56 protein-coding genes, 2 pseudogenes and 1 riboswitch (1 of these 59 running past the window's edge) are annotated in these 55571 nt (G+C 69.3%); of the genes and pseudogenes, 44 read left to right on the plus strand and 14 right to left on the minus strand.

The window, feature by feature from the left end; translation table 11 throughout:
* Nucleotides 1-19: 19 nt before the first annotated feature.
* Nucleotides 20-1291 carry an IS110 family transposase gene (locus tag KVS71_RS16190; protein WP_217585024.1) on the minus strand — a complete coding sequence of 424 codons (1272 nt, stop codon included), beginning with the start codon at nt 1289-1291 and terminating at the stop codon, nt 20-22.
* Nucleotides 1292-1611: 320 nt separating this feature from the next.
* On the opposite strand from KVS71_RS16190, the gene KVS71_RS16195 reads away from it, so the two are divergent.
* The 3 genes from KVS71_RS16195 to KVS71_RS16205 all read left to right on the plus strand — a co-directional run bounded on the left by KVS71_RS16195 (nt 1612) and on the right by KVS71_RS16205 (nt 5552).
* Complete coding sequence (locus tag KVS71_RS16195) at nt 1612-2880, plus strand: IS256 family transposase (RefSeq protein WP_217585025.1); 1269 nt, start codon at nt 1612-1614, stop codon at nt 2878-2880.
* Nucleotides 2881-3372: 492 nt separating this feature from the next.
* Entirely contained in the window at nt 3373-4464 is a 1092-nt protein-coding gene (locus tag KVS71_RS16200) for an XRE family transcriptional regulator (RefSeq protein WP_061682412.1), read from the plus strand.
* Entirely contained in the window at nt 4461-5552 is a 1092-nt protein-coding gene (locus KVS71_RS16205; RefSeq protein WP_217585026.1) for a hypothetical protein, read from the plus strand. Before KVS71_RS16200 ends, KVS71_RS16205 begins: the two co-directional genes overlap by 4 nt.
* Here the strand turns inward: KVS71_RS16205 and KVS71_RS16210 are convergent.
* Nucleotides 5514-6134 (minus strand): hypothetical protein, encoded by a 621-nt coding sequence (locus KVS71_RS16210; protein ID WP_061682416.1) that lies wholly within the window; start codon nt 6132-6134, stop codon nt 5514-5516. The two genes, KVS71_RS16205 and KVS71_RS16210, sit on opposite strands and share 39 nt — an antisense overlap.
* 397 nt (nt 6135-6531) lie before the next feature.
* On the opposite strand from KVS71_RS16210, the gene KVS71_RS20055 reads away from it, so the two are divergent.
* Entirely contained in the window at nt 6532-7179 is a 648-nt protein-coding gene (locus KVS71_RS20055; protein ID WP_254635872.1) for a hypothetical protein, read from the plus strand.
* A 77-nt stretch (nt 7180-7256) separates the two neighbouring features.
* Here the strand turns inward: KVS71_RS20055 and KVS71_RS20465 are convergent.
* Both KVS71_RS20465 and KVS71_RS16225 read right to left on the minus strand, forming a co-directional pair.
* Nucleotides 7257-8135, minus strand: a pseudogene (locus tag KVS71_RS20465) (abortive infection family protein); the annotation flags it as partial.
* 167 nt (nt 8136-8302) lie between these two features.
* Entirely contained in the window at nt 8303-8725 is a 423-nt protein-coding gene (locus KVS71_RS16225; RefSeq protein WP_217585029.1) for a hypothetical protein, read from the minus strand.
* Between the two features lie 95 nt (nt 8726-8820).
* On the opposite strand from KVS71_RS16225, the gene KVS71_RS16230 reads away from it, so the two are divergent.
* Nucleotides 8821-11412: a DEAD/DEAH box helicase family protein gene (locus tag KVS71_RS16230; RefSeq protein ID WP_061682427.1), complete on the plus strand. Its 2592-nt coding sequence runs from the start codon at nt 8821-8823 to the stop codon at nt 11410-11412.
* A gap of 304 nt (nt 11413-11716) precedes the next feature.
* A protein-coding gene (locus KVS71_RS16235; RefSeq protein ID WP_254635874.1) for an IS5 family transposase occupies nt 11717-12599 on the plus strand; the annotation gives its coding sequence in 2 pieces (ribosomal slippage) (nt 11717-12058 and nt 12060-12599; 882 coding nt in all).
* Between the two features lie 19 nt (nt 12600-12618).
* Here KVS71_RS16235 and KVS71_RS16240 read toward each other — a convergent pair.
* On the minus strand, nt 12619-12999 hold the full coding sequence (locus tag KVS71_RS16240; RefSeq protein WP_061682430.1) for a MerR family transcriptional regulator: 381 nt from the start codon (nt 12997-12999) through the stop codon (nt 12619-12621).
* Nucleotides 13000-13158: 159 nt separating this feature from the next.
* On the opposite strand from KVS71_RS16240, the gene KVS71_RS16245 reads away from it, so the two are divergent.
* Nucleotides 13159-14682 (plus strand): SulP family inorganic anion transporter, encoded by a 1524-nt coding sequence (locus KVS71_RS16245; protein ID WP_217585031.1) that lies wholly within the window; start codon nt 13159-13161, stop codon nt 14680-14682.
* Here KVS71_RS16245 and KVS71_RS16250 read toward each other — a convergent pair.
* Nucleotides 14679-15146, minus strand: coding sequence for a hypothetical protein (locus KVS71_RS16250; RefSeq protein ID WP_061682440.1), 468 nt, complete (start codon nt 15144-15146; stop codon nt 14679-14681). The genes KVS71_RS16245 and KVS71_RS16250 overlap by 4 nt on opposite strands.
* A 99-nt stretch (nt 15147-15245) precedes the next feature.
* On the opposite strand from KVS71_RS16250, the gene KVS71_RS16255 reads away from it, so the two are divergent.
* The 5 genes and pseudogenes from KVS71_RS16255 to KVS71_RS16275 all read left to right on the plus strand — a co-directional run bounded on the left by KVS71_RS16255 (nt 15246) and on the right by KVS71_RS16275 (nt 18286).
* Nucleotides 15246-15491, plus strand: a complete 246-nt coding sequence (locus KVS71_RS16255; protein ID WP_217585032.1) for a hypothetical protein — start codon at nt 15246-15248, stop codon at nt 15489-15491.
* A 252-nt stretch (nt 15492-15743) separates the two neighbouring features.
* Nucleotides 15744-16160, plus strand: a pseudogene (locus KVS71_RS16260) (ATPase, T2SS/T4P/T4SS family); the annotation flags it as partial.
* A complete protein-coding gene (locus tag KVS71_RS16265) occupies nt 16157-17014 on the plus strand; it encodes a type II secretion system F family protein (RefSeq protein WP_060923086.1) in 858 nt (285 codons plus the stop codon). The pseudogene KVS71_RS16260 and the gene KVS71_RS16265, both read left to right, overlap by 4 nt.
* Nucleotides 17011-17949 (plus strand): type II secretion system F family protein, encoded by a 939-nt coding sequence (locus KVS71_RS16270; RefSeq protein ID WP_217585034.1) that lies wholly within the window; start codon nt 17011-17013, stop codon nt 17947-17949. The genes KVS71_RS16265 and KVS71_RS16270 overlap by 4 nt, the downstream gene beginning before the upstream one ends.
* 40 nt (nt 17950-17989) lie before the next feature.
* Nucleotides 17990-18286, plus strand: a complete 297-nt coding sequence (locus KVS71_RS16275) for a hypothetical protein (RefSeq protein WP_060923088.1) — start codon at nt 17990-17992, stop codon at nt 18284-18286.
* 24 nt (nt 18287-18310) lie between these two features.
* Here KVS71_RS16275 and KVS71_RS16280 read toward each other — a convergent pair whose 3' ends face one another.
* Genes KVS71_RS16280 through KVS71_RS16290 form a run of 3 tightly spaced genes read right to left on the minus strand, consistent with a single transcriptional unit; the run spans nt 18311 to nt 19747 of the window.
* Nucleotides 18311-18583 carry a hypothetical protein gene (locus tag KVS71_RS16280; protein ID WP_144882538.1) on the minus strand — a complete coding sequence of 91 codons (273 nt, stop codon included), beginning with the start codon at nt 18581-18583 and terminating at the stop codon, nt 18311-18313.
* Nucleotides 18584-18593: 10 nt separating this feature from the next.
* Nucleotides 18594-18773, minus strand: coding sequence for a hypothetical protein (locus KVS71_RS16285; protein WP_144882539.1), 180 nt, complete (start codon nt 18771-18773; stop codon nt 18594-18596).
* 11 nt (nt 18774-18784) lie between these two features.
* Complete coding sequence (locus tag KVS71_RS16290) at nt 18785-19747, minus strand: CPBP family intramembrane glutamic endopeptidase (protein WP_144882540.1); 963 nt, start codon at nt 19745-19747, stop codon at nt 18785-18787.
* A gap of 174 nt (nt 19748-19921) precedes the next feature.
* Between KVS71_RS16290 and KVS71_RS16295 the strand changes: the two genes are divergently transcribed.
* Genes KVS71_RS16295 through KVS71_RS16310 form a run of 4 tightly spaced genes read left to right on the plus strand, consistent with a single transcriptional unit; the run spans nt 19922 to nt 21365 of the window.
* Nucleotides 19922-20101: a hypothetical protein gene (locus KVS71_RS16295; RefSeq protein WP_217585035.1), complete on the plus strand. Its 180-nt coding sequence runs from the start codon at nt 19922-19924 to the stop codon at nt 20099-20101.
* Nucleotide 20102: 1 nt separating this feature from the next.
* Entirely contained in the window at nt 20103-20504 is a 402-nt protein-coding gene (locus tag KVS71_RS16300; RefSeq protein WP_217585036.1) for a TadE/TadG family type IV pilus assembly protein, read from the plus strand.
* Nucleotides 20494-20928 (plus strand): TadE family protein, encoded by a 435-nt coding sequence (locus KVS71_RS16305; protein WP_234024135.1) that lies wholly within the window; start codon nt 20494-20496, stop codon nt 20926-20928. The genes KVS71_RS16300 and KVS71_RS16305 overlap by 11 nt, the downstream gene beginning before the upstream one ends.
* 17 nt (nt 20929-20945) lie before the next feature.
* Entirely contained in the window at nt 20946-21365 is a 420-nt protein-coding gene (locus KVS71_RS16310; RefSeq protein WP_217585037.1) for a pilus assembly protein TadG-related protein, read from the plus strand.
* 12 nt (nt 21366-21377) lie between these two features.
* On the opposite strand, the gene KVS71_RS16315 is transcribed toward KVS71_RS16310, so the two are convergent.
* Nucleotides 21378-22619, minus strand: a complete 1242-nt coding sequence (locus KVS71_RS16315) for an MFS transporter (RefSeq protein ID WP_217585054.1) — start codon at nt 22617-22619, stop codon at nt 21378-21380.
* Nucleotides 22620-22741: 122 nt separating this feature from the next.
* On the opposite strand from KVS71_RS16315, the gene prfB reads away from it, so the two are divergent.
* Nucleotides 22742-23851 carry a peptide chain release factor 2 gene (prfB, locus tag KVS71_RS16320; protein ID WP_025105296.1) on the plus strand — a complete coding sequence of 370 codons (1110 nt, stop codon included), beginning with the start codon at nt 22742-22744 and terminating at the stop codon, nt 23849-23851.
* Nucleotides 23852-23908: 57 nt separating this feature from the next.
* Here prfB and KVS71_RS20065 read toward each other — a convergent pair whose 3' ends face one another.
* Nucleotides 23909-25228: a DUF2510 domain-containing protein gene (locus KVS71_RS20065; protein WP_254635875.1), complete on the minus strand. Its 1320-nt coding sequence runs from the start codon at nt 25226-25228 to the stop codon at nt 23909-23911.
* Nucleotides 25229-25404: 176 nt separating this feature from the next.
* On the opposite strand from KVS71_RS20065, the gene ftsE reads away from it, so the two are divergent.
* The 3 genes from ftsE (at nt 25405) to smpB (ending at nt 27955) form a co-directional block, all read left to right on the plus strand.
* Nucleotides 25405-26499, plus strand: a complete 1095-nt coding sequence (ftsE, locus tag KVS71_RS16330) for a cell division ATP-binding protein FtsE (RefSeq protein ID WP_083370887.1) — start codon at nt 25405-25407, stop codon at nt 26497-26499.
* Nucleotides 26496-27410 carry a permease-like cell division protein FtsX gene (ftsX, locus tag KVS71_RS16335; protein WP_060923645.1) on the plus strand — a complete coding sequence of 305 codons (915 nt, stop codon included), beginning with the start codon at nt 26496-26498 and terminating at the stop codon, nt 27408-27410. The genes ftsE and ftsX overlap by 4 nt, the downstream gene beginning before the upstream one ends.
* 68 nt (nt 27411-27478) lie before the next feature.
* Nucleotides 27479-27955 (plus strand): SsrA-binding protein SmpB, encoded by a 477-nt coding sequence (gene smpB, locus KVS71_RS16340; RefSeq protein ID WP_050722832.1) that lies wholly within the window; start codon nt 27479-27481, stop codon nt 27953-27955.
* Between the two features lie 10 nt (nt 27956-27965).
* Here smpB and KVS71_RS16345 read toward each other — a convergent pair whose 3' ends face one another.
* A complete protein-coding gene (locus KVS71_RS16345) occupies nt 27966-29828 on the minus strand; it encodes a prolyl oligopeptidase family serine peptidase (RefSeq protein WP_217585038.1) in 1863 nt (620 codons plus the stop codon).
* Between the two features lie 184 nt (nt 29829-30012).
* On the opposite strand from KVS71_RS16345, the gene KVS71_RS16350 reads away from it, so the two are divergent.
* Together KVS71_RS16350 and metE are read left to right on the plus strand one after the other, a co-directional pair.
* Entirely contained in the window at nt 30013-30960 is a 948-nt protein-coding gene (locus KVS71_RS16350; protein ID WP_105950152.1) for a methylenetetrahydrofolate reductase, read from the plus strand.
* Nucleotides 30961-30981: 21 nt separating this feature from the next.
* Nucleotides 30982-33291 carry a 5-methyltetrahydropteroyltriglutamate--homocysteine S-methyltransferase gene (metE, locus tag KVS71_RS16355; protein ID WP_217585039.1) on the plus strand — a complete coding sequence of 770 codons (2310 nt, stop codon included), beginning with the start codon at nt 30982-30984 and terminating at the stop codon, nt 33289-33291.
* An 82-nt stretch (nt 33292-33373) separates the two neighbouring features.
* Here metE and lexA read toward each other — a convergent pair whose 3' ends face one another.
* Complete coding sequence (lexA, locus tag KVS71_RS16360) at nt 33374-34060, minus strand: transcriptional repressor LexA (protein ID WP_060922521.1); 687 nt, start codon at nt 34058-34060, stop codon at nt 33374-33376.
* Between the two features lie 283 nt (nt 34061-34343).
* Between lexA and KVS71_RS16365 the strand changes: the two genes are divergently transcribed.
* From KVS71_RS16365 to KVS71_RS16390, 6 genes are all read left to right on the plus strand, one after another.
* Complete coding sequence (locus tag KVS71_RS16365; protein WP_082750078.1) at nt 34344-34712, plus strand: LysM peptidoglycan-binding domain-containing protein; 369 nt, start codon at nt 34344-34346, stop codon at nt 34710-34712.
* 88 nt (nt 34713-34800) lie between these two features.
* The gene (locus KVS71_RS16370; protein WP_368874972.1) at nt 34801-35886 is read left to right on the plus strand and encodes a histidinol-phosphate transaminase; all 1086 of its coding nucleotides are present in this window, start codon (nt 34801-34803) and stop codon (nt 35884-35886) included.
* Nucleotides 35883-36500 carry an imidazoleglycerol-phosphate dehydratase HisB gene (hisB, locus tag KVS71_RS16375; RefSeq protein WP_060922523.1) on the plus strand — a complete coding sequence of 206 codons (618 nt, stop codon included), beginning with the start codon at nt 35883-35885 and terminating at the stop codon, nt 36498-36500. Before KVS71_RS16370 ends, hisB begins: the two co-directional genes overlap by 4 nt.
* Complete coding sequence (gene hisH, locus KVS71_RS16380) at nt 36497-37132, plus strand: imidazole glycerol phosphate synthase subunit HisH (protein ID WP_060922524.1); 636 nt, start codon at nt 36497-36499, stop codon at nt 37130-37132. Before hisB ends, hisH begins: the two co-directional genes overlap by 4 nt.
* Nucleotides 37133-37244: 112 nt before the next feature.
* Nucleotides 37245-37991: a bifunctional 1-(5-phosphoribosyl)-5-((5-phosphoribosylamino)methylideneamino)imidazole-4-carboxamide isomerase/phosphoribosylanthranilate isomerase PriA gene (priA, locus tag KVS71_RS16385; RefSeq protein ID WP_025105284.1), complete on the plus strand. Its 747-nt coding sequence runs from the start codon at nt 37245-37247 to the stop codon at nt 37989-37991.
* Entirely contained in the window at nt 37975-38772 is a 798-nt protein-coding gene (locus tag KVS71_RS16390) for an SseB family protein (RefSeq protein WP_060922525.1), read from the plus strand. Before priA ends, KVS71_RS16390 begins: the two co-directional genes overlap by 17 nt.
* A gap of 18 nt (nt 38773-38790) precedes the next feature.
* Here KVS71_RS16390 and KVS71_RS16395 read toward each other — a convergent pair whose 3' ends face one another.
* Complete coding sequence (locus KVS71_RS16395; RefSeq protein WP_060922526.1) at nt 38791-39189, minus strand: DUF1844 domain-containing protein; 399 nt, start codon at nt 39187-39189, stop codon at nt 38791-38793.
* A 257-nt stretch (nt 39190-39446) separates the two neighbouring features.
* On the opposite strand from KVS71_RS16395, the gene infC reads away from it, so the two are divergent.
* The 16 genes from infC to KVS71_RS16475 all read left to right on the plus strand — a co-directional run.
* On the plus strand, nt 39447-40061 hold the full coding sequence (gene infC / locus KVS71_RS16400; RefSeq protein ID WP_105950149.1) for a translation initiation factor IF-3: 615 nt from the start codon (nt 39447-39449) through the stop codon (nt 40059-40061).
* Between the two features lie 72 nt (nt 40062-40133).
* Nucleotides 40134-40328, plus strand: a complete 195-nt coding sequence (gene rpmI / locus KVS71_RS16405; RefSeq protein ID WP_025105280.1) for a 50S ribosomal protein L35 — start codon at nt 40134-40136, stop codon at nt 40326-40328.
* Nucleotides 40329-40360: 32 nt separating this feature from the next.
* Nucleotides 40361-40747 carry a 50S ribosomal protein L20 gene (rplT, locus tag KVS71_RS16410; RefSeq protein ID WP_017202428.1) on the plus strand — a complete coding sequence of 129 codons (387 nt, stop codon included), beginning with the start codon at nt 40361-40363 and terminating at the stop codon, nt 40745-40747.
* 88 nt (nt 40748-40835) lie between these two features.
* Complete coding sequence (locus tag KVS71_RS16415) at nt 40836-41648, plus strand: RNA methyltransferase (protein ID WP_217585041.1); 813 nt, start codon at nt 40836-40838, stop codon at nt 41646-41648.
* A gap of 23 nt (nt 41649-41671) precedes the next feature.
* Nucleotides 41672-42343, plus strand: a complete 672-nt coding sequence (locus tag KVS71_RS16420; protein WP_217585042.1) for a response regulator transcription factor — start codon at nt 41672-41674, stop codon at nt 42341-42343.
* 3 nt (nt 42344-42346) lie between these two features.
* On the plus strand, nt 42347-43720 hold the full coding sequence (locus tag KVS71_RS16425; RefSeq protein WP_217585043.1) for a HAMP domain-containing sensor histidine kinase: 1374 nt from the start codon (nt 42347-42349) through the stop codon (nt 43718-43720).
* On the plus strand, nt 43717-44679 hold the full coding sequence (locus tag KVS71_RS16430; RefSeq protein ID WP_368874973.1) for a TAXI family TRAP transporter solute-binding subunit: 963 nt from the start codon (nt 43717-43719) through the stop codon (nt 44677-44679). Before KVS71_RS16425 ends, KVS71_RS16430 begins: the two co-directional genes overlap by 4 nt.
* 262 nt (nt 44680-44941) lie before the next feature.
* Nucleotides 44942-45688 carry an amino acid ABC transporter ATP-binding protein gene (locus KVS71_RS16435; RefSeq protein ID WP_060922536.1) on the plus strand — a complete coding sequence of 249 codons (747 nt, stop codon included), beginning with the start codon at nt 44942-44944 and terminating at the stop codon, nt 45686-45688.
* 47 nt (nt 45689-45735) lie between these two features.
* Entirely contained in the window at nt 45736-46644 is a 909-nt protein-coding gene (locus KVS71_RS16440) for a glutamate ABC transporter substrate-binding protein (RefSeq protein ID WP_060922530.1), read from the plus strand.
* A gap of 63 nt (nt 46645-46707) precedes the next feature.
* A complete protein-coding gene (locus KVS71_RS16445) occupies nt 46708-47364 on the plus strand; it encodes an amino acid ABC transporter permease (RefSeq protein ID WP_060922531.1) in 657 nt (218 codons plus the stop codon).
* Complete coding sequence (locus KVS71_RS16450; protein ID WP_082750080.1) at nt 47361-48284, plus strand: amino acid ABC transporter permease; 924 nt, start codon at nt 47361-47363, stop codon at nt 48282-48284. Before KVS71_RS16445 ends, KVS71_RS16450 begins: the two co-directional genes overlap by 4 nt.
* A 45-nt stretch (nt 48285-48329) precedes the next feature.
* Entirely contained in the window at nt 48330-49370 is a 1041-nt protein-coding gene (pheS, locus tag KVS71_RS16455) for a phenylalanine--tRNA ligase subunit alpha (protein ID WP_217585044.1), read from the plus strand.
* Nucleotides 49370-51916, plus strand: a complete 2547-nt coding sequence (gene pheT, locus KVS71_RS16460) for a phenylalanine--tRNA ligase subunit beta (RefSeq protein WP_217585045.1) — start codon at nt 49370-49372, stop codon at nt 51914-51916. The genes pheS and pheT overlap by 1 nt, the downstream gene beginning before the upstream one ends.
* A 215-nt stretch (nt 51917-52131) precedes the next feature.
* Nucleotides 52132-53103, plus strand: a complete 972-nt coding sequence (locus tag KVS71_RS16465; protein WP_217585046.1) for an NAD-dependent epimerase/dehydratase family protein — start codon at nt 52132-52134, stop codon at nt 53101-53103.
* Between the two features lie 7 nt (nt 53104-53110).
* Nucleotides 53111-53204, plus strand: a riboswitch (TPP riboswitch).
* On the plus strand, nt 53195-54043 hold the full coding sequence (gene thiM, locus KVS71_RS16470; protein ID WP_217585047.1) for a hydroxyethylthiazole kinase: 849 nt from the start codon (nt 53195-53197) through the stop codon (nt 54041-54043). Its footprint overlaps the riboswitch before it by 10 nt.
* Nucleotides 54040-55571: the 5' portion of a bifunctional hydroxymethylpyrimidine kinase/phosphomethylpyrimidine kinase gene (locus KVS71_RS16475; protein WP_217585048.1), read on the plus strand. 616 nt of this gene lie beyond the right edge of the window; only the first 1532 of its 2148 coding nucleotides appear in the window; it begins with the start codon at nt 54040-54042; its stop codon lies beyond the right edge, outside the window. The genes thiM and KVS71_RS16475 overlap by 4 nt, the downstream gene beginning before the upstream one ends.

Here is a 55571-nt window from a genome sequence, read left to right on the forward strand (position 1 = left end):
GTGGATGCTCCTATTGCTGTCAAGCGGCCAGTGGCGGGCTGATCTGCTCCAGGATGGCGGTCGCTCGGGCCTCGAGTTCAGGGTCGGCGCGAGTGCCGATCTCGAGTCGTCGGAGCCGCTGGTAGGGGACGCCGAGAGTGGCGGCGAGAACGCTGATCGGGATGCCTTTCGCTTGTCGGCGTGCTCGGAGTTCGCGCCCGACGGGATTGTCGGTGGCGGGATTGAGCAGAGCGGCATAGATCTCGTTCGCGACGTGTCGTTTGAGGCAGCGCATGATGTCACGGTCGGTGAGTTGCTCCGAACGACGCCTCTCGAAGTAGGCCATCGTCCGAGGCTCGCGATGCCGCATGCGCAACAGCACAATCCGGTGCAGCGCGGCGTTCGCGTGCCGGTTCCCGCCGCGAGAGAGTCGATGCCGTGTGCGTTGTCCGGAGGAGGCGGGGATCGGGGCGACACCGGCGAGAGTGGCGAAGCTGGCGCGGGTTCCGAGCCGCTCGGGGTTGTCGCCTGCGGCGACCAGGAGCGTCGCTGCGGTGACAGGACCGACTCCGCTCAGGGACAGCAGCGTGGGGTTGACCTGCCGGACGAGCATCTCCAACTGTTGTTCTATCAGGTCGATCTCGGCTTGCATCGTGAGGTGTCGGACCGCGAACCGTCGCAGTGTCTGCCGGGCGACGACCGCGGGATCGGGGGACGTGATTGTTCCGGGCCGAGTCTTGGCGAGCGTGTTCACCAGACGCTGCCCGCTGAGAGCGCGGAACGCCTGTCGCACGAGCTCGGGTGCGGTGATCAGCAGCGCGTGGATCTGGTTCATCACTTGCGCTCTGGCCTTGGCCGCCGAGCGCCGCTCTGCGAGGAGGATCCGCATCGACTCGACCGCGCCATCACCAGACTTTGGGATCGCGGTGTCCGTTCCTGCGAGGACAGCGACCGCTGCCTGGTGGGCGTCGAGGGGGTCGGACTTGCCGCGACGACGGCGGGCTTGCCGGTCCTGTCGCGCGACTTCGATGACGGTCAGCCCCGCCGTGGTCAGCGCGCGTGCGAGGCCAGCCCCGTACGACCCCGTTCCCTCCACCCCGATACGGACGACATCACCGTGCGCGTGGAGGAACGCGACGATCTGCGCGTAACCGCGACCGTCGGCACGGAACTCTCGGTCCGCGACAGGTCGGCCCACGAGATCGAGGATCGCGACGTGATGCGTGTTCTTGTGCGTGTCGACCCCGGCGACCAACTCGGAGCCTGGTGGCAACGGGTTGGTCAGCGGCGGGTCGAGTGTCATGCTCGTCATTGACGGGATTCCCTTCCAATGGTGATGAACGTCACCGCGGGTCGGGTGAGTGCAGACAGCACAAAGGTGAGACGACTTTCCGGTCAGGCTCCTATCAAGTCATGTGCCCGCCCGGCCCGCAGCGACCCCGGCGTCGACGGACAGATCCACAAAAAGACAGCCGCGAACGGCGTCCGTGTAATTTCGGGTCACGCCGGCGCCGGAGCCGAATCCATCATCTCTGTGTCAATTCCCCGCTGGCCCGTCGTCGTCGTTGACGTAGAGGGGGTCATCGTGGGAGACCCAATTGTTCCGCCAAGAAGCAAGAAAGTGATCCCACGATGACCCACAACCAGTCTGCCTTGTCGACCCTGATCGGTGAAGTTCTCGCCGATCCTGACCTGGCCCACTCGGACGTGTTCCGGCGGATGCTGCAGGCCGGGCTGCAGGACCTGATCGAGGCGGAAGCGACCGTGAAGATCGGCGCCGGCCGTTACGAGCGCGCTACCGAACGCACCACGCGTCGTAACGGCACCCGACCGAAGACCCTCGCGACCCCGGCCGGGGAGGTGGATCTTCAGATCCCGAAGTTGCGGGAGGGGTCGTTCTTCCCGTCGCTGTTGCACCCGCGCCGCCGGGTCGACAAGGCGCTCTACGCGGTGATCTGCCAGGCCTGGATCGACGGGGTGTCCACTCGCAAGGTCGACCAGCTGGTGCGGGCGCTCGGCAACGACACCGGCATCTCCCGCTCCACGGTCTCGAGGATCTGCGCCGAGATCGACGAGGCGGTGCACGAGTTCCTGCATCGTCGGATTGATCACACCTGGTTCCCGTACCTGTTCCTGGACGCCACTTACCTCGACGTCCGGGTCCGCGGCCGGGTGATCTCCCAAGCCCTCGTCGTCGCGACCGGGGTCAGCGGTGACGGGCGCCGGGAGATCCTCGGGATGGCGCTGGGCGACGCGGAGACCACCGACTTCTGGACCGAGTTCCTCCGGACCCTGCGCGACCGCGGCCTGAAGGTCGCGACCGACGCCGACCCACTCGGGGTGACGCTGGTCACTTCCGACGCGCACGCCGGCATCAAAGCCGCAGTGAAGGCGATCCTGCCCGGCGCGGGATGGCAAAGATGCAGAGTGCACTTCGCGCGGAACATCACCCAGAAGCTGGGATCAGCCCGCTCCAAGCCGGTCAACGCGCTGATCTCCACGATCTTCGCGCAAACCACCCCCGAGGCCGTGATCGGCCAATACCACCAGGTCACCGACAGCCTCCGAGGCTCATTCCCCGAGATCACCGCCATGCTCGAGACTGCCGAACCCGACCTGACCGGATTCGCCACGCTGCCCCGCGAACACTGGCAGAAGGTCTGGTCCAACAACCCGATCGAGCGGTTGAACCGAGAGATCAAACGCCGTGCCGACGTAGTCCAGATCTTCCCCGACCGCGACTCCGTCACCCGCCTCATCGGCGCCGTCCTACAGGAACAACACGAGGAATGGCAATACGGCGAACGCCGCTACTTCTCCGACATCTCCATGCGCAAACTCGTCCACATCCTCCACGACCACGCCGAGCCCGCCCGCCCCGAGCTGTTCCTCACCGCCTGACCATCACCCCCACCAAGGAGCAATCGGATTTGACACCACGAAACGGGACTTGACCCGCGAGGGCGAGCCTTTACGCCCGATCGACAGGAAGGTGTGCGGGAGTCGGACAGCGATAGCAGTGTTCCAGCGTGAATAGCGACCCGACCGCGATCAGCTGGCGGCCGTCCGTAACGCCTCGCGTGAGGATGCCGGTGCGACAAGTCGACAATCCGCTCGTCCTGCTCGATCCGGGCCAGTAGCAACTCCACCAGCGTCGACGTTCCGGTCATGGCGACCTCCTCGAGAGAGACCTGCCGGGATCGCGCACCCCCAGACTTCGGCGTCGGAGTCGGAGGCCTGCTGCATGATGGGCATCGCCAACGATCCGTCCCGCACATAGGGGAGCCCCTCGCACCACAACCCACTATCTGGCGACACGCCGCTCGACCAAGCGGCACATGTACCCGGCAAACAATGCAGTTCTTATGCTAGCCTTGTCGGCGGAGGTGACTGATGGCGGATGCGGCGATCTCGATGATCACCCTGCTGCGTGAGGCGAAGGGCTGGAACCAGACCGAGCTGGCGCGAGAGGCGGGGGTCTCGCAGGCTGTCATCTCCCGCCTGGAGACCGGGGCGCTGGAGCTCACCCCGGATCGCCGGGACGCGCTCGTGAAGGCGCTGGACTGCCCGCCGGAGATCCTCGAGGAGCAGCCCACCGTCCCGGGCCTAGCGATCAGCTGCCTGCACCACCGCCGCCGGGCGAGCACGATGACGGTTCGCACGATGCGACGCATCGAAGCGCTCACGCACCTGACCAGGCTCACGATGGAGGGCCTGCTCACCGGGATCGCGCCGCAGCCGCAACGCACCCTGGTCCGTGACCCGATCGACCTGGACGGCGATCCCCGCGAGGTCGCTCGCCGGCTCCGGGAACGCTGGGACCTCGGCGACGGGCCGATCCGCAACCTCGTCGGCATCGTCGAGTCCGCCGGCATCATCGTGATCGAACGCCCCCTCTCGACCCCCGGGCAGGACGCCGTCTCCACCTGGCCCGGCGACCAGTCCCGGTTCCCGATGATGCTGGTAACCAAGGGCCTCGCCCCCGACCGGCTCCGGTTCACGGTCGCGCACGAGCTCGGGCACCTGCTGATGCACGACATCCCCGGCCCTGAGCAGGAGGACCAGGCCAACAAGTTCGCCGGCGAGCTGCTCGCGCCCGCCGACAGCATCCGCCCCGACCTGGCAGGGCTGCGCACCGGAGAGTTCCGGCGGCTGCTGACCCTGAAGGAGAAGTGGGGCATGTCGATCGGCGCGCTGATCCGCCGCGCCTACGACCTGGAGATCATCACCGACCGGCAATACCGCGAGTTCAACATGCGCCTCGGCCAGATGGGCTGGCGCAACAGCGAACCCGGCGACGTCGCCGTCGAGACCCCGTCCACCCTCACCCAGATCATCAACGCCCACAAGAACATCCGCCACCAGAGCGTCGCCGATATCGCACGGCTGGCGGGCATGACCGAAGACGGCTTCCGCCGTCACTACCTCGGGGAGAACCCGCAACCCGAGAACCTCGTTCCGATCACGTTGGGAGCCGCAACATGACCGACCTCGCCCCGCCCTCCGGTCACCATCCCGCCCCGGTTCCCGCCGGGACGGGCATCGACAGCGCCATCCTCATCCACGCACCGCAGTCCAAGGTCGACCGCATCGCCGCGTTCAGCCGCAACGCGGGCATCACCGCCCTCTACACCGTCGCCGGCGGCAACAAGACCGCCGCCGCCGACAAGCTGCTCACCACCCACCGCTCCATCGCCGGCCCCGAATCGCGCATCCTGTTCGACGCGAACCGCTACTCCGGCAAGAACCGCGCCACCGGCGACGCACCGCTCAGCCTCGAATGGGTCACCTGGCAACTCGACCACGGCGCGCCGGTCGCGCTCACCGACACCGGCTACATCAGCCTCGAGAACATCGCCCAGGTCGACCTCGCGCTCGGCCGCGGCGCAGACATCGCGAGCCAGGCTTCCGGGACTGTGATGACGATGCTGCCCATCGAGTCCCTCATCCTGAAGAACTCCGCCGACCAGCTGCGCACCGCGATCGACCGCGCCGGCGTCCCCGTCGCCCTCGCCCTGGGCCACAGCACCGACCCGTTCGGCGCCGTCGACACCGTCCGCGGCCTGCTGCACGTGCTCGGCTCACAGGTGTGCATCGCGCTGCTGCGCACCGACCTCTCCGCCGTCGCCGCGGTCGCCGCCGGCGCCCGGTTCGGCGCGGTCGGCACCAGCAGCACCCTCCGCCACATCTGGCCCTCCAAGGGCGGCGGCCGCAGCCCCGGCACCTCCGTGCTGGTCCCGCGGCTGATGTCCTACCACCTGCTCGAGCGGCTCCCGCTGGTCGCCGCGCAGGTCCCCGCCGACTACTTCTGGTGCGACTGCAACATCTGCGAAGGCGGCGCGGTCTTCGACCACGTCACCGAGCACACCGCACCCGAACACAGCATCGGCTCGATCGCCACGTTCGCGGCGAACCTGCTCTCCGGAACCCGCGAGGAGAACCTCAAGTCGTTCCGCGAGAAGGCGATGAACGCCCAGACCCTGCACTCCGAGCTCCAGGTCGAGATGGAAGACGTCCGCTGGGCGCCTGCCCGCTCACTCGACTCCTGGGTGAAGGCCCTCGACGGCCGGTAACGCGCACGGCAGCGCATCCGACCGGATCGCCCACTCGAACAACCGCTCCTCATACACCCGACGCCACAACGGGCTCAACGCCGAGCCCGCCCGCACGCCGGCATCGCCGCCCACATGCACCTCGACGCTCGACTCGTCACACACCACCAGCGCCGTCCCCTGCGCGTCGAACTCCTCCGCGACCAGCGGCGACCGGCGCGGGAACACGGGAAACATCCCGATCGTCCTCGCCAGTGACCGCAGCGGCCGCAACGCCCGCCTCGTCGGCGTCGGCGCGCCCACCCCGACCATCGCCGCGACCCGCAGCACCGTCGGGCACCCCGCATCCAGCAGGTCACGCACGGCATCCGTCGACACCGCCGGGCCATCCATCCGGGTCAGCCGCAACGACAGCGCGCGCCGGTCCCAGACGACCACCGGATACACGTTCGCGTCCAGGAACGTCGTCAACGGCAACACCGCCGCGCCCGGCAGCAGCGTCGTAGTCGCGTGAGCGGCCGCGGCATCCCGCAGCCCGGGCTCACCCCACGCGCGATCGGCAGCAGTCCGACGAGGGGTCTGCAGCACGATCGAGATGCTCATGCTGCCCCCTCCAGCTCAAATTGCAGACGAGACCCGGCTAGGACCTCCACAACGGCGTCAGCCCGCGGCCGAGCATAGATCGCACCGCCCACACCAACCCCGAGAGTCTGCATCACCCACGGCGGAGTCACAAGCTGGCCCACCTTCGACACCATCTGAGCACCCTCCTCACCCTCCTCCGCGCGACGCACACACACCACCCCCTCGGCCACCTCGAACCGCACCCGACCCGGCACCTCGATCCCCGCCGACACCAGCACGCGCCGCGGGATAGACAACTGCCGACGCGCCCCGATCATCCGCGGCCCATGCACCAACAACCCACTCATGCCTTAACTTTAAGATGACTTTCGATCGACGTCCACCGGCCCCGCCGATTCGGTGGCACGCTGAGACGATGAGCAGCCCCAGCCAGCCGCCATCCAACGCCGACAGCGTCGCTGGCTTCGACCGCACCATCCCGCTCGCTGTCGAGGCCCTCGAGCACCGGGCGCGTGACGTCGAGAGCATTGCTGGCGCCGGCGACGAGGCTGCGGTAGTCAAGGCATACGCGGCCGCTCGGTTCTTCATCGTCCAGATCGACGTCGACATGCGCGTGCTGCTGCGCGCCATGGCCGCAGACCCCGCTGCGCGGGTCACGACCGAGAAGCTCCTCGCCCTCGTCCTGCGCGAGAGCATCGAAGGCGTCTACAGGGTCCTGGGAGACCTGCAACGCACTGCACGCACGCAGACCGGTCGGTTCGCTGACTTCATCGACATCGAGGGGCTCACCGCGGGGCAGAACACCTACAAGGCAAGCGTCCGGGACATAGCCGATGACCGCTCCTTCAAAGAGACGCTCGTGAAGATCCGCAACGAGGTCGCCGCACACATGTTCAGCGACGACGTCGGCATCGAATCAGGGGCCGCCTGGGTCGTCTCTCGCTCCGTCATGCCCAAGACCGACGACGCCATGTTTGAGAGCCTGATCTTCAGCCGCTCGATCCAAGTCCTCCACGCGCTCCACACCCTCGATGAGGCACTCGCTAATATCCGCCGGATGTGATCGAAGCGGTCGCAAGTCAGCTGGGGGAGCTCCAACGCGCCAGACTCGATGCGCGCCTGCCACGTATCGAGGACGAACTCCGCGATTGTCACGGTTGCGTTCAGAGCGAGACGGGCATGGCGAGCAAGCGCTGCGCTGCGAGACGATTGCCCATGTCCGATTCCGAGCTCGTTGCGCAGCTCGGCAAGTGAGCTCACAGTCGTCACGAGCGTTCGGAGGATCTGCTGAGAGGTCTGGCTGGCGCGAGCCGACTCGGGGACGGCTTCCGCATTCAGAGCTAGCAGCTCGGCGACCTTGCGATACAGGCGCGGCACGTCGTCGTTGCCGCCGTAACTCACGCCACTGCGGTCCAGGATGATCTTGAACAGGCTCTCGAGCAGGTTCTTGCACGAGGAGATCGCCGCCGCCGGGTCAGCCACCAGCCCGGCCCGGATCCGAGTGAGATGCTCCTGAAGCACCGCAGGATCCGTGAGCGGCCGCTCGCTCAGACGCAACTCGGGCGCTGAGCCGTGAAACGCGTCGAGTCGCCGCCAGCCATAGACAGCGTGCCCGCTAATCCAATCGGAGGCATACAGTTCATACCCGTCGCGGGCCAGCGCCTCGTTGAAGCCCTTGAGGAGCGCCGCGACCTCCGATTCGTCGGAACGAACGAGGGGATGCAAGATCTCGGCGAGGAACGCGAGAACTACATCGTCATCACCATGCGCGAGGTTGAACCGACTGTCCGAGAAGACCCAGTCGTCGTCCCAGTCGTAGTTGTTCACGCGGTGCTGCCAGATGTCTCCATGCGCATCGCGATACCGCGTATCCGCGCTCGGCAAGCTGCTCAGATCGTAGAGGCGCCCAAGGAAGTCCGGCTCCTGGAGACGGCCCGACCAACCCAACCCTGACAGCGCGATCGAATCGAACAGCTTTCGACGCGTGATGGCAGAGATGCGATTGCGAGATGCCGGCATGCCACCGATGCTATGCACTCCGCAAGCCCGGCCTCGAGACGGTCGGGCCGCGCCCTCAAGCTCACTGCGATTGAGCACTGCACCAGACGACCAGGCCCGAACTTCATGGCAAGTTCAATGTCCCATTGGGCGGCCATGGCACTTGCTCGGAGCGGTGCCGTGCCGCTCTAAGCGTCGTCGATACCCATCGCGCGTCGGGTGGCGGCGTCCAGATCTGCCTGCTCCTGTGGCATCTTCTGGAGCATGGCCTCTACCGTCCGCTGGGAGTAGCCCTGAGCGTCTACGGATTCGCCGTCCTTCGTGAATATGAATCGCTTGCCATCGTGACGACGAACGAACGCCGTAATCACCTTCGCCAGACCGTGCAGGCCGCCGGCGCTGCCGGCAGCTATGCCGAGCACCTTGACTACTTCGATCCAATCAGTCGGATCATAGGAATGCTCCATGGCTGTGTCGTGGTCGATACCGTGCTCGTCGAGAAGCTTCAGGATCTCGTCGCTGTGCTCCGACGGGAAACGCAGCTGCAGGCTGTCGTCGCCGAGATGTCCTAGCGTGACCAGTATGGGTACGACTTCCTTGTCAGTGCTCATGGAGCAAGTGTTCCAGACCGTGAACGCTGTTCGAGCGGTGGTCTCAGTCGCGCACGAACGCTCCGCCCAGGGGCACCGACGAATTAGGGGGAACGATGGCGATCAAGAAGCGCTCGGATACGCAGTTGCGCGCTGAAACTCCGGAGAAGCTGTTCCCGCTACTGCGGAAGACAGGGGAAAACTCAGACACGCTATGGCCGCAGCAGGTCGATCTGCTGCGCGAGTATGCCGAGAAGCGCGTGGGTGCCCGGGATCTTGCGATCGAACTGCCGACTGGTACGGGGAAGACGTTGACCGGCCTTCTTATCGCGGACTGGCGGCGCCGCGAGGGTAAGGGGCGCGCCATCTTCGTCTGCCCAACCAAGCAGCTCGTGCGTCAAGTCGTAGCGGCAGCGGAGAAGGAAGGTATCGACGTCGTCGATCTCTCGGGGTCTTGGAAGCAGTGGGATCCGTCGGCTCAAAGCAAGTACGAGCGTGCGAAGGCTACGGCCGTGGTCCCCTACAGCTCGATCTTCAACACGTCTCCGAAGCTGATTGAGGCAGACATCATCGTGTTCGACGACGCGCACGCGGGCGAGCAGTACGTGTCAAAGGCGTACACCGTCGAAATACCACGCCACCTCTACGGGTCGATTTGGAGCGAGGCGCTGGAAGCGGTCGCACCGATGCTCCCCCAGGAGCGGTATCAGCAGCTCATCGGGAACACCCCCGGCGCAGGAACCCGTGAACTTGTTGACGGTCTCGTCCTCGCCCAACGCGACGACGCACTGCCGGGACTTGCACGTGCTCTCGGCGCCTTCGCGCGCGTTGACCGCTCCGATCGGTTCGCAGCAGCACAGAAATTCGCCTTCGACGCAATAGGAGGCCACCTCGCTGCCTGCACGCTCTACGTCTCCTGGTCGAAGATCGAAGCACGACCCGTCACCCCGCCAACATTCGAGAACTCGCTGTTCGCCTCGGCAACGCAACGGGTCTACCTCTCGGCGACGCTCGGAACCTCTGGCGAGTTGGAGCGCGCCTTCGGAAGGCCATCCGTCGCACGCTTGCACCGCCCCGAGGGAGCACCAACCCCCACCTCCGGACGTCGCTTCCTCGTATTCCCGCACTTGGTTCCTAATGCGGATCCAGACAAGCTCACCAAAGAACTCATCAAGTCGGTCGGGAAGTCCATCGTCATCACCCCGAGCGAGAAGGAGGCGGAGAACGCCAGCACAACGATCGTGCCCAAGAACTGGACTGTGTTCCGAAAAAGCGACGTCGAGGATTCGCTCGACGACTTTGCCGCGTCGACCAAGTCGGTCGCTTTGCTCGCCAACCGCTACGACGGCATCGATCTCCCCGGCAAGGCCTGCCGATCAGTAACGATGGCTGGATATCCCGGCGTCACCAACCTCCAGGAGCGGTTCTACGCTTCCCGTGCGCGCGCGGCCGCCGTCTCAGCCGAACGGGTACGGAGCCGCGTGGTTCAGGGCATCGGACGGTGCACCCGCGGCCCAAGGGACTGGGCACTCGTCATCGTCGCCGATAAAGAGACCACCACCTACCTTTCCCGCGAAGAAATGCGCGCAACACTGTCGCCTGACTTGCAGTCCGAAATCGAGTTCGGTCTGGACCAGTCCGATACGTCGCTCGACGACGTTCGAGAGAACGTCGCGATGTTCCTCGAGCAGGGCAAGCAGTGGCGAAGTGACCCAGAGGAAGAGCTCGCGCGAATCAGGGCTGCTGCCGTGCAGCATGAGCCCGCGGAGGCACCCGGACTCGCGGAGGCGGCGAAGCACGAGGTTGAAGCGATGGAGAGAATGTGGAACGCGGATTGGAAGGCGGCCAGCGAAAAGCTGCACCTCGCGGCGACCGCGTTGACCTCGTATCCAGCGGTGCGGGGCTACCAAGCCACGCTGCTGTTCCGAGCCGCGGTCACCATCGATAAGGCCGCCCGCGATGCAAACGACGAAGAATTGGCCGTCAGGGCGGACGCGCTTGCCGCGCAGGCGGTCGATGCCGCCAAGCCCGCTACGTGGATGGCAGCGTTCCTTCCGTTCCAAGGCCGGCAAGCTCTCGCCCCGAGCGCACAGCTTCTGAGTGCAGCATCACGGCTCAGCACCTATATAGACGGGGTGGGAAGTCCCGCGAAGCTCAAGACCGCGTTCGAGAACATGCTCGATGGCCTCTCGCAGATCGACCACAAGGCCTACGAACCCGCGCTCACACAGCTCGGGCTGTTCCTAGGGGCGCACGCGTTCAAGCCGAAGGGGAACTCGCGGACCGATTCTGCTTGGTGCTGGGACGAGACACAGTGGATCAGCGTCGAGGCGAAGAGCGAACACAAGATCGACGGCGTTATTGGTGTGACCGACACCCTGCAGGTGAACGGGCACCTCGCACTTGTGGCGGAAGACAGAGCGGTCGCGGTCCCCGAGATTAGCGCAGCGGTTATGGTCACCCCGCGCACGCTCGTCCATAAGGACGCGATCGCAGTTGCCGGCGGAGACAGCTACCGCGTGACACCCGACGACATCCGCGCACTCGCGACAGATACCGAGCGGCTCTGGGAAGGTCTGCAGCTACTGCGGAACATCAAAGTGGCGAGCGAACGTACCGATGGAGTTGTGAAGTTGCTCGATCAGCACCGGTTACGGCCGGAAGACGTTCTCGACAGGCTTACTGTCACACGTATCGGGGAGGTCTGACGGCAGCCATCCAGCCCGACACCCGCCGCGTCCTCATCGTGACCGAAGCACTCCACGACCCAGCTCCCACCGATGTTGACACGCTACGAAACGACCCCGCAAGAGCGCTCAAGCAGCACTGGCAGCCCGCCACCGGTTGCATCTCACAGGTGAGTGTCGACATACCGCCCGAGGATGTAGAAGTTCGACCAAGCTGAGTCGCCCGGGGCGCCGCTCTCAGTCACGCTGACGACATCGATTCCCTCGCGGTTTAGGGCGTGTTGATCAAGTCATCTGCCCTTGTCTCGGTGAGCCTTGAACGGTGATGCGACACGAGATCTCTGACGAGGCGTGGGCCGTGATGGAGCCGTTGATGCCGACGGTTACGGGCCGGTCGAGGCCGTGGACGAATCATCGGCTCGCTGTCGAGGGAATGGCGTGGAAGTACCGCACCGGCGCTCCCTGGCGGGACGTGCCGGAGCAGTATGGGAAGTGGAACTCCATTTACAAGCGGTTCAGCCGATGGGCCGCGGACGGCACCTGGGAGAAGCTGCTCGCGGAGGTCCAGAGGCAGGCAGATGCCGCCGGGAAGATTGACTGGGTGGTCTCGATCGACTCCACGATCGCGCGTGTGCATCAGCACGGCGCGCCCCTGAAGCGGGCCACAGGGGGCTCGACCGAATGACAGGAATCCGTGGGTCGAGCCGCCGGATCACGGGATCGGACGCTCTCGCGGCGGACTGACAACCAAGCTGCACATGGTCTGCGATGGCCGTGGCCGGCCGTTGGGCATGCTGATCACCGGCGGCAACGTCAACGACACCACGATGATGCCCGGGGTCCTCGAAGCCATTCGCGTGCCCCGCGCCGGTAAGGGTAGGCCCCGAACCCGCCCGGACCGGGTACTTGCCGACAAGGGCTACCCTTCGAAGGCGAACCGCGCCTGGCTTCGCAGCCGCGGGATCGCTGCGACCATCCCGGAGCGTGACGACCAGATCGCGCACCGCCGGAAGCGGCCGGGTCGGCCGATCGACTTCGGCGACCAGCAGCAAGCTCGCTACAAGGGGCGCAACGTGGTTGAGCGGTGCTTCAACCGGCTCAAGCAGTGGCGCGGGATCGCGATGCGCTCTGACAAACTCGCCCGCAACTACCGCGCCGCGATCTGTCTCGCCGGAACTTTAATCTGGGTCAAGACCGGCGCGCGCTGAGCGGACTTGGGTGAGCCGCTTACACCTTCGTGGAGCGGGCGTGAAGTTGAGCGACGAACTCCTCGGCGGCGGCGAGTTGGATTCTGAGACGGTCGCGCCGCTCGAGCGCCTCCTGCCGGACACTCTCAAACCGAGCATCAAGTTCCGGATCGCGCGGGTTGGCGTTGACCAGATTGATGAGGTCGAGCAGCTCACGCATCTGGTCGAGGCTGTAGCCGAGGGGTTTCATCCGGCGGATCAGCATCACCCGTGCCTCGTCGTCGGCGGTGTAGAGGCGGAACCCGCCATCGGTGCGTCCGGACGGAGTGACGAGACCGATCTCGTCGTAATGGCGGAGGGTGCGCAGTGACAGACCAGTGCGCTCGGCCAGTTCACCGATGTGCATCGCCGCGTCAGTCATGATCCCCGATTTCCTTCAACCCTCACGTTACGTTAGAGTCTCGTTGTTCGCTCGCACCCTGTCGTGCAGCATCCATCCTCTCCCGAATCTCTGAGACTTCCCGGCGCAACGGAGCGCCTTCCTGCGGGCTTACATCCCCGCCGACCACGAAGGAGCACCGTGACCGCCGTCGTGCCCACGCAAGATCCCGCCGCCCGCTACCGGATCGAACCGACCGTTCTGCAAGCGCTGCGCAGCCCCCGCATTCTCACCCGCGAAGTCCTCGCCGGACTGGTCGTCGCGATCGCGCTGATCCCCGAAGCGATCGCGTTCTCGATCATCGCCGGGGTCGACCCCCGGGTGGGGCTGTTCTCGTCGTTCGTGATGGCGGTCGCCATCGCATTCCTCGGCGGCCGGCCCGCGATGATCACCGCCGCAACCGGCGCCATCGCGCTGGTCATCGCCCCTGTTGCCCGCGAGTACGGGATGGACTACTTCATCGCCACCGTGATCCTCGGTGGGCTCATCCAGATCGTGCTGGCACTTCTCGGGGTGGCGAAGCTAATGCGGTTCATACCCCGCAGCGTCATGGTCGGGTTCGTCAACGCCCTCGCCATCCTCATCTTCATCTCGCAGATCCCGCAGCTGCTCGGGGTGCCCTGGATGGTCTACCCGCTCGTGGTCGCGGGCCTGCTCATCATGTATCTGATGCCGCTGCTGACCCGTGTCGTCCCGGCACCGCTGGTCGCGATCGTTCTGCTCACTGCCGCCGCTGTCGTGTTCGGTATCAGCGTCCCCACCGTCGGCGATCAGGGCCAACTCCCGCAGAGCCTGCCCGAACTGTTCATCCCGAACGTTCCGCTCACCCTGGACACCCTCGGCATCATCTTCCCGTTCGCCGCCGCGATGGCCATCGTCGGGCTCCTCGAATCCCTCATGACCGCGAAACTGGTCGATGACATCACCGACACCCACTCCCGAAAGACCCGCGAAGCGTGGGCTCAGGGGGCGGCGAACATCCTCTCCGGCGCGTTCGGTGGCATGGGCGGCTGCGCGATGATCGGGCAGACGATGATCAACGTGAAGGCATCCGGAGCCCGCACCCGCATCTCCACCTTCCTCGCCGGCGTGTTCCTCCTCGTCTTGGTGCTTGTGCTCGGCGACATCGTCGCCGTCATCCCCATGGCCGCCCTCGTCGCCGTGATGATCGTCGTCTCCGTCGCCACGTTCGACTGGCACAGCATCCGCCCCACCACCCTCAAGCGCATGCCGCTCAGCGAAACCCTCGTCATGGTCGTCACCGTCGGCATCACCGTGTGGACCCACAACCTCGCCATCGGCGTCGGCGTCGGCGTCATCGCCGCGATGGTCCTCTTCGCCCGCCGCGTCGCGCACTTCACCACCGTCACCCGCGAGATCACCGACCAAGACGGCCAGCCCACCGCCCGTTACACCGTCGACGGAGAACTGTTCTTCGCCTCCAGCAACGACCTCACCACGCAGTTCGAATACACCCACGACCCCGACCGCGTTGTCGTCGACCTGACCCGCTCCCACGTCTGGGACGCATCCACCGTCGCCGCGCTCGACGCCATCCACACCAAATACGAACACCTCGGCAAGACCGTCACCTTCACCGGCATGAACGACGCCACCGCCCGATTCCACGGCCGCCTCACTGGCGGACTCGGCAACGCGCACTAACTGGACTCCAGCGACCCCGGCACTAAATCAACACGCCCTAGGGAGTTCACGGCGGATTGAGGATCGTGTGCGTCGGTAACGGCTGGATGCCCGCTGAACCGCCAGCTTCCGGCATCCTTCATTGAGTGCCTGTCGAACCGGCCGTACACCAGCACGTTCCGGACCGCCTCGCTCAACTGCTCCTTCTCGAGGGCTTCGTGCTCGCCATCTATGTATGCGATCGAGTCCGCATCGTGTCGTGAAGGCTCGCGCTCGTCGGGGAGCCAAGTGTCGGTGATCGCAAACGCAATCCCAGGACCAACAGCCAGCTGAATCGAGATCTCATCCCGATCATCGCGGTAGCCCGAGACTGGCCAGACTGCAGAGCGCCCCGCGGCCATGAAGTCGTGCGCTGCTGTCTGAAAGGTCGAGGCCAACTGATCAGAGATGGCTATAACGATCGAGCCGTAGTGCAGGTGCTTCATGTGTGCACCATATCGGCGCACGGCGACCCGCTTGGCTCGTGGGTCGGCTCGGTAGCCTGGCTCAACAAGCAAGTGCAACCAGAATCGAGCTTCATCTTGATGAGCGACGAACTCATTCGAATCGCGCTGACCTGGCCAGTGAGCACAATCGACGGAGAGCCTTCACTGACAAGCGGCATGCTCGTCGTGCTCCGAGAACCCGGAGGCGACTTCCTCCTGAGCGTCAGTGCTGGGGATGAGAACTTTCCAGACTGCGATGAGATCCAGTTCCCGTTGTCCGCAGAACATGCGCGGCTCGTCCAACGAGCTCTCGCCGGGGAACAACTAGGCGACATCGAGGACTGACTCTGTCAGTCGTAGCTCTTGTTGCTACAGCGAGTGCCGTCGGCGTTGAAATTCTCTCTCGCAGCGGTGATGACGCGGAACCCTGGACACGTCTCGAGTTAACGGCCAGCCCTGACGCGGCATCGGTCTACCCGTCGTACCGTTCCTGCACGGTTCTCACGATTGCGCGTCGAAGCCTTGCTGAATCCGGCTACACCGCAAGTGAGAACTGATGAATAGTGCTCCCTGCAAGAAGGTACTTGCACCAGACCCGGCGAGATCACGCTGAGGCGATTGGTGAAGGAGGCCTTGCGGATGCGCCCGGACCGGCTCGTGGTGGGGGAGGTGCGCGATGCGGAGGCCCTCGACCTCGTGCTCGCGCTGAACACGGGCGTACCCGGGGCCTGCACGGTGCACGCCAACTCCGCCGCGGAGGCGCTCGACAAGCTGTGCCTGCTGCCCCTGCTCGCCGGCCGGAACATCGACCGCGACTTCGTCGCTCCGGCGCTCGCGTCGTCCGTCGATCTCGTCGTGCACTGCGCGCGCGATGCGGCCGGGCGTCGATACGTCGAGGAGATCGTCGCCTTGACGGGTGAGGTGATGCAGGGGCGGGTGCTCAGCACGCCGGTCTTCGGAGCCGCACGCCCCCGCGGCCGCGCGGCCTCGGCCGGGACGGGGGTTGTCGCATGACGATCCTCCTCGGCGCGACGCTCGCGGCCGGCGTGCTCCTGATCCTGGCACCGTGGCTGTGGCCGGCCGGGGAGCGCTCCGCGACTGCTCCGCATCGCGGTCGTCTGGCTCGTCTCGCGGGCGAGGCGGGGTTCCCGGCGGTGCAGACCCGCTCTCTCGTGATCGGCATCGCCGGTGCCGCGCTCGGCGCCGCCTCCCTCGCCTGGCTCGTCACGGGAAGCGCCGCGCTCGCGATTCTCGCCGGGCTGGCCGGGGGCGCGGCGCCGATCGCCTACCTGCGTGGCCGACGTCTGCGGCTGCGGCGTCTGCGGCGCCAGCTCTGGCCCGACGTCTGCGACCTGCTGATCGCCGCGATCCGCGTCGGCCTGTCGCTTCCCGATGCGGTGGCCACTCTCGCGGAATCGGCTCCACCGCCGCTCCGGCCCGCGTTCGAGGTGTTCGCCCGAGACCTGCGGAGCAGCGGACGGTTCGACTCCAGTCTGGACCGGCTGAAGGCCGTCCTCGCCGATCCACTCGGCGACCGGATCATCGAGACCCTGCGGATGGCGCGGCAGGTCGGTGGCACCGAGCTCATCGGCGTGCTGCGGGCGCTCTCCTCGTCCGTGCGTGCAGACGCGGCGCTGCGTGGCGAGGTCGAGGCGCGGCAGTCGTGGATCCGCGGAGCGGCCGTCCTCGGAGCCGTGGCGCCGTGGGTGATCCTCACCCTCCTGATCCTGCGCCCGGAGGGGGCCAAGGCCTATGGCACGCCGGAAGGGATCGTCGTGATCGTCGTGGGCGCGGTCGTGTCCGTCGTCGCATTCCGCCTCATGATCCGGATCGGTCGGCTGCCCGAGCCGCGTCGGTGGTTCGGGTGAGCGGGCTCTCCGCGCTCGCCGTGGCCGTGCTGCTCGGCGGTGGATTCGCCGGGGGTGTCCTCGCGCTTCTGGCGGGCCTCCCGCGGTGGCGGGCGGCGACGCTCGCGTCGCGGATCGCGCCGTACGTGCGGGACGTCGTGGACGACGAGGTGTTGCCGCGCGACGCCTTCCCCCGGCCCGGCACCCTGCCTGCCGGAGGGTTCCGCCTCGGTGCGCGCGGTGCGAAAGCGCTCGACCGTCTGCTCGGCGGGACGGAAGCTCTCCGACGGCGGCTCGCTCAGGCGGGGTCGGCATTCGATCCCGTCGCCTTCCGCGGTCGTCAGCTCGCGGTGATCGTAGGCGGAATCGCTGCCGGAGCGCTCGCCGTCATCGTTCTCGTCGTGATCGGTCGGTGGTCGCTTCCGGTCGGGTCGATCCCGCTCCTCGCGGGAGCGGCGGCCGGTGTGGGGTACGACATGCGGCTGTCGGCGCGGGTGCGTGCGCGGAAGGTGCGTCTGACCGAGGAGCTGCCGACGACGCTGGAGTTCCTGGCGCTCTGTCTCTCGGCGGGCGAGGGGTTCCTCGATGCCGTGAAGCGCGTGGCCGGTGTGGGGTCAGGGGAGCTCACGGTCGAGCTGCGCCGCGCGGTACTGGAGGTCGGGACGGGGTCGCCGCTGGCGGACGCACTGACGGCGATGGCAGCGCGGCTGGAGCTGCCGGGGCTCACGCGGGCCGTGGATCAGATCGTCGCCGCGCTCGAACATGGAGCGCCGCTCGCCGCCGTCCTGCGCGCGCAGGCCGACGACACGCGGGAGGAGGCCAAGCGCACGCTCATCGAGCAGGCCGGACGGAAGGAGATCTTCATGCTCCTGCCGCTGGTGTTCCTCATCCTGCCGCTGTCCGTCGTGTTCGCGATCTACCCTGGTCTGTTCATCCTGCGCCTCGGCATCGGGTGAGTGGTCGGCCGAGGGCGTCCCGGGGGCTTACCTTTTGACTATGGGAAGTCTTGAGTACAACAGCTCTCGTCCACCGATCGACGTCGAGGACACCCTGCTGGCGCATCTGAAGATCGTGATCTCCACCAAGCTCCGTCGCCAGGAGAGCTTCATGATGACGTGGCCCTCGGGGAAGAAGAGCCCGGGCCGGCTCTCGGCGTGGATGCACCCGGCCATCCCGCTGGTCCTCGAGTTCGATGCCGAGCCGACGCCGGCGATCGACCCGGCTCGGGTCAGCCACATGATGGAGCGGCTGAACGCCCGAGGTGAGCTCGTCATCGACGAGTTCACCTCCTGACGCTGCGGCGGCTTACCGCGGCGCTCAGACGTCCCAGTCCGGCAGCCCCCCGAGGTCTGCAGCAAGGCTCCCGTCGTTCGACGCCTTGACCTGGAAGAGGAACACCCGCGACGTCGGGTGGACGAGGACGCTCGCGAGGCCGTCCGACGTGGCGAACGAGACGAATGTGGGCTCGGCGCGCGCGGCGGCTTCGATCCGCTCCCGGAGGGCGACGACATCCGTGCCGCGAGGCAGGGGATAGGTGAGCCCGTCGATCTCGACCCGCGCCCGCATCTCATCGTCAGGTCCGGGGCGCATGCGTGACAGGCTATCCCTCGTCGTGGTGTCCGGACCCGGGGTTGTGCGATTCGCGCGACGGGGGTACAGAACCCCGCCGCTTCGCTCTCCGGGCACCGATGACGATGACGATGACGGAGACGAGGATCACCACGCCGACGACGATCGCGATCAGCACCGGAATCGACGGCAGCAGAGGGTTGGGTTCCATGAGGCAGGAGCCTATTGCGCCCGGGTCGGCTCTGGGGAGACCCGCGGACCTCCTTGACGGTGCTCCCGCGCGGAACGTCGCCAGCACACGAACGCGACGGCGGCCGCCGCCAGCATGGTGAAGGCGGCGGGAAGCCCACCCTCGGTCCCGAAATCGCCACCGGTGAGCAACGGTGCCGAGGAATCGGAAGGGGCGAGGAACAGGAGCGACGTGGAGTGCGGGTCCAACCCGCTCACCGGGATGCCGTAGACGTTGCCCATGCCGAAGTTCCAGCCGGCATGAATACCGCAGATGAGCCACAGCGACCGCTGCCAGAGTGTGACGAAGGTGGCGAAGATCGCGTACAGGAAGATGGTGGCGAAGGCCACCGGGTGGCCGCCGACGCCATGCACCACCGTGAACAGCAGCGAGGGGACGAGGACTGCGAGCCACGTCGGGAATCGCTGCCCCACGCTCTGGAGGAGGAACCCTCGTGTCACGACTTCCTCGTTGCCGCCCTGGACGATCACGGTGACGGCGAGAGCCAGGATCAGAGGTAGGGCGGGAAACCCGGAGGTGCCGCCCGCGGGGCCGGCGACCGCCTCGTACTGGCCCGTCAGCAGAAGGAACAGTATGGGTACGGAGATCAAGACGAGCCCGACGACGACGCCGAGCAGGAGAGCGAGCACGCCGCGCCCGGGTTGCCGGAAGCCGAGAGTGCGCACGTGTCGCCGCTCATAGAGGCCGACCCAGGCGAAGACGAGGCCGATGACGACGAGGTTGGCGAACGCCTCCTGGAACTGCGACGAGACGGAGCCCGCAGGAACGGGGGCCGCGATCGTGAGAGCCGCGAGCAGGCCGATCTGGACGATCCAGAGCGCGAGGAAGAGGATGATCGCCAGCCACCAGCTCGTGACTCTGGCACCTGACCTCGCGTCCGCGATGAAGGGGGACTCGTGAAGGGAGGCTCGTGCGGGGGAACTCGTGGAGGTCATGGGGTCCTGTCACGTCGCAAGGGGGCTTAATTCGTCGAACGTAGCAACGGTGTCGACGCGGCGTCCATCGTTCTCACCCGGATGAACCGTCGGGAGGATCCGGCGATGCCCGGAACACCGAGCTCCTGTGGATAACGTCCGCGCCGTGGCAGGTCTCCCATGCACACTGGCGGCATGATCTCTCGTGCGCGCTCGATGCTCTGTGCCTTCTACGACGACGAACGGGGAGACGTGCCCGGTTGGGTGCTCGTCACCCTGATGACCGCGGCGCTCGTCGTACTCATCTGGGCGGTCGCCGCGCCCGCACTCACCTCCCTGTTCGAGCAGGCCATTCAGCGGGTCTCGGGGCTCTGACATGCGCGCGCCTGCGGGGGTGACCGACGACCGCGGATCGAACCCGGTGGAGTTCGTGCTCGTCGGCACCCTGCTCACCGCACTCACCCTCGCGGTGCTGCAGTTCGCGTTCGCGATCTACGTGCGCAACGTCGTCCACGACGCCGCTGTGGAGGGGGCGTACTACGCGGCTCTCGCCGACACGACGTCCGCGGAGGGGGAAGAGCGGGCGCGTGAGGTCATCCGTCGGGCGGTCGGCCCCTCCTATGCAGACGACATCACGGTGGCCTCAGCATGGCGGGAGGGACAGGAGACCGTCGAGGTCCGGATCCGGACGACGCTCCCGGTGTTCGGCCTGGTCGGCGTCCCTGCGGCCTTGCAGGTGGAGGCCCATGCACCGGCGGAGTCATTCGATGCGCGATGACGCGGGGTCGAGCTCGCTGGAGTTCATCGCTGTCGGCGTGATCATGCTCGTGCCGCTGCTGTACCTCGTGATCGCCGTGGGCTCGGTGCAGGAGCAGACGCTGGGCGTCGAGGCCGCGGCGCGGCAGGCCGCACGTGCCGTCGCCTCGGCACCCGACATCGCGGCGGCGGCCGACCGAGGGGAGGAGGTGCTGGACGGGGTCGTCGCGGAGTACGGCATCGATCCCGGTGCGGTCGACGTCGCGGTGTCGTGCCGCCCCCGGGCATCGGCCTGTCCGGCGGCGGGAGCGACGGTGGTCGTCACGGTCTCGACGCGGGTGCCGCTGCCGCTCGTGCCGGGCGTGCTCGGACTCGACCAGGCGACGTCCGTCCCCGTGGAGGCCGTGTCGGTGCAGAAGGTGTCGCGGCGATGGGGCGCGGGATGAGGGGACGCGTGCGGGCCATGAAGCAGCACGGAGAGGACGACGACGAGGGGAGCGTGCTGCTGCTCGTGCTCGGCTCCCTCCTCCTCGCGCTCGCGGTGCTGTTCGTGTGCATCTGCGCCACCGACCTCTACATCTCCCAGAAGCGGCTGGACGGGCTTGCGGATGCGGCGGCGCTCGCCGGAGCGGACGGCTTCACGCTGCAGGTGGAGGGGGAGGTGCCGCGCGCGACGCTCACCGACGCGGGGGTGGCCGAGCAGGCGGTGCCGCTCGTCCTCGGAGCGGGGTTCGAGGCGACCGTCGTCGACGCGGGCACCCCGGACGGCGTGAGCGCGCGCGTCACCGTTGCAGCGACCTGGCACCCGCCGCTGCTTTCGCCGTTCGTGCCGGACGGGGTGCCGCTGCAGGCGACGGCCACGAGCCGGACGGCGCTGCGCTGAGCGACCGGGCGCTCAGTCGTCATCCGGGTCCGGCGTGGGCGGGGGCGTCCGGGGGACGAACCGCGGGATCCAGCGCAGGAACCCCGCGGCGCCGACGAGTCCGATCAGGCCCATGGCTCCCGCCGCGAACGACAGGGACGCGACCGCGGTGATGCCCGAGACGAGGAGCGGAGCGACCGCGCCGCCGGCATCGGTCAGCGTGCGCCACGACCCGAGGAACGCGGCGGGGTCGTGCTTCGGGGCGACGTCCGCGCCGAGAGTGAGGAGGATGCCGCTCGACAGGCCGTTGCCGACGCCGAGGACCGCGGCGAACATGCCGAACCAGAGCACCGCGGAGTCGAGGTCGTGCGTGACCGACAGGGCGAGGAACCCGGCGCCCATCAGCACCATCGCGGGCATCGCCGCCCAGAGCCGGCCGAAGCGGTCCATCACCTGACCGCTGGCGTAGAAGAGGGCGAAGTCGATGGCGCCGGAGACCCCGACGGCGAGAGCGATGGTCGACGCGTCGAGGCCCAGGGAGAGCCCCCACAGCGGCAGGACGACCTGCCGTGCCGACCGCACCGCGGACAGCGAGGCCGCAGCGAGTCCGAGCCGACCGAGCACTCCGCGCTGCCGCCACATGGTCTGGAAGATCCCGGCCCGCTCGACGGTGGGGATCGACCCGGTCACGGCCTCTCCGCTGTCCTCCGCGAACCGGATCGTCGTCCGCAGCGGGGCGACCGTCTTCTCCGGATCCGGTCCGAAGAGCACGAGCACGACCATGACCACGAGGCAGGCGAGGAAGAACCAGACCGCCGCGGCCTCGGTGCCGAAGAGCTGCAGGAGACCCGCGGAGACGAACGGGCCGATGAAGATGCCCAGACGGAAGCTGCCGCCGAGCAGGGAGAGCGAGCGGGCGCGGAACGCCAGCGGCACCCGCGTGGTCATGAACGCGTGCCGGGCGAGCCCGAACGCCGCGGCGCACAGGCCCAGGAGGAACACGGACGCCGCGAGGACCCCGAGTGACGGCGCGAACACCATGCCGACGGCGGCGAGGATCGCGATGACGCCCGCGATCACCATCGTGAAGCGCTCGCCGATGCGGCCCACGGCCCAGCCGGCCGGGAGGTTGCCGCACAGCTGGCCGACCACGAGCGCCGAGGCGACCAGGGCCGCGAAGGCGACGTCGGCGCCCATGGACGCGGCGATGACCGGGATGAGCGGGATGACCGCGCCCTCGCCGAGGGAGAAGAGGACGGTCGGCAGGTACACCATCGGCCCGAACTGTCGGAGGACCGTGGATGCGCTGCTCACGTCCTTCACGCTACTCCGGTCGGCGCACGGCCCTGGACATGCCCGTCCCCGCGCGCGCGGGCGGCACGTTAGGCTGAGGTGTCATGCTCGAACTAGATCTCTCCGCCGAAATCCAGGCGCTCAGGCACACCTTCGGCGACATCAGCGAGGTCGTCGATGTCAACCGTCTCCGCGAGGACATCGCGCGTCTCAGCGAGGAGGCCGGCGCGCCCGACCTCTGGGACGACACCGAGAACGCCCAGAAGGTCACCAGTGCCCTGAGCCACCGCCAGTCGGAGCTCGCCCGCATCACCGGCATCGCCCAGCGCCTCGACGACCTCGAGGTCCTCGTCGACCTCGCGAACGAGATGGGAGACGAGGAGTCGGCGATCGAGGCGCGCAAGGAGCTGCAGACGCTCACCGACCTCATCAACCAGCTCGAGGTGCAGACGCTGCTCGATGGCGAGTACGACGAGCGCAGCGCCATCGTCACCATCCGCTCCGGCGCCGGCGGCGACGACGCCACCGACTTCGCCGAGATGCTCATGCGCATGTACCTGCGCTGGGCGGAGCGTCACAAGTACCCCGTGAAGGTCATGGACACCTCATACGCGGAGGGCGCGGGCATCAAGTCGGCGACCTTCGAGATCGACGCGCCCTACGCCTTCGGCACGATCTCCGTCGAGGCCGGCACGCACCGCCTCGCCCGCATCAGCCCGTTCGGCTCCGCGGACAAGCGCCAGACGTCGTTCGCCGCCGTCGAGGTCATCCCGCTCATGGAGGAGGCGACCGAGGTCGACATCCCCGAGAGCGACATCCGGGTCGACGTGTTCCGCTCCTCCGGCCCCGGTGGGCAGTCCGTCAACACGACCGACTCCGCCGTGCGCATCACGCACCTCCCGACCGGCATCGTCGTGTCGATGCAGAACGAGAAGTCGCAGATCCAGAACCGCGCTGCGGCCATGCGGGTGCTGCAGAACCGCCTCCTCCTGCTGCAGAAGGAGCAGGAGGCCGCCAAGAAGAAGGAACTCGCCGGCAACATCACCGCGAGCTGGGGCGATCAGATGCGCTCCTACTTCCTCTACGGTCAGCAGCTCGTGAAAGACCTCCGTACGGGCCAGGAGTCCGGCAACCCCGCCGCCGTGTTCGACGGCGATCTCGACGACTTCATCTCGGCGGGCATCCGCTGGCGCAAGCGCAAAGACGAGGACTGACCCCTACGACGAAGGCCCCGGGATCTCCCGGGGCCTTCGTCGTGCGGTGCGGACGGGTCAGCGAGCCGACGGCTCGACGGTCACGCGCGCGACCTCCTGCAGCATCTCGTCCGTGATGACGATCACGTAGGACGAGCTCTCGGCCACGTCGAACGAGACCGTGCCCTCCGCCGTGGAACCGGCGTCCTGCTCGCTGGACTCCAGCGTCGCCTCGCCGAAGATGTCGTAGTCACCCTCGGTGCCGTCTGCGGTCTCGACGGAGAAGTAGAGCGGGTTGACGTAGGTCGTCCCGTCGAGCGTCTCCCAGGCGACGTCGATCAACAGATATCCGCCGTTCGCGGGCTCGAAGTCCGTGCCGTTGGTCGGGCCGAACGTGGCGGAACGGATGGTGACCTCGGCCGTGCCCTCGAGCTGCGGCACGGTGACCGGCTCTCCCAGCGTGCCCTCGGCGACCTCACCCGTACCCGCGTCGCCGGTGTCGTCGGTCTCCGGCGCCGGGCTCTGAGTCGTGCCCTCGTCGTAGTCGGGAAGCGTGACCGGACGCACGGTGTTCGCGACGGCCAGCACGAAGAAGATGCTCACGACTATCGCGACGATACCGCCGAGCACCGACACCCCGAGCCCGGTGATCCCCGGCCACTTGGTGCCCTTCAGGAACAGGGAGATGAGCGAGACGATGAATCCGGCCGCCAGGAGGAACCAGGCGAACGGCAGCGTCACGGGGATGAACGCGAGGAGGAGGCCCAGCGCGGCGAGCCCGAGGCCGACGAGTCCGAGCACCGAGACCTTCTTCGGCGCCGCGGGAGCCGGCGCCTGACCGGGGTACGTCCCCTGACCGGGGTACGTCCCCTGACCGGGGTACGCGCCCTGACCGGGGTACGCGCCCGGGCCGGGATACGCGCTCTGACCACCCGGCGCCTGGCCCGGGTATCCGGCCGCGCCCTGCGCCCCCGGGTACGCGCCCGGTGTCGGGTATCCGCCCTGGCCCTGGTATGCGTTCTGTTCGGGAGTGGCCGGCGGGACGATCGGCGCCGCACCGGGGAGGTCATGCGCGCCGCTGGTCGGTGCGGTCCAGTCCTGTGCCGGCTCTGGCGCGACGATGAACTCGGTCGCGGGCTCGTCCGGAGCGATCTCGCGCTCAGCGGCGACGGGCTCGGGAGCGACGGTCTCCGCCGTCGCCGTCGGCTCCTGTCCCAGCGGAGTCCCGTCGTCGGTCGCCGCGGGGGTGCTCTCCGCGCCCCCGTCGTCGGTCGCCGTCGCGGTGGTGTCGTCGGTCGTCGCTGTCGTCTCCGGCGCGAAGTGCTCCGTCCACTGCTGGCCGTCCCACCAGCGCAGGCGCCCGGAACCGTCGTCGTACCAGCCGGCAGGTGTCGTCATGGGGGTCCCCTCCGTGTGTGCGCTCGCGCGCGGTGGACGCGAATCGACACTCCATGTATAGCAGCGGGCGACGACCTCGGTGGGCCTGCGAGCACAGCCGAGAAGCGGAGCGGCGTCCTGCGCGGCGGGGTGTCGTGCCGGGGCCGGGCCCGTGGCGCGCTTAGGCTCGAATCGCCATGATTCGGTTCGAGAACGTCACGAAACGCTACCGCGGGACGTCGAAGCCCGCCCTGTCCGGTGTCGACTTCGAGGTGCAGCGCGGGGAGTTCGTCTTCCTGGTCGGTGCCTCCGGCTCCGGCAAATCCTCCTGTCTGCGCCTCATCCTGCGCGAGGATGTGCCCACGACCGGTCGCGTCGCCGTCCTCGGCCGCGATCTGCGGGCTCTGGCGAACCGGAAGGTGCCGTACTTCCGCCGCCACATCGGCTCGGTGTTCCAGGACTTCCGGCTGCTGCCGTCCAAGACGGTCTACCAGAACGTCGCCTTCACCCTGCAGGTCACCGGATCGTCCCGCGGCTTCATCCAGCAGGCCGTTCCCGAGGCGCTCGCGCTCGTCGGGCTCGACGGCAAGGAGAAACGCATGCCGCACGAGCTCTCCGGCGGGGAGCAGCAGCGCGTCGCGATCGCCAGGGCGCTCGTCAACCGTCCGCAGGTGCTGCTCGCCGACGAGCCCACCGGAAACCTCGACCCCGCGACCTCCGTCGACATCATGCAGCTGCTCGCCCGGATCAACGCGGGCGGCACGACGGTGCTCATGGCCACGCACGAGGCCGGCTTCGTCGACCAGATGCGCCGCCGCGTGATCGAGCTCCGCGACGGCGAGATGGTCCGTGACGAGGTGCACGGCGGATACGGCGACACCTCGAACATCCCGCGTCTGGTGCCGGAGGAGGTCCGCGGTGCCGCGGCCGCCGCCGCTCTCACCGCCGTCCAGGAGGTGCAGCGCCAGACCGCCGACCTCTCCGTGGTCCGTGCCGCACTCGCCGAGGAGCTGGACGCCCAGCGCCGGGCCGCGGCCGCGTCTCCCGCGGTCACCAAGCCCGCCGCCGACCCGGCCCCGCAGGTGGTCGAGCCGCCGGAGCCGGCACGGGAGCCGGGCGTGGTCGAACCGCCGGATGTCGTGCCGCCGCAGCCCGCCGCCGAGCGCCCCGCGCCCGCGGGTCCGCGCACGCACCCGATCGTGATCCCGGAGGTGGACGTCGCCGAGCTCGGCGTCGCGGACCGCCTCGGGCTGTCCGACCAGGACGATGAGGAAGTGGGCCCGACCTCATGAGAATCGGCCTGATCCTGACCGAGGCCCTCGTCGGCCTGCGGCGCAACATCTCGATGGTGATCTCCGTCGTGCTCGTCACCTTCGTGTCGCTGACGTTCGTCGGCGCGGCGATCCTCATGCAGTCGCAGATCGGCGTGATGCGCGGCTACTGGGCCGAGCGCGCCCAGGTGGCGGTCTACATGTGCTCCGCGGTGTCGGAGTCGGACACCTGCGTGGACGGCGCGGCGAGCGAGGAGCAGGTCGCCGCCGTGCGCGCCCAGCTCGAGGGCGACGCGCTGTCGCCGCTCATCAGCTCCATGACCTTCGACACGAAGGAGGAGACGTACGCCAAGCTCGTCGAGCAGGTGGGGGAGGAGCAGGCCAGCGTGCTCTCGCCCGACCAGGCGTTCGAGGTCTTCTTCGTCACGATGAAGGATCCGGGCCAGTCGCAGGTGCTCGCCGAGGCGTTCAGCGGGCAGGCCGGAGTGGAACAGGTGCAGGACCAGCTCCAATACCTCGAACCGCTCTTCTCCGCGCTCACGGTGGCGACGTACATCGCCGTCGGCATCGCGGTCCTCATGCTCATCGCCGCCACGCTGCTGATCGCCACGACCATCCGCCTGTCCGCCTATGCGCGGCGCAAGGAGATCGGCATCATGCGCCTCGTCGGCGCCTCGAACCGCTTCATCCAGACGCCGTTCGTCCTGGAGGGCGTGTTCGCCGCGCTCCTGGGCTCGGCCCTCGCGAGCGCGGCGGTCGTCGCAGGCATGCACTTCGGTGTGAACGGCTACCTGCGCGGGCGCGTACCGTTCATCACGACGTGGGTGACCATGCAGGACGCGATCCTCGTGGTCCCGGTCCTCGTCGGGATCGGTGTCGTGCTCGCGGCGCTGTCGGCCGGCTTCGCGATCCGACGGTGGTTGCGCACCTGATACCCTGAAAGGCTGCTCGGCCGATCCGCTGCCGAGCCGTCCACGGCACTACAGCACAGGAGATCATCATGCCCAGGGAACGCGGGGAGAAGGTCATCGCGACCAATCGTCGCGCGCGTCACGACTACAACATCGAGAAGTCGTACGAGGCGGGCATGGTGCTCACGGGCACTGAGGTGAAGTCGCTCCGTCAGGGACGCGCGAACCTCAGCGACGGGTACGCGTTCGTGAAGGGCAACGAGGTCTTCCTCGACGCCGTGCACATCCCGGAGTACTCGCAGGGGCACTGGACGAACCACTCGGCCAAGCGCATCCGCAAGCTCCTCCTGCACCGGGAGGAGATCGCGAAGCTCGCCCACGCCGTCTCCGCAGGCGGATACACGCTGATCCCGCTCAAGCTGTACTTCTCGGACGGCCGCGCCAAGGTCGAGATCGCCCTCGCGAAGGGCAAGCGCGAGTACGACAAGCGCCAGACCCTCCGCGAACGCCAGGACACCCGCGAGGCCGAGCGCGCGATGCGGCTGCGCAACCGGGTGGGGGAGTAGCCCGCCGAGGTCAGAGGCTCGGCGTGAAGCCGAACACCCGGCCGAGGAACGCGAGCTCGCGTTCCAGCGCGTCGACGATCGTCTCCGCACTGCGGAATCCATGCCCCTCGCCCGGGTACAGCACGTACTCGTGGTCGATGCCGTTCGCCGCCAGGGCGTCGCGGATGGCCTCGGACTGGGACGGCGGCACGACGCGGTCCTCCCCGCCCTGCAGCAGCAGCACCGGCACGTCGATGCGGTCGGCGTGCGTCAGCGGTGAGCGCTCGATGTACACGTGCTCGGCAGCGGGGAGCGGACCGACGAGGCCGTCGAGGTACGACGCCTCGAAGTCATGGGTCTCGGCGGCGAGCATCCGCAGATCCGCGACGCCGTAGCGGCTGATGCCGGCGGCGAACGTCCCGCCGCGCACGAGCGCCGAGAGCACCGTCCAGCCGCCGGCCGAGCCGCCCCGGATGGCGATGCGCGCGGGGTCGGCGAGCCCGGAGTCGGCGAGCCCGCGGGCGGCCGCGATCACCTCGTCCACGTCGACGACGCCCCACTGCCCCTGCAGGCGGTCGCGGTACGCCCGGCCGTAACCGGTGGACCCGCCGTAGTTCACGTCGAGCACCCCGATTCCCCGGCTCGTGAAGAACGCGACCGAGGCGGAGGCCGCTCCCGTGACGTGGGCGGTCGGCCCGCCGTGCACGAGCACGATGTAGGGCGGGAGCTCGCCGTCGGCGCCGCGGGGCTCTCCGGGCGCGGCGGGCGGATAGGCGAAAGCGTGCACGGGGCCGTGCGCACCTTCCACGACGAGCTGCTGGGCCGCCGGCATCCACTCCTCATCGACCGGAGCGCCGCCGGTGACGGTCTCGACGGCCCCGCTGTCCACGTCGACGCACCAGATGCCGGAGGTCACGCGCGAGCCGTCGCCGCTGAGCAGGACGCGCGAGCCCGAGACGTCATCCACACTGAGATGCCCGTCGCCCGGGACCGTGATCGCGCGCGTCTCGCCGTCCGGGGACACGAGCTGCACCTCGTCGCGGCCGTCGGTGCGCACGGCCACGACGCGGCCGTCCGCCAGCGGCTGGAACCAGCGGTTGCCGAGCACCCACAGGCCGTAGCCGGTGTCCGCGTCGGACGAGGTCAGCGGGTGGGAGGCGCCGGGCTGCAGGCCGTCGAGCGCGAGATGCTGGAGCTGCCAGCGTCCCGAGGCGTCATCGGCGAACACGAGGGCGTCGTCGCCGGTCCATTCCGGCTGCAGGGCGGCGGAGGTGGGGACCCGGGTGATCGTCCCGCCGGCCGCCGATCCGATCGCGAGCGTGGCGCTCTCCCAGGGCATGCTGTCCGCCTGCCACTCGACCCAGGCGACGCGGCTGCCGTCGGGCGAGAGCGCGGGGTGGGCGAAGAAGCCGGGACCCTCGACGACCACCCGGATCGCGGAGGCGTCCTCGGCGGCTGAGCCGTCCACGGGGATCTCCACGATCGCGCGGCGGTGCGGGTCGGTCGAGAGGTCTTCCCTGACCGCCAACAGCCGGCCGCTCTGCACGCGCAGTCCGCCGTACGAAGGGCCGGCGGCGGTGAGGGGACTCGGCTCGGCATCTCGATCCATCCGGTGCACGCGCTGGTCGGCGCCGGAGACGAAGTACAGGGTGTCGCCATCGACGGTCCAGGCGCCGCCCCCGTACTCGTGCACGCGGGAGCGGGCGTTCCAGGGGGCCGGGAGGATCTCCGTGCCCGTCGAGCTGCGTATCGTCACCCTTCCGCCTTCCGCGGGCACGGACTCGGCCCACCACACCTCGTCGCCGACGAAGCGGGCCCCGTCGATGCGCGGCGCCGCTCCTGCGACGGCTGCGGCGGTGAAGGGGGAGGACCAGGAACCGAACGGTGAGGACATGCCTCGAGCCTATGGGCGGTGACACACGACGTCACACTCGTGCGGCGGGCCGAGGGCGTGTTCTAGGTTTCTGGAAACGCCCGGTCCATCCCGGGCGTGGAGCGACAGCCGAGCCCGGCACCCGCCCGCGAACGACGTGCTCTTCGTCGTGCGCGGACCCCGGCCCCTGTCCCCTGGAGAGAAGATGTCTTCCACGTTCGACACCGCTCGCGCCTCCCGCGTGCCGTTCTCGTTCGAGCTCTACCCGCCGCGCTCGGAGTCGAGCCAGGAGGCCCTGCACGAGACGGTCCGTCGCCTCGCCGCGGCCGGCCCGGAGTTCCTGTCGGTGACCTACGGCGCCGGCGGCTCGACCGGTGGCCGCTCGCTCGATGTGCTGCGCTTCATCCGCGAGCACACCGACGTCGAACCCCTCGCTCATCTCACGTGCGTCGGCAACACCTACGCCGGAGCCACCGCGCTCATCCGGGAGTTCCTCGACGCCGGGATCCTCCGCTTCCTCGCCCTGCGCGGAGATCCGCCCGCGGGACAGAGCGAGCCCTTCCTGGGCGACCTGGAGAGCGCCGCCCAGCTCGTGCAGCTCATCGATCGCGTCCAGGCCGAACGCGCGCCGTATCAGGAGTCTCCGGTCCCCGGTCTCCCCGGAGCCGCGCTCGTGGCCCCCCGGCAGAAGGTCGACATCGCGGTCGCCGCCTTCCCGAAGGGGCACCCCCGGGCCACGCACCGCACGCAGGATGTCGAGGCGCTGCTCGCCAAGCAGGCCGCGGGCGCGACCTTCGCCATCACGCAGCTCTTCTTCCACCCCGATGACTACCTCGCCTTCGTGGAGCGCGCCCGCGCCGGAGGCGTCACCATCCCGATCCTCCCCGGCATCATGCCGATCACGTCGCCGACCCGGCTGGCCCGGGTGCTGGAGCTGACCGGGGAGGACCTGCCCAGCGAGCTCTCGATCGCCCTCGATGTCGAGCCGACCGCCGAAGGGCGCCGGGAGATCGGGATCTCCTGGGCCGCGCGCCTCGCCGCCGACGTCGTCGCGGGCGGGGCCCCCGGCGTGCATCTGTACGCGTTCAACCAGCACGAGACCGTCCTGACCGTCCTCGCCGAAGCCGGCATCGTCCCGGCGCTCCGGCATTAGTCCCCGCCGAAAGGAAACACCATGACCGCATTCCCCGAGGGCACCATCCTCGGCTACCCCCGCATCGGCCGTCGCCGCGAGCTCAAGAAGGCCGTCGAGGCGTTCTGGGCCGGGCGCATCGACGAGCAGGAGCTGGAGCGGACGGCCGCGGAGTTGCGCGCGACGACCCGCGAGCGCCTGGCGGGGCTCGGCCTCGGCCGCGCGGACTCGTCCATCCCCGAGTCCTTCTCCTTCTACGACCAGGTCCTCGACGCCGCCGTCACGGTCGGCGCGATCCCCGCCCGCTTCGACGATCTCCGCGAGGCCGACGGGTCGATCGGCCTCTCCGCCCTGTTCACCGTCGCCCGCGGTGAGGGCGAGCGGGCGCCGCTGGAGATGACGAAGTGGTTCGACTCGAACTACCACTACCTCGTTCCGGAGATCGGTCCGGAGACGGTGTTCTCCCTCGCCAGCGACCGCCTGGTGCGCGAGGTCGCCGAGGCGGTCGCCGCCGGCTTCGTCACCCGACCCGTGGTCGTCGGGCCGGTCACGCTGCTGGCGCTCGCGAAGGCGTCGGACGACGCACCGGAGGGCTTCGAGCCGCTCTCGCGGCTGGATGACGTCCTGCCGGTCTATGTCGACCTGCTCGCCCGTCTGCGCGCCGCGGGCGCCGAGTGGGTGCAGCTCGACGAGCCCGCCCTCGTGAGCGAGTCCCTGCCGGCCACCACCGCGCAGCTCGCCTCCGCCGCGGAGCGCGCGCTCGCGGTGCTCGGGAACGCCGAAGAGCGTCCCTCGATCCTCGTCGCGCCCCCGTACGCGAGCCTCGGCGCGACGTTCGCGACCGTGGCCGCCGCCCCCGTCGAGGCCATCGCCGTGGATCTCGTGCGCGGCACCGTGCCCGACGCGGTGCCGGGCCTCGAGGGCAAGACCCTCGTCGGCGGCGTGATCGACGGTCACAACATCTGGCGTGGCGACCTCTCCGCAGCGTTCGACTCTCTGGAGGCGCTCCGCGCGCTCGGGGTCCCGGTGTCGGCCTCGACTTCGACCTCGCTGCTGCACGTGCCGCACGACGTGGAGGACGAGACGGCGCTGGACGCGCGCCTGGTGTCCTGGCTCGCCTTCGCGGATCAGAAGGTGCAGCAGGTCGTGACCCTCGCCCGCGGCCTGTCCGAAGGGCGCACGGCGATCGCGGCCAAGCTGGACGCGGCGACCGCTGCGCTGCAGGACCGCCTGACCGCTCCCGGTGTGCGCGACGGTGCGGTGCGTTCTCGCGCGCTGAGCGACGCCGACTTCGCCCGGGCCCCGTACCAGGAGCGGGAGGAGGCGCAGAACGCCCTCGGCCTGCCGGCGCTGCCCCTGACGACGATCGGCTCCTTCCCGCAGACCGGCGACATCCGCCGCGCCCGCGCGCAGTTCCTCCGCGGCGAGATCCCCGAGGACGACTACGAGGAGTTCCTGCGCCGTGAGGTCGCCGCGGTCGTCTCCCTGCAGGAGGACCTCGGTCTCGACGTCCTCGTGCACGGCGAGCCGGAGCGCAACGACATGGTGCAGTACTTCGCGGAGAACCTCGACGGCTTCGCGGTCACGCAGCACGGCTGGGTGCAGTCGTACGGTTCGCGAGCGACGCGCCCGTCGATCCTCTGGGGAGACGTCTCGCGTCCCGCGCCCATCACGGTCGGCTGGTCGGCGTACGCCCAGTCGCTCACGGCGAAGCACATGAAGGGGATGCTCACGGGCCCCGTCACGATCCTCGCGTGGTCCTTCGTCCGCGACGACCAGCCGCTGGGGGAGACGGCGAACCAGGTGGCGCTGGCGCTGCGCGATGAGATCGCCGATCTGGAGGCCGCGGGCATCCAGGTGATCCAGGTCGACGAGCCGGCGCTCCGGGAGCTGCTCCCGTTGAAGCAGGCCGACCAGCCGGCGTACCTCGACTGGTCTGTCGCCTCGTTCCGTCTGGCCACGGGTGGGGCTGCGGCGGCGACCCAGGTGCACACCCACCTCTGTTACTCGGAGTTCGGCGTGGTGATCGACGCGATCCGTGCGCTCGACGCGGACGTCACGTCCATCGAGGCGGCCCGGAGCCGCATGGAGGTCGTCGCGGACATCGCCGAGGTGGGCTTCGACCACGGCATCGGCCCCGGCGTGTACGACATCCACTCGCCGCGCGTGCCCACCGTGGAGGAGGTCGAGTCCCTGCTGCGGCGTGCGGTGGAGGAGATCCCCCTCCGTCAGCTCTGGGTGAACCCGGACTGCGGTCTGAAGACCCGCGGCTACGCCGAGACCACGGCGTCGCTGCGGAACATCGTCGAGGCCACGCGGCGCGTGCGCGAAGACGTGGTGGTCACCGCCTGACGCGGTCGTCCCCGGACACACGAAGGCCCTCCCGGTGCGACCGGGAGGGCCTTCGTTCTCGTCTCACCGACGATGCGGTGCCTCAGACGGCGCGCATGACCGCGACGACCTTGCCGAGCACGACCGCCTCGTCGCCCAGGATCGGCTCGAACGCGGAGTTGCGGGGCAGCAGCCACGTGTGGCCGTCGCGACGCCGGAGCACCTTGACGGTCGCCTCGCCGTCGAGCATCGCGGCCACGATCTCGCCGTTCTCCGCCGTGTTCTGCGAGCGCACGACGACCCAGTCGCCGTCGCAGATGGCGGCGTCGATCATCGACTCCCCGGACACCTTGAGCATGAAGAGGTCGCCCTTGCCGACGAGCTGCCGGGGGAGCGGGAAGATCTCCTCGACCTGCTGGTCCGCCGTGATCGGCACGCCCGCGGCGATCCGCCCGACCAGCGGCACGAGTGCAGCATCGCCGACAGGAGTCACCACGTCCGCCGGGTTCTCCGCGCCGGTACCGGGGAGGTCGATGAGGACCTCCATCGCGCGAGTCTTGCCCGGGTCGCGCCGCAGGTAACCGCTGAGCTCGAGCTGGCCGAGCTGGTGGGTGACGCTGGACAGCGACTTGAGCCCGACGGCGTCGCCGATCTCACGCATGCTCGGCGGATAGCCGTTCTGTGCGATCGAGGCCTGGATGACCTCGAGGATCGCCATCTGCTTCGGGCTGAGGTTCTTGCGACGACGGGTGCGCGGCGCCTCGGACTCGAGGGCTGAGGTGTCGCTCATGGTGCTCCTTCACTGCGTGATCCGACGTGCCGCTTCGAATGTCGGTGGCCCGTGGTGGGGTGTCCTTATCGAAACCGTATCCGAGAAACGCGCCGATCTGGAAGATCTGTTCGAGCGTGTCGGGCGATTCGCGGGGCATGGTTTCGAAGACAGCTTGACAGATGTTCGAACTCGAAGATATCTTCGGAACGTAGCTTCGCATCCACGGCTCCCGGCCGAGGCGCGGATGCGAAAGCTACGCCAACCTCCCCGGGCTCCGGCGCCGGGACAGTTAGGAGCAGACATGAGCAGCATGAGCCTCAGCACCGCGACCGCCCTTCCGGCATCGGCCCGTCCGGCCACCCGGCTGCGGATCACGGCCCGCGGCCGCCGCACCCTGCTCGCGCTCGCCTCCGTCCCGCTCGCTGCGGGTATCGCCTTCGCCGCCATCGGTGGGGGCAGCGCGATCGCCTCCGGCGTAGACGCACCGGCCGTCTCCGTCGAGACCGTCACGGTCATGCCCGGTGACACGCTCTGGTCGATCGCGAGCAGCATCGCTCCCGCCGCCGACCCGCGGGATGTCATCGGCGAGATCAGCCGGATGAACCTCCTGCGCGGCGGTGAGCTCCAGGTCGGCCAGGAGCTCGCGCTCCCGGCACGGTACACCGACTGACGCGGAGTCCGAGGTCCTGCCTCCGGTCCCTGACGATCCGATCGTCACGATGACCTCGGCCATCCGTGCTCCTCTTAAGATGGGAAGGGTGACCTTCTCCCTCAACGATCTCCCGCTCCGCGACGATCTGCGCGGACTCACCCCGTACGGCGCACCTCAGGCCCCGCTGCCGGTCGCCCTCAACGTCAACGAGAACACGCATCCTGTTCCCGACGAGGTCGCCAGCGACATCCTCGACGACATCGCGGTGGCGATCCGAGACGTGAACCGGTACCCGGACCGTGAGTTCACCACATTGCGCGAGGCGTTCGCCGACTATCTGGGGCACGGCCTCACGTCGGAGCAGATCTGGGCGGGCAACGGATCCAACGAGGTGCTGCAGCACATCTTCCAGGCCTTCGGCGGTCCGGGGCGCACGGCCTTCGGCTTCGGCCCCACGTACTCGATGTACCCGCTCATCGCGAAGGGGACCGGTGCGTCCTGGATCGCCGGCACCCGTCAGCCCGACTACACGGTCACCCCGGAGGAGGCGGCGGAGCAGGTGCGCGCGGCCGACCCCGACATCGTGATCCTCTGCTCGCCGAACAACCCGACCGGCACCCCACTGGGGCTCGACGTGGTGGAGGCCGTCTACGAGGCGGCCCGCGGCGTCGTGATCGTCGACGAGGCTTACCAGGAGTTCGCGCCACGGGATGCGGCGTCGGCCCTCACCCTCCTGGAAGGACGGCCGCGGCTCGCCGTCTCCCGCACCATGAGCAAGGCCTTTGCCTTCGCCGGTGCCCGCGTCGGCTTCCTCGCGGCCGATCCGGCGTTCATCGACGCGCTCCGGCTCGTGCGACTGCCGTACCACCTGAGCGCTCTGACGCAGGCCGCCGCGGTCGCCGCCCTCCGCAACGCCGACGTCATGCTCGGCATGGTGCAGGAGATCGTGGAGCAGCGTGACCGCATCACGGCGACGCTCGAGGCCCTCGGATACACCCCGCACCTCTCGTGGTCCAACTTCGTGCTGTTCGGCGGCGTCGCGGATCCGCGGGCGACGTGGCAGCAGCTGTACGACCGCGGGGTGCTCGTCCGCGACGTCGGCATCCCCGGCCACCTGCGCGTCAGCGCCGGCACCGAGGCGGAGACGACGGCGTTCCTGGACGCCCTGGCCTCGATAGGATCGGCATCATGACCATCCCCGCGCCCACCGCACGCACCGCGAGCCGCGTGCGCAGCACGTCGGAGTCCACCGTCGAGGTCGAGCTGAACCTCGACGGCACCGGTGCGAGCCGCATCGACACCTCGGTGCCGTTCTTCGACCACATGCTCACGGCGTTCGCCAAGCACTCGCTGACGGATCTCACCGTGCGGGCCTCCGGGGACACCCACATCGACGCCCACCACACCGTGGAGGACGTCTCGATCGTGCTCGGCCAGGCGATCCTGGCAGCCCTCGGAGACAAGTCCGGCATCTCCCGGTACGGCGACGCCCTCGTCCCGCTGGACGAGGCCCTGGCGCAGGCCGTCGTCGACATCTCCGGTCGCCCCTACCTCGTGCACGAGGGGGAGCCGGCCGGCTTCGAGCACCACCTGATCGGCGGGCACTTCACGGGATCACTCGTGCGGCACGTCTTCGAGGCCATCACCTTCAACGCCGCGCTGACCGTGCACGTCCGGGTGCTGGGCGGGCGCGACCCGCACCACATCGCCGAGGCCGAGTTCAAGGCATTCGCGCGGGCGTTCCGTCAGGCGAAGGCGCTGGATCCCCTCGTCGACGGCATCCCATCCACCAAGGGAGCCTTGTGAGCGCCGCGCCCCGGGTCGCCGTCTTCGACTACGAGTCCGGCAACGTCCACTCCGCGGTCAAGGCCCTCGTCGCCGCGGGAGCCGACGCCGTCCTCACGCGCGACCGCGCCGAGGCGCTCGAGGCGGACGGGTTCGTCGTGCCCGGTGTCGGGGCCTTCCAGGCGGTGCGGGACGCTCTGCACGCCCACGGCGGCGACGAGATCATCGGCCGTCGTCTCGCGGGCGGCCGACCGGTCCTCGGCATCTGCGTCGGCATGCAGGTGCTCTTTGAGCACGGCGTCGAGCGGGGGCACGACACCGCGGGCCTCGGCGAGTGGCCGGGCGCCGTGACGGAACTCAACGCGCCCGTGCTGCCGCACATGGGCTGGAACACCGTCGAGCCGGGGAAGGACACCGTCCTGTTTCGCGGGATCGAGCAGGAGCGCTTCTACTTCGTGCACTCCTATGCGGCGCAGTCCTGGGAGCTCGACGTGATCCCGCCGTTCCCGCAGCCCGTGCTGACCTGGGCGGAGTACGGCGGCCCCTTCCTCGCGGCCGTCGAGAACGGCCCGCTCTCGGCGACGCAGTTCCACCCGGAGAAGTCCGGGGACGCCGGCATCCGGCTGCTCCGGAACTGGGTGCAGAGCCTCTGACCCCGAGCCGCGTTGGCGCCCGGCGTCACGCGGTTTGTCCCGCGCCCCGCGGCGGACTACCCTCGTCTCTCGTGCCCGCTCGGGCCGCAGACCCACCCGAACCAAGGACCCCATGAACGACTTCGCGCAGTCCCCCTCGCTCACGCTCCTTCCCGCGGTCGACGTCGCCGGCGGCAAGGCGGTCCGTCTCACCCAGGGGGAGGCCGGGACCGAGACGAGCTACGGCGACCCGCTCGACGCGGCAGGGGAGTGGGTCTCGCAGGGAGCCTCCTGGATCCACCTCGTCGATCTGGACGCGGCGTTCGGTCGCGGGAGCAACGCGCCGATCCTGCGCAAGGTCATCAAGCAGTTCAAGAACGTCAATGTCGAGCTCTCCGGCGGCATCCGGGACGACGCGAGCCTGGAAGCCGCGCTGGAGAGCGGTGCCGCGCGCATCAACCTCGGCACCGCCGCGCTGGAGAACCCGGAGTGGGCGGCCGACGTGATCAGCCGGTTCGGGGAGGCGATCGCCGTCGGCCTCGACGTCCGTGGCACGACGCTCGCCGCGCGGGGCTGGACGAAGGAGGGCGGCGACCTCTGGGAGGTGCTCGAGCGCCTCGAGGACGCCGGCTGCAGCCGCTACGTCGTCACCGACGTGACCAAGGACGGCACGCTGCGCGGTCCGAACCTGGAGCTCCTGCGCGAGGTGACCTCGCGCACGCCGAAGCCGGTCGTCGCGTCCGGCGGCATCTCGAACCTCGACGACATCGCCGCGCTGCGCGACCTCGTGCCCCTGGGCGTCGAGGGGGCCATCGTCGGCAAGGCTCTGTACGCGGGCGCCTTCACGCTCGCGGAGGCCCTGGATGTCGCCGGAGACTGACCCCCACGCCTGCGGCCCCGAGTCGCACAACCGGGCCGATTCCGCCGGCGTCCCCTGGGAGGGCCGCAGCTTCGAGTCGAACCCGCATGCGGCGGACGACGGCTCGGCGGACCCGGCTCTCCTCGCGGCGCTGCACCGCTTCCGTGCGGGCGAGGGGAGCCAGGCCGAGGTCGTCGACGCGTTCCGCTCCGCCCGGGTCCTCGTGCCCCTGATCGCGGAGAAGGGCGAGGAGGGGGTGGCGCCCAGCGGTCTCGCGGTGGACAAGACGCAGGAGCTCTCGATCGTCACCGTGGCCGCCCCGGACGGGCGCCGCGTCCAGCCGGTGTTCTCGTCGGTCGAGACGATGCAGCGCTGGGATCCGTCGGCACGCCCCATCCCGGTCGAGGCCGTCCGCGCGGCCCTGGCCGCGTCGTCGGAGGACACCGATCTCATCGTGCTGGACCCCACGTCCGACACCGAGTTCGTGATCCGCCGCCCCGCCGTCTGGGCCGTGGCGCAGGGACACGCGTGGGAGCCGAGCTTCCTCTCTCCCGAGGTCGTCACCGCCCTTCGGGAGAGCATCGCCCACGAGCTCGCCGTGATCGACGTCGCGGTCGCGCCGGGAGACCCGGACGCCCGGCTCCGCGGACCCGAGCTCATCGTCGTGCTGGAGCTCGTCGACGGCTTGGAGCGCGAGGTCCTGGATGCCGTGCTCGGACGACTCGCTCAGCGCTGGGCCGCGGACGACCGCATCGCCGTCCTCGCTGACTCGCTGACGGTCAAGCTCCGCCGCAGCATCTGAGGCGGAGCTTCGGCCGGATCAGGTGACGGGACCGGTCCACTTCTCGCCCGGGCCCTTGCCGATCGGATCGGGGATGGTCGAGGCCTCGCGGAAGGCGAGCTGCAGCGACCGGAGGCCGTCGCGCAGCGAGCGGGCGTGCATGTCGCTGATCTCCGGGGCGCCGGCGGTGATGAGCCCTGCCAGGGCGTTGATGAGCTTCCGTGCCTCATCGAGGTCGAGCTGGGCCGCGGCTTCGGGGTCGTCCGCCAGGCCGAGCTTCACGGCCGCGGCGCTCATGAGGTGCACGGCGGCGGTCGTGATCACCTCGACGGCGGGGACGTCGGCGATGTCACGGACGGCCGAGGAGGCTGCCTCCTCCTGCCGAGCCCATCGCTCCTCGCGCTCGCGGGCCGCCTCGTCCGATGCCTGGTTCGTCACTTCGCCTTGCTTTCTGTTAGACTTTGGCGGGCTCCGGAGCGTCATGCTCCGGAACGAAAGAGGATTCACTTCCCACCCGCGCTTGCCGTTCCAGGCTACCGGGTCTTGCGCTCCGCCGGCTCCGCTCGTCACGAGAGGGCCGGTAGACAGGGTGCGAAGCCGGTATCTGAACGCCGGCGGGTGGGGGACGACTCCGATTTCGCCCGGGATGCAGACCGCATCACGGTGGCCGAATCACATCGTCTAAGGAGCTCCGCATCAGCGATCCCCGTACCAATGAGCGCATCCGCGTCCCCGAGGTCCGCCTCGTCGGCCCCGCGGGTGAGCAGATCGGCGTTGTCCGCATCGAGGCAGCGCTGCGTCTCGCCCAGGAAGCCGATCTCGACCTCGTCGAGGTCGCCCCGAACTCGAAGCCGCCCGTCGTCAAGATCATGGACTACGGCAAGTTCAAGTACGAGGCCGCGCAGAAGGAAAAGGAAGCGCGTCGCAACCAGGCGAACACGATCCTCAAGGAAGTCCGCTTCCGTCTGAAGATCGAGGCGCACGACTACACGACGAAGCTCAAGCGCGCCGAGGGCTTCCTCAAGGCCGGCGACAAGGTCAAGGCCATGATCCTCTTCCGCGGTCGAGAGCAGTCTCGCCCGGAGCAGGGTGTCCGTCTGCTGCGCAAGTTCGCCGAGGACGTCGCCGAGTTCGGCACGGTCGAGTCCAACCCGACCATCGACGGCCGCAACATGGTGATGGTCGTCGCGCCGCACAAGAGCAAGTCCGAGGCGAAGCAGGAGCAGAACGCCGTGCGCGCCGCGAACAAGCAGGCCGCGCGCGAGGCGAAGAACGACGCGGACGCCTCCGCGGACGCCAAGGCGGAGTAGGTCCGCCCCCAGAACTCCCGCACCGCGGGTTGACACCGTCGCCTGAGAAGGCGCCATACGAAGGAAGAGAAGATGCCGAAGCAGAAGACCCACTCGGGTGCTAAGAAGCGCTTCAAGATCACCGGCAGCGGCAAGCTGAAGAAGCAGCAGGCCGGGATGCGCCACAACCTCGAGCACAAGTCGAGCCGTCGCACCCGTCGTCTGAACCAGGACCAGGTGCTCGCGAAGGCGGACTTCAAGGTCGCGAAGAAGCTTCTCGGTCGCTGACGCGCCCGATCGCAGGATAGGAACACAGGAAAATGGCAAGAGTCAAGCGGGCGGTCAACGCCCACAAGAAGCGTCGGGTCATCCTCGAGCGCGCCTCCGGCTACCGCGGTCAGCGTTCGCGCCTCTACCGGAAGGCCAAGGAGCAGGTCATCCACTCCCTGGTCTACTCGTACCGGGACCGTCGCAAGCGCAAGGGCGACTTCCGTCGTCTGTGGATCCAGCGCATCAACGCTGCGGCCCGCCAGAACGGCATGACGTACAACCGCTTCATCCAGGGTCTGGGCCTCGCGGGTGTCACGGTCGACCGTCGCATGCTCGCCGACCTCGCGGTGAACGACGCCGCGACGTTCACGACGCTGGTCGAGACGGCGAAGAAGGCTCTGCCCTCCGACGTCAACGCGCCGAAGTCCGCGGCGTAAGCATCTCGCTTCCGAACGGGCGTCTTCCTCCGGGAAGGCGCCCGTTCCGCGTATCCGGGCGGTGTCGGGCTGACCGTAGACTGAGTTCGTGCTGGAGAACCCCCGTTCCCCCCGAGTCCGTGCCGTCGCCAAGCTGACCAAGCGCAGCGCCCGCACCGAGACCGGTCTTTTCCTGCTGGAAGGTCCGCAGTCCGTCCGCGAGGCCCTGACGTACCGCCCCGAAGCGATCGTCGAGCTCTTCGCGACCCCGCACGGCTGGGAGAAGCACGCGGACATCCGCGCCGCCGCCGCGGAGGCGGACGTCGACGTCGAGTACGTGAGCGAGGACGTCCTCCACGCGATGGCCGACACGGTGACCCCGCAGGGGCTCGTCGCGGTCGTCCGTCAGACGCCGACCTCGGTGCGGGACATCTTCGATGCGGCACCGCGTCTCGTCGCGATCTGCGAGGAGGTGCGCGACCCTGGCAACCTCGGCACCATCATCCGGGCCGCCGACGCCGCCGGCGCCGATGCCGTCGTGCTCACCGGTCGCACGGTCGATCCGTACAACCCCAAGGTGGTGCGGGCGACGACCGGCTCGCTCTTCCACCTTCCGGTCTCGGTGGGCGGTGAGCTCGACGAGGTCGTCGGACGAGCACACGATGCGGGCCTGCAGATCCTCGCGGCGGACGTGAAGGGGGACGACCTCCTCGCGGCACGCGCCGACGGCGTGCTGGGCGAGCCGACCGCCTGGCTGTTCGGCAACGAGGCGCGCGGGCTCGAGGATGAGGCGCTGACGCAGGCCGACCGTGTCCTCCGGTTGCCGATCTTCGGGCGCGCCGAATCGCTCAACCTGGCCACCGCGGCGAGTGTCTGCCTGTATGAGAGCGCGTTCGCCCAACGCGCGGCCTCCACCGGCTGACCCGGCGAAGAACGGGACGCGGGATGCGGATACTGATCGTCGAGGACGACGAGCGGGTGGCGGGGGCCTTGCAGGCCTTCCTCGCGCGCTCGGGCTATGCCACCGTGCATGCGGCCGACGGGGCCGCGGCGCTGGACCACCTCGATGCCGACACCGAGGTGGTGCTGCTCGACCTCGGGCTGCCGGATGTCGACGGCATCGACCTCTGCCGCCGCATCCGCGGGCGCTCCGACGTGCCGATCGTCATCGTCACCGCGCGTAACCAGGTCGCCGAGCGCATCAAGGGACTGCGCGCCGGTGCCGACGACTTCGTGGTGAAGCCCTACGACGTGCACGAGCTCCTGGCGCGGATCGAGGCGGTCACCCGGCGATCGCGGCCGCTGCGGACGGAGCCGGACACCCGCGTGCTGCTGCAAGGCGGCGCGGTGCAGATCGACCTCGTCGCGCGGGAAGTGCAGGTCGGCGGGGTGCCGCTGGCGCTCACTCCCAAGGAGTTCGACATCGTGGGCGTGCTCGCGCGGTATCCGGGTGTCGCGGTGCCGAAGGAGCGCCTCATCCGCGAGGTCTGGAACACCGATTGGCGTGGCTTCGGCCACTCCCTCGAGGTGCACGTGGCCGCCATCCGGAAGAAGAGCGGCGATCGCGCGTTCATCGAGACCGTGCGCGGCGTCGGCTACCGGCTCGCGGGGTCCTGACGCGTGCGCCGCCGCCTGACCGTCGTCTTCCTCGTGCCGTTGATCATCGTGCTCGTCGCACTCGGCGGCGTGACCGGGTGGAGCGCGGCACGCAGCGTCCAGCAGTCGTTCTATGCCGAGCAGCTCGGCGACCTCGGGTACTTCGCGACGAGCGCCCGACAGGCGCTGCGCTCCGGGAGTCCGGCGGTGATGGACGCCGAGGTCCGTCGCTTCCAGGAGGTCTACGGAATCGAGGTGACCGTGTTCGATCTCACCGGCAGCCCCTGGGCGGCCGGTGACCACGGAGACGCGGTGCTGTCGGAGGAGGATGCGCAGCGGGTGCGGCTGGCGCTCTCCGGTCGCCGCGCCGAGCAACCGACGTCCTCCCCGTGGGTCGTGTCCGATGCGGCGCTGGTGGAACCCGTGTTCGACGACGGCGATGTGATCGGTGCGGTGCTCGTCAGGGGCGGCACGGACACCCCGCAGACCGTCATCCTGCGGCAGACGCTCGTGCTCGCACTCATCGTCGTGCTGCTCAGCGCGCTCGGCATCCTCTTGGTCGCGGGGCTCGCGCGCTGGGTGCTCTCGCCGGTGCGCCGTCTCGACGAGGCGATGGCGGCGATCGAGCGGGGGGAGATGGACGCCCGGGTGGCCGAAGGCACCGGCCCGCCCGAGCTGCGGCGCATGACGCGGGTGTTCAACGGCATGGCCGATGAGATCGAGCGCGTCATGACGAGACAGCAGGAGTTCGCGCTGAACGCCTCGCACGAGCTGCGGAATCCGCTCAACGCGCTGTTGCTGCGCGTCGAGCACCTCGCGACGGGGCTGGGACGCGAGTGGGACCACGACGTGGAGGAGACCAGGGAAGAGGGCCGGCGGATGACCCGCATCCTGGAGACCCTCCTCGGACTCGCCCGCGGCGGTCGCACCGACTCCACGATGTCGGCGGTCGATCTCGCCGCCGTCGCCGGGCGCCGGGTCGAGGCCTGGCAGGAGGTGGCGGCGCAGCGGGCCATCGTGCTGCGCCGGACGGGGGAGTCGTCGGTCATGACGATCACCGACCGCACCATCGTGGAGAGCGCGCTCGACGCCGCGATCGACAACGCGGTGAAGTACTCGCCGGAGGGCTCGTCCATCGAGGTCGGTGCGCAGCGCGCGGGCGACGAATGCCAGCTCACCGTGCGCGACCACGGTCCCGGGCTGTCACCGGAGGATGCGTCGTCGGCGGCAGACCGCTTCTGGCGGAGCGCGGACAGCGGCGAGATGCCGGGAACCGGTCTGGGGCTGGCGATCGCGACCGACCTCCTGGCGACGGTCGGGGGCGAGCTGCGGGTGCGCGGCGCCGACGGCGGCGGGCTCCTCGTAGCCCTCGTCCTCCCCGCGGAGGCGGCAGCGTGAGCGGGCGAGGGCGGCGTGTCGTCGCCGGGATGCTCGCGCTCGTGGCGGCGGTCGCGTTGAGCGCGTGCAGTCCGCGTTCCGAGGACTGGACGCAGACCGTCGCCGTGCTCGCCGCGGGCAGCCCCACCGGTGTGTATCACGACTACGGCAGCCACCTCGCGACAGAGCTGTCGCATGAGCTCGACGTCGACCTCACGGCGGAGGTGACGGCCGGATCGGTGGACAACCTGTTGCGCGTGAGCGCGGGGGAGGCCCTCCTCGGCTTCGCGCAGGGCGATGCGGCCGCCGATGCCGTGGCGGGGACGGGCGCCTTCGCCGAGCCGCTGGATGTGCAGGCGGTCGCCCGCCTCTACGACGAGTACCTGCAGATCGTCGTGCGGGACGACTCGGCCGTCGAAGACCTCGCGGACCTCGCCGGACGGACGATCTCCCTCGGCGCGGAGAACTCGGGCGTGAACGTGATCGCCACGCGCGTGCTCCACGCGGCCGGCGTCGCGGCCGAGGCGGTCGACGACCCGCAGCTCGACCTCGGCGGGTCGATCGCCGCGATGGAGCGGGGCGAGATCGACGGCTTCTTCTGGGTGGGCGGGCTGCCGACACCTGGCATCGCGGACCTCGCGGAGACCATCGACGTGCGCCTGCTCCCGGTCGAGCAGGACTGGGTGAACGCGGTCAACGAGCGGTACTCCCACGCGTATCGGCCCGCCGACGTGCCTGCAGGCACCTACGGCCTCGATGCCTCGGTGACGACGTTGGCGGTGCCGAACTACCTCGTCACCGCCGGCAGCACCCCGCCCGGCGTGGTGCACGATCTCGTCGCGGGCCTGTTCGCGGCGCGTACCTCGCTCGCGGCCGACGTACCGGCGGCGGCGCTGCTGGACCGCCGGTCGGCGATCTTCACCGGGCCGGTGCCCCTGCACCCCGGCGCGGAGCAGTACTACCGCGATCTGCGCCGGTGACCGGCGCCCCCTCAAGAAATCCTCAAGATCCCTGACAGCCGTGCGCGGGCTCTGCCAGGGTGAGGTCGATCGCACACGATCGGACACCTGCTGCCTGCTGTCGCTGGGAGCGTGGCAGCAGGGCGATCCCGCGGCCCGAGGGGGCGGGCCGTGGGGTGCCCCTGCGAGGATGCATTGGCGCCGCGATCAGGTGATTACGAACGTGTAAACCTCACCGTGGTGCCTGGAACCGCGCGCATCGCGTGGCTAGTTTGGAGAAATGATGACCTCTGAAACCCCGCTCGTCGTCGTCGAGAACGTCCAGAAGCACTACGGCGAGTTCCAGGCGCTCAGCGACATCGACCTCACCGTCAACGCGGGGGAGGTCGTCGTCGTGATCGGCCCCTCCGGCTCGGGCAAGTCGACGCTCTGCCGCACGATCAACCGCCTGGAGACCATCACCAGCGGCTCGATCCGCATCGACGGCAAGGAGCTGCCCGCGGAAGGCAAGGCTCTCGCGCACCTGCGGGCCGACGTCGGCATGGTCTTCCAGTCCTTCAACCTCTTCGCGCACCTCACGATCCTCGAGAACGTGACGCTCGGCCCGATCAAGGTCCGCGGACTCAAGAAGTCCGACGCCGAGGCGGAGGCGATGATGCTCCTCAAGCGCGTCGGCGTCGCCCAGCAGGCGAACAAGCTCCCCGCGCAGCTCTCCGGCGGCCAGCAGCAGCGCGTCGCGATCGCGCGGGCCCTGGCCATGCAGCCGAAGGTCATGCTCTTCGACGAGCCGACCAGCGCGCTCGACCCCGAGATGATCAACGAGGTCCTCGACGTCATGGTCGAGCTCGCCCAGGAGGGCATGACGATGATCGTCGTCACCCACGAGATGGGCTTCGCCCGCAAGGCGGCCGACCGGGTCGTCTTCATGGCGGACGGCCGGATCGTCGAGGAGGCCACGCCCGAGGAGTTCTTCACGAACCCGAAGAGCGACCGCGCCAAGGACTTCCTCTCGAAGCTCCTCACGCACTGACTTCCCCAGACCCCGCACCCACAGCACAGCACATGAAGGAGACGCACATGCGACGTACACGGACACTGGCCGGATTCGGGATCGCCACGGTGGCGCTGCTCGCGCTCACGGCCTGCAACAGCGGCACGCCCTCGAACCCCGGAGGCGGGGGTGACGGCGATGCGGGTGAAGACAGCACCTGGTTCGAGGTCGCCTCGGACGTGCAGCTCGAGGGCAGCCCGACGTTCGACGCCATCGAGGAGCGCGGCAAGGTCGTCGTCGGTGTCAAGGAGGACCAGCCCGGCCTCGGCTACCTCGACGTGACCACGAACGAGCGCACCGGCTTCGACGTCGACATCGCGCGCTGGATCGCGGCGTCCCTCGGCTATGACGAGGACAAGATCGAGTTCAAGCCGATCGCCTCCGCGAACCGCGAGCAGGCGATCGTGAACGGCGACATCGACTACTACGTCGGCACCTATTCGATCAACGACAAGCGCAAGGAGCAGATCGACTTCGCCGGGCCGTACTTCATCACGGGTCAGGGCCTCCTCGTCGCCGCCGACGCGGAGGACGCGGATGCGCTCGAGGACTTCAACGGCAAGACCGTCTGCTCGGCGACCGGCTCCACCCCGATCCAGAACATCAAGGCGAACTTCCCCGACATCAAGACGCAGGAATACGACCTGTACTCTGCGTGCGTGCAGGACCTGATCGACGGCAAGGTCGACGCCGTCACCACTGACCAGGCCATCCTGATCGGCTATGCGGCGCAGTACCCGGACGACGTGAAGGTCACCGGCGGTCTCTTCACGGAGGAGCGCTACGGAGTCGGGCTGGCCAAGGGCGATGACGTCTTCCGCGCGCACATCAACGAGCTCTTCACCGACGGTGGCGACATCTGGCAGGCGATCTTCGACAAGAACCTCGGCTCCAGCGGCATCGAGGTCGAGCAGCCCGAGGTCGACGCGTACTGATCCTATGGGGCGGCCCTCCTCCAAGGGCCGCCCCACAGCTTGAACCGAGAAGGGGAGGGTGGCGTGGACGTCATCTTCGGGAACCTCGACCTGTGGGGCGAGGCGATCAGCAACACGCTGCTCGTCTTCTTCGCGGGCGGCATCATCGCCCTGGTCCTGGGAATCATCGTCGGCGCGATGCGCGTCTCGCCCGTGCCGATCGCGCGCGGCGTCGGCACGGTGTACGTCAACATCGTGCGCAACACGCCACTGACACTGGTCTTCTTCTTCTTCGTGTTCGGGTATCCCCAGCTCGGTCTGCCCGAGCTGTCGAACACCGTGCTGGGCATCCTCGCGATCGGCATCTACACGGCCACGTATGTCGCCGAGGTCCTGCGCGCGGGCATCAACACCGTCCCCGTCGGGCAAGCTGAAGCTGCGCGGGCCATCGGTCTCCCGTTCGGACAGGTCATGACGCTCGTCATCCTGCCGCAGGCCTTCCGCTCGGTCGTCCCGCCAATGATGAGCGTCTTCATCGCCTTGCTGAAGAACACCACGGTGGCCGCCGGCTTCTCGATCGCGGAGCTCGCGGCCCTGCGCTCGACGGTCAACGACTCGGCCGATCGCCCGGGCAACCCGATGGAGGTCCTGCTCTGGGTCGCGGTGGTCTTCGTCGCCCTTGTCATGCTGATGAGCTGGGGTCAGCGGTATCTCGAGAACCGATGGAGGATCGCCCGATGAGCTCCGTACTGTACGACGTCCCGGGCCCCCGCGCCATCGCGCGCAACCGGATCATCGCTGTCGTGACCATCCTCGTGGTGCTGGCAGCCTTCGGCTTCGTGATCTATCGAATGATCGAAACGGGGCAGTTCTCCCCGCAGAAGTGGTACGTCTTCACCTTCACCAACGTCTGGGCAGGCATCGCCCGTGCCCTCGTGAACACCTTGGCGGCCTTCGCGCTGGCCGCGGTCCTCAGCCTCATCCTCGGCTTCGTCCTCGCGATCGGGCGGTTGTCTGACCACGCGTGGGTCCGCGTCCCCGTCACGATCGTCACGGAGCTGTTCCGCGCCGTGCCGGTCCTCGTTTTCATGATGCTGCTCTACTACGGGCTCCCCGTGGTGGGCGTGAAGATGGACCCATACTGGGCGGTCGTCCTCGCCCTCATGGCGTACAACGGCTCCGTGCTCGCCGAGGTGCTCCGTGCCGGAGTGGAGTCGCTGCCGCGCGGGCAGAAGGAAGCGGGCTACGCGATCGGACTGCGCAAGAGCGGCGTGATGCGCCTCATCCTGCTACCGCAGGCCATTCGCGCGATGCTCCCTGTGATCGTCGCCCAGCTCGTGGTCACGATGAAGGACACCGCCCTCGGCTTCATCATCACGTACCCCGAGTTGCTCTACTTCGCGAAGCAGCTGACCTCACAGCAGGGGCGCCCGATCCTGCAGTCCGCCTTCGTCATCGGCGGCATCTACATCATCATGTGCCTCATCTTGTCCGGCATCGCACGTTGGGTGGAGGTGCGCACGCGCCGCTCGGCGAAGGTTCTCGCTGGCGGCACCGTCGATCCTGAGCTCGATCCGCGACTTCACGAGGGCGGTACCGACACGCAGCTGCTCACGCTCCAGAAGGGTGACAGCCGGTCGCGACGCTCCAAGCGCGAGTGAGTACCGGCGCGGGACGCCCGTCCCGCGCCGGTAGACTCGACTCCCGTGTCAGAGTCTCCGGAAATCACCCCCGAAGCGGTCGAAGCCGCTGTCGCCGACGCCCTCGCGGCGATCGATGCGGCCGCCGACACCGCCGCGCTGAAAGCCGCCCGTGCGGCGCACGTCGCGGAGGGATCGCCGCTCGCGGTCCTGAACGCCTCGATGCGTCAGGTCGCCCCCGAGAACAAGGCCGCTTTCGGCAAGCTCGTCGGTCAGGGCCGCGGTCGAGTGAACCAGGCGCTCGCGGCGAAGGAGGCCGAGCTGGCCGCCGCCGAGGTCGCCGCGCGCCTCGAGGCCGAGCGCGTCGACATCACCGCCGTCCCGTCGCGGACGCGTGTGGGCGCCCGCCACCCGCTGGCCCTCCTGCAGGACCACGTCGAGGACATCTTCGTCGGCATGGGGTGGGAGATCGCGGAGGGGCCGGAGCTCGAGCACGAGTGGTTCAACTTCGACGCCCTGAACTTCGACGTCGATCACCCCGCCCGTCAGGAGCAGGACACCTTCTACGTCGACCCGACCTCGCGCCACCTCGTCATGCGCACGCACACGAGCCCGGTGCAGGTGCGGTCGATGCTGAACCGCGAGGTCCCCATCTACGTGCTGTGCCCGGGCCGCGTGTACCGCACCGACGAGTTCGACGCGACGCACCTCCCGGTCTTCACACAGTTCGAGGGCCTGGTCCTCGACAAGGGCATCACGATGGCGCACCTCAAGGGCACGCTCGACCACTTCGCGAAGCAGCTCTTCGGCCCGGAGGCCAAGACGCGCTTCCGCACGAACTACTTCCCCTTCACCGAGCCCTCCGCCGAGCTCGACCTGTGGCACCCGACCTTCAAGGGCGGCGCGCGCTGGATCGAGTGGGGCGGCTGCGGCATGGTCAACCCGAACGTGCTGCGCGCGGCCGGGATCGACCCGGAGGTGTACAGCGGCTTCGCGTTCGGCATGGGCATCGAGCGGGGCCTGATGTTCCGCAGCGATGTGCAGGACATGCGCGACATGGCCGAGGGCGATGTCCGCTTCAGCGAGCAGTACGGGATGGTGGTGTGATGCGCGTCCCGCTTTCGTGGCTGCGTGAGTACGTCGATCTGGCAGCGGATGCCACGCCCGAGGACGTCCTCGCGGCGCTGGTGACCGTCGGCTTCGAAGAAGAGGACGTGCACCGCTTCGACATCACGGGTCCCGTGGTGGTCGGCGAGGTCGTCTCGCTCGAGCCGGAACCCCAGTCCAACGGCAAGACCATCAACTGGTGCCAGGTCGACGTCGGTCCCGAGCACGGCGGCGTCCGTGGGATCGTCTGCGGCGCGCACAACTTCGGCGTCGGAGACAAGGTCGTCGTGACCCTGCCCGGCGCCGTCCTTCCCGGGCCGTTCCCCATCGCCGCCCGCAAGACCTACGGTCACGTGTCGGACGGCATGATCGCCTCCGCGCGCGAGCTGGGTCTCGGCGACGAGCACAACGGCATCGTCGTGCTGAGCGACCTCGGCATCGATGCGCCGGTGGGCACCGACGCGATCGCGCTCCTCGGCCTCGACGACGTCGCGGTGGAGATCAACGTCACACCGGACCGCGGCTACGCGTTCTCGGTGCGCGGCGTCGCCCGTGAGTACTCCCACGCTACGGGGGCGGCCTTCCGCGACCCCGCCGAGCGCGACTTCGCCGAGCTGCAGCCCGGTTCCGGACACACGGCCGTGGTGGACGATCAGGCGCCGGTGCGCGGCAAGGTCGGCGCGAGCGAGTTCGTCACCCGGGTCGTGCGCGACGTCGATCCGTCGCGGCCCACCCCGCCGTGGATGATCGCGCGCCTGAGCCTCGCCGGCATGCGGTCGCTGGGTGTGCTCATCGACATCACGAACTACGTCATGCTCGAGCTCGGCCAGCCGCTGCACGGCTACGACCTCGACAAGCTCACGGGCGGCATCACCGTCCGGCGCGCGACGCCGGGGGAGAAGATGACGACGCTCGACGGCGTGGAGCGGAAGCTGCACGTCGAAGACCTCCTCATCACCGACGACTCCGGTCCGATCGGCCTCGCCGGTGTCATGGGCGGCGGCACCACCGAGATGAGCGACACCACGCGGAACGTGCTCATCGAGGCGGCGACCTTCGACGCGACGACCATCGCCCGCACGGCCCGCCGTCACAAGCTCCCGAGCGAGGCGTCCAAGCGCTTCGAGCGCGGCGTCGACCCGCTGATCCCCTTCGTCGCAGCGCGACGCGCGGCCGACCTCATGGTCGAGCTCGCCGGTGGCACGCTCACGGAGGAGGGTGGCGCGCTCTTCGCCGAGGTCTTCGTCGCCGAGATCGAGCTCCCGCGCGGTTTCGTGCAGGGACTGATCGGCGTCGACTACACCGACGACGAGATCACCGGGGCGCTCACGACGATCGGGGCGGAGGTCAGCCCTTCGACAGGCTCAGGGACCCAGGCGGACGGCGAAGGGACCCAGGGTGACTCCGGGTGGACGGTCATCCCGCCGACCTGGCGCCCCGACCTCACCGACAAGTGGACGCTCGCCGAGGAGGTCGCCCGCATCCACGGGCTCGACCGCATCCCCGCGGTGCTGCCGACGCCGCCGTCCGGTCGCGGCCTCACGGCCCACCAGCAGGGGCGTCGCCGCGTGGTGAACGCTCTCGCCGCCGCAGGATTCGTCGAGACCCCGGCGTTCCCGTTCACGACCGAGGCGCAGAACGATCTGCACGGCTCCGCGTCCGGTGAGCACCTGCCCGGCATCCGCCTCGCGAACCCGCTCGACGGGCAGGTGCCCTTCCTGCGGCGCTCGCTCATCCCTGGTCTGCTGCAGACCGCGCACCGCAACATCTCGCGCGGGCTCACCGATCTGGCGCTGTTCGAGACGGGCGCCGTGTTCGTCCCTGAGCCCGGCGTGCAGTACGGCACCGCCGAGGTCCCGCCGCTGGGTGTCCGGCCGTCTGATGAGGTGCTCGCCGCGCTCGACGCCTCCATCCCCCCGCAGGAGCGCCACGTCGCGGTGCTGCTGACCGGCAACGTGTCGCCGCGTCAGCCGGGGCGTGCGGCCGAGGCCGCCGGACTCGTCGAGGCGCTCGACGCGGTCCGCGTGATCGGGGCCGCCGCGGGCATCGAGATCGACGTCGTGCAGACGCAGCGCGCCGCGCTCCACCCCGGACGCACCGGTGCGCTGGTCGCCGGCGGCGAGGAGATCGGCTACGTCGGCGAGCTGCATCCCGCCGTCGCCGAGGAGGCCGACCTGCCGGGTCGCGCCACCGTGCTGGAGCTGGACCTCGACCGGCTGCTCACGCTCGCCGGAGGACGCATCGTGGCGGCATCGCTCTCCACGTTCCCGGCCGCGACGCAGGACGTCTCGCTCACGCTCCCGGCCGAGGTGCCGGCAGGCGAGGTCCGCGCTGCTCTCGCCGAGGGCGCGGGTGCCCTGCTGGAGTCCGTCCGGCTGGTGGACGACTACCGCGGCGAGGGTGTGCCCGAGGGATCGAAGTCGCTGACGTTCGCGCTGCGCTTCCGCGCCGACGACCGCACGCTCACGGCCGCGGAGGCCTCCGAGGCGAAGATGGCGGGCGTCGCCGTCGCCGCGGACCGCTTCGGCGCCGCCCTCCGCGACTGATCGCGATGCCGCGCGGCTTCCTCGGGAGGTCGCGCGGCATCAGGCGTTCGCGCGGCATCAGGCGACAGCAGTGCCGGTGACCTGTACTCGCGTGATGGCCTGGGTTCGCGTGGTCGGCTGCGCGCGTGAGGGCCTGTGATCGCGTGAGGGCCTGTCCTGCTCCGCTCTGAGCGGAGGCCCTTCCCCCGAGTCGTCGATCCTGATGACATGGGCACATGACGGATGTGCTGATCCTCGGGGGAACCGGATGGCTGTCGGGGCGCATCGCCGCGCACGCGTTGGGAGCGGGAGCGTCCGTGACCTGCCTCGCCCGCGGCGGACGCCCGGCGCCGCCGGGAGCGACCCTCGTGCTGGCGGACCGGGATGAGGAGGCCGCCTACGATGTCGTCTCGCGCACCGATTGGGATCACGTCGTCGACGTCTCCTCCCGCGCCGCTCATGTCTCCGGGGCGGTCCGTGCGCTCGGCGACCGTGCCGCCCGGTGGACGTACGTCTCGTCGATGTCGGTGTACCGCGACGACGAGACCGTCGGGACGGACGAGTCGGCACCGCGGCACCCGGCGGCACAGGCCGGTGAGGACGACGACTACGCACGGCAGAAGGTCGCGGCGGAGGATGCCGTGCAGGCGAGCCTCGGCGACCGCGCGCTCCTCGTCCGTCCCGGCCTCATCGTCGGCGCCGGCGACCCCAGCGATCGCTTCGGCTACTGGGCGGCGGCGTTCCTCCGGGCGCTGGACGAGCCGGTGCTGCTCCCGCCCCTCGACGGGCGCACGGCGCAGGTCATCGACGTCGAGGATGTCGCCGCCTTCGTCGTGTCCGCCGCCGTCACCGGTACCGTGAACGCGATCGGCGACGTGCGCGAGCTGGACGACGTGCTGCGGACCGTGCGCGCGGCCACCGGACACACCGGGCCGCTCGTCGTCGGCACGGAGGAGCGTCTCGTCGCGGAGGGTGTCGCGTACTGGGCGGGGCCGCGCTCGCTGCCGCTGTGGCTGCCACCCGAGATGAGCGGATTCATGACCCGCTCGAACGCGCGGTATCGCCGCAGCGGAGGCACCCTCCGCCCCCTCGACGAGACGGCGGAAAGCGTCGTGGCGGACGAGCGCGATCGGGGAGTGGACAGGGAGCGCCGCGCCGGACTCACGCGGACGGAGGAGCGGGCGCTGCTCGACGCCTTCGCTCGCTAGACTGCGAGGCAGTGACACGGGGTGCCGCATCCGCGGCTGAGATCACACCCGTCGAACCTGATCTAGTTCGTACTAGCGAAGGGATGTCGCAATGAGCGATCCTGTGCGTCCGCAATCCGTCCTCGACCTCGCCGCCACGGCGGGAAGGCTGCGGGAGGAGGTCCGGGCTGCGCCGCCGTTGACGCACTGCGTCACGAACGCCGTCGTGACGGGCTTCACCGCCAACGTGCTGCTGGCGCTCGGGGCGGCGCCGGCCATGGTCGACATCGTCGGCGAGGCCGAGCCGTTCGCCGCTGCCGCCTCGGGGCTCCTCGTCAATCTCGGGACGCCGACCCCGGAGCAGCGGGAGGCGAGCAGGGAGGCCGTGGCCGGAGCGCGCGCCGCCGGCACGCCGTGGGTGCTCGATCCCGTCGCGATCGGCACCCTCCCGGTGCGGACGGCGCTGGCCCACGAGCTGGTCGCGCTGCGCCCGACCGCCATCCGCGGCAACGCGTCGGAGATCCTCGCGCTGGCCGGACACAGCAGCGGAGGCCGCGGTGTCGACGCGACGGACGGGACCGAGGCGGCGGCCGCGGCGGCGCGGGAGCTCGCCGTCCGGCACGGTTCCGTGGTCGCCGTCTCCGGCCCGGTCGATCTCCTCACCGACGGGGAGCGCGTGATCCGCATCGCGAATGGGCACGAGCTGCTCACGCGGGTGACCGGCGGCGGCTGCGCGTTGGGCGCGGTGATGGCGGCCTTCCTCGGGGCGGCCCGCGGCACCGGGACCGACGCGCTGACGGCGGTGGCCGCGGCGACCCTCGTCTACACGGTCGCGGCCGAGCAGGCGGCGGAGACCTCCCGCGGACCGGGCAGCTTCGCCGTCGGACTGCTCGACGCCCTGTCCGCCGTGACCCCGGCGGATCTCCAGGCCCGCGCCCGCGTCGAGGAGGAGGCCCGATGACCGTCGACCTGTCCCTCTACCTCGTCACCGATCGGTCGCTGTGCGGTGCTCGTGGGGTGGTCGAGACCGTCCGCGAGGCCGTGGCGGGTGGGGTCCGCATCGTGCAGCTCCGCGACAAGGAGGCGACGGACGAGGAGACGGTCGACCAGCTCCTCGCCCTGTCCGTGGCCATCGACGGTCGCGCGCTGCTCGTCGTGAACGATCGCCTCGACGCCGCCGTCGAGGCCCGTCGCCGCGGTGCCAGGGTGGACGGGGTGCACCTCGGCCAGGCGGATGCCTCGGTGCTCCGCGCGCGCGAACTTCTCGGCCCGGAGGCGCTGATCGGGCTCACGGCGAACACCGCTGCCCATCTCGATGCCGTGAACGCGCTTCCGCCGGGGACGGTCGACTACCTCGGCGTCGGCGTGATCCGGCCCACGCGCACGAAGCCCGACCATCCGGACCCGCTCGGCATCGACGGCTTCGCCGCGTTCGCCGCGCGCAGTGCGCTGCCGTGCGTCGCCATCGGCGGGGTGGACCTCGACGACACGGCGGCGCTGCGCGCGGCCGGTGCGGCCGGGATCGCGGTGGTCTCGGCGCTGTGCGCGGCAGAGGATCCCCGGGCCGCCGCCGCGGCCTTCCGTCGGCGGTGGCTCGGGCGGGCGGTGCCGCACGTGCTCAGCATCGCCGGCAGCGATCCGTCCGGCGGCGCGGGCATCCAGGCCGACCTCAAGGCGATCGCCGCGCACGGGGGCTACGGCATGGCCGCCCTCACGGCCCTGACCGCCCAGAACACGCAGGGCGTCCGCGCCGTGCACGTTCCGCCCGCGGACTTCCTGCGGGCGCAGCTCGACGCCGTCGGCGACGACATCCGCATCGACGCCGTGAAGATCGGCATGCTCGCGGACGTCGAGGTGATCCGGACGGTCGCCGCGTGGCTCCGGGCGACGCAGCCCCCGATCGTCGTGCTCGACCCGGTCATGATCGCCACCTCGGGGGACCGGCTGCTCCAGCCCGACGCGGAGCGGGAGCTCCGGGATCTGCTGTCCCTGGCGACCGTGGTCACCCCGAACCTCGCGGAGCTGGCGGTGCTCGTCGGTCGCGAGGTGGCGGACTGGGCGGACGCGCTCGCCGCGGCGCGAGAGCTGTCGGCCGATACGGGGACCGCGGTGCTGGTGAAGGGCGGGCATCTGCCCGGGGACGAGGCGCCGGACGCCCTGATCGACACGGCAGCCGGTACGCACGCGGAGTTCCCCGGGCCGCGCATCCGGACGGAGAACACCCACGGCACCGGCTGCTCGCTGTCCGCGGCTCTGGCCACACGACTGGCGAGGGGCGACGATCCGGCGACGGCGGTCCGCGCCGCGCGCGCCTGGTTGCGGGAGTCCCTCCGCGCGGCGGACGACCTGGACGTCGGGCGAGGACACGGCCCGATCCATCATCTGGCGGGACTCTGGGCCCGCGGCGGGGCCGAGACCCGGCCGACACCGGAGGAGGTCGCCGCGGCCTGGTGGGATGAGACCGCCGCGATCCGCCGCGACATCGACGC

The organism is Microbacterium sp. GbtcB4, assembly GCF_019091465.1.
Classification (GTDB): domain Bacteria; phylum Actinomycetota; class Actinomycetes; order Actinomycetales; family Microbacteriaceae; genus Microbacterium; species Microbacterium paraoxydans.

Bases quoted from the DNA above. Each gene is read 5' to 3' on its own strand.
- KVS71_RS16280 (WP_144882538.1), bottom strand. From the start codon at position 18,583: ATGCGCCCCGGACCTGACGATGAGATGCGGGCGCGGGTCGAGATCGAC.
- smpB (WP_050722832.1), top strand. From the start codon at position 27,479: ATGCCCAGGGAACGCGGGGAGAAGGTCATCGCGACCAATCGTCGCGCG.
- KVS71_RS16240 (WP_061682430.1), bottom strand. From the start codon at position 12,999: ATGACTGACGCGGCGATGCACATCGGTGAACTGGCCGAGCGCACTGGT.
- KVS71_RS16440 (WP_060922530.1), top strand. From the start codon at position 45,736: ATGCGACGTACACGGACACTGGCCGGATTCGGGATCGCCACGGTGGCG.
- KVS71_RS20055 (WP_254635872.1), top strand. From the start codon at position 6,532: ATGAGCAGCCCCAGCCAGCCGCCATCCAACGCCGACAGCGTCGCTGGC.
- KVS71_RS16275 (WP_060923088.1), top strand. From the start codon at position 17,990: ATGGGAAGTCTTGAGTACAACAGCTCTCGTCCACCGATCGACGTCGAG.
- KVS71_RS16295 (WP_217585035.1), top strand. From the start codon at position 19,922: ATGATCTCTCGTGCGCGCTCGATGCTCTGTGCCTTCTACGACGACGAA.
- KVS71_RS16210 (WP_061682416.1), bottom strand. From the start codon at position 6,134: ATGAGCATCTCGATCGTGCTGCAGACCCCTCGTCGGACTGCTGCCGAT.
- KVS71_RS16225 (WP_217585029.1), bottom strand. From the start codon at position 8,725: ATGAGCACTGACAAGGAAGTCGTACCCATACTGGTCACGCTAGGACAT.
- KVS71_RS16305 (WP_234024135.1), top strand. From the start codon at position 20,494: ATGCGCGATGACGCGGGGTCGAGCTCGCTGGAGTTCATCGCTGTCGGC.
- ftsE (WP_083370887.1), top strand. From the start codon at position 25,405: ATGATTCGGTTCGAGAACGTCACGAAACGCTACCGCGGGACGTCGAAG.
- KVS71_RS16200 (WP_061682412.1), top strand. From the start codon at position 3,373: ATGGCGGATGCGGCGATCTCGATGATCACCCTGCTGCGTGAGGCGAAG.
- KVS71_RS16435 (WP_060922536.1), top strand. From the start codon at position 44,942: ATGACCTCTGAAACCCCGCTCGTCGTCGTCGAGAACGTCCAGAAGCAC.
- KVS71_RS16390 (WP_060922525.1), top strand. From the start codon at position 37,975: ATGTCGCCGGAGACTGACCCCCACGCCTGCGGCCCCGAGTCGCACAAC.
- prfB (WP_025105296.1), top strand. From the start codon at position 22,742: ATGCTCGAACTAGATCTCTCCGCCGAAATCCAGGCGCTCAGGCACACC.
- rplT (WP_017202428.1), top strand. From the start codon at position 40,361: ATGGCAAGAGTCAAGCGGGCGGTCAACGCCCACAAGAAGCGTCGGGTC.
- KVS71_RS16195 (WP_217585025.1), top strand. From the start codon at position 1,612: ATGACCCACAACCAGTCTGCCTTGTCGACCCTGATCGGTGAAGTTCTC.
- KVS71_RS16365 (WP_082750078.1), top strand. From the start codon at position 34,344: ATGAGCAGCATGAGCCTCAGCACCGCGACCGCCCTTCCGGCATCGGCC.
- KVS71_RS16290 (WP_144882540.1), bottom strand. From the start codon at position 19,747: ATGACCTCCACGAGTTCCCCCGCACGAGCCTCCCTTCACGAGTCCCCC.
- KVS71_RS16230 (WP_061682427.1), top strand. From the start codon at position 8,821: ATGGCGATCAAGAAGCGCTCGGATACGCAGTTGCGCGCTGAAACTCCG.
- KVS71_RS16255 (WP_217585032.1), top strand. From the start codon at position 15,246: ATGAGCGACGAACTCATTCGAATCGCGCTGACCTGGCCAGTGAGCACA.
- rpmI (WP_025105280.1), top strand. From the start codon at position 40,134: ATGCCGAAGCAGAAGACCCACTCGGGTGCTAAGAAGCGCTTCAAGATC.
- KVS71_RS16285 (WP_144882539.1), bottom strand. From the start codon at position 18,773: ATGGAACCCAACCCTCTGCTGCCGTCGATTCCGGTGCTGATCGCGATC.
- ftsX (WP_060923645.1), top strand. From the start codon at position 26,496: ATGAGAATCGGCCTGATCCTGACCGAGGCCCTCGTCGGCCTGCGGCGC.
- KVS71_RS16450 (WP_082750080.1), top strand. From the start codon at position 47,361: ATGAGCTCCGTACTGTACGACGTCCCGGGCCCCCGCGCCATCGCGCGC.
- priA (WP_025105284.1), top strand. From the start codon at position 37,245: ATGAACGACTTCGCGCAGTCCCCCTCGCTCACGCTCCTTCCCGCGGTC.
- metE (WP_217585039.1), top strand. From the start codon at position 30,982: ATGACCGCATTCCCCGAGGGCACCATCCTCGGCTACCCCCGCATCGGC.
- KVS71_RS16310 (WP_217585037.1), top strand. From the start codon at position 20,946: ATGAAGCAGCACGGAGAGGACGACGACGAGGGGAGCGTGCTGCTGCTC.
- KVS71_RS16420 (WP_217585042.1), top strand. From the start codon at position 41,672: ATGCGGATACTGATCGTCGAGGACGACGAGCGGGTGGCGGGGGCCTTG.
- KVS71_RS20065 (WP_254635875.1), bottom strand. From the start codon at position 25,228: ATGACGACACCTGCCGGCTGGTACGACGACGGTTCCGGGCGCCTGCGC.
- KVS71_RS16465 (WP_217585046.1), top strand. From the start codon at position 52,132: ATGACGGATGTGCTGATCCTCGGGGGAACCGGATGGCTGTCGGGGCGC.
- KVS71_RS16265 (WP_060923086.1), top strand. From the start codon at position 16,157: ATGACGATCCTCCTCGGCGCGACGCTCGCGGCCGGCGTGCTCCTGATC.
- KVS71_RS16250 (WP_061682440.1), bottom strand. From the start codon at position 15,146: ATGAAGCACCTGCACTACGGCTCGATCGTTATAGCCATCTCTGATCAG.
- KVS71_RS16350 (WP_105950152.1), top strand. From the start codon at position 30,013: ATGTCTTCCACGTTCGACACCGCTCGCGCCTCCCGCGTGCCGTTCTCG.
- KVS71_RS16315 (WP_217585054.1), bottom strand. From the start codon at position 22,619: ATGGTGTACCTGCCGACCGTCCTCTTCTCCCTCGGCGAGGGCGCGGTC.
- pheT (WP_217585045.1), top strand. From the start codon at position 49,370: ATGCGCGTCCCGCTTTCGTGGCTGCGTGAGTACGTCGATCTGGCAGCG.
- KVS71_RS16205 (WP_217585026.1), top strand. From the start codon at position 4,461: ATGACCGACCTCGCCCCGCCCTCCGGTCACCATCCCGCCCCGGTTCCC.
- hisB (WP_060922523.1), top strand. From the start codon at position 35,883: ATGACCATCCCCGCGCCCACCGCACGCACCGCGAGCCGCGTGCGCAGC.
- KVS71_RS16300 (WP_217585036.1), top strand. From the start codon at position 20,103: ATGCGCGCGCCTGCGGGGGTGACCGACGACCGCGGATCGAACCCGGTG.
- KVS71_RS16345 (WP_217585038.1), bottom strand. From the start codon at position 29,828: ATGTCCTCACCGTTCGGTTCCTGGTCCTCCCCCTTCACCGCCGCAGCC.
- thiM (WP_217585047.1), top strand. From the start codon at position 53,195: ATGAGCGATCCTGTGCGTCCGCAATCCGTCCTCGACCTCGCCGCCACG.
- lexA (WP_060922521.1), bottom strand. From the start codon at position 34,060: ATGAGCGACACCTCAGCCCTCGAGTCCGAGGCGCCGCGCACCCGTCGT.
- KVS71_RS16190 (WP_217585024.1), bottom strand. From the start codon at position 1,291: ATGACGAGCATGACACTCGACCCGCCGCTGACCAACCCGTTGCCACCA.